The sequence below is a fragment of the Paracoccus sp. NSM genome (assembly GCF_052379855.1).
In the GTDB taxonomy this organism is placed as follows: domain Bacteria; phylum Pseudomonadota; class Alphaproteobacteria; order Rhodobacterales; family Rhodobacteraceae; genus Paracoccus.
This window is the reverse complement of the sequence record NZ_JBQTCG010000004.1, coordinates 115,344-171,421: the sequence shown is the minus strand read 5'-3', so window position 1 is coordinate 171,421 and position 56,078 is coordinate 115,344. Positions and strand designations below refer to the sequence as shown.

54 protein-coding genes and 2 pseudogenes (2 of these 56 cut by a window edge) are annotated in these 56,078 nt (G+C 66.7%); 36 read left to right on the top strand and 20 right to left on the bottom strand.

The features are described 5' to 3' along the window. Positions 1-1,028: the 3' portion of a ParB/RepB/Spo0J family partition protein gene (locus ACTZWU_RS09030; RefSeq protein WP_444737021.1), read on the top strand. 82 nt of this gene lie to the left of the window's left edge; the window shows 1,028 of its 1,110 coding nt (coding positions 83-1,110); the start codon falls outside the window, past its left edge; it ends in the stop codon at positions 1,026-1,028. Positions 1,029-1,197: 169 nt separating this feature from the next. Here ACTZWU_RS09030 and ACTZWU_RS09025 read toward each other — a convergent pair whose 3' ends face one another. The 9 genes from ACTZWU_RS09025 to hpbA form a co-directional block, all read right to left on the bottom strand. Continuing rightward, positions 1,198-1,809 (bottom strand): LysE/ArgO family amino acid transporter, encoded by a 612-nt coding sequence (locus tag ACTZWU_RS09025; protein ID WP_444737020.1) that lies wholly within the window; start codon positions 1,807-1,809, stop codon positions 1,198-1,200. A 338-nt stretch (positions 1,810-2,147) separates the two neighbouring features. After that, entirely contained in the window at positions 2,148-2,411 is a 264-nt protein-coding gene (locus tag ACTZWU_RS09020; protein WP_444737019.1) for a hypothetical protein, read from the bottom strand. A gap of 463 nt (positions 2,412-2,874) precedes the next feature. Further along, positions 2,875-4,119, bottom strand: a complete 1,245-nt coding sequence (gene uxuA, locus ACTZWU_RS09015) for a mannonate dehydratase (RefSeq protein WP_444737018.1) — start codon at positions 4,117-4,119, stop codon at positions 2,875-2,877. Continuing rightward, the gene (locus tag ACTZWU_RS09010) at positions 4,116-5,216 is read right to left on the bottom strand and encodes an L-idonate 5-dehydrogenase (protein WP_444737017.1); all 1,101 of its coding nucleotides are present in this window, start codon (positions 5,214-5,216) and stop codon (positions 4,116-4,118) included. The genes uxuA and ACTZWU_RS09010 overlap by 4 nt, the downstream gene beginning before the upstream one ends. Positions 5,217-5,223: 7 nt before the next feature. Next, on the bottom strand, positions 5,224-6,501 hold the full coding sequence (locus ACTZWU_RS09005; RefSeq protein ID WP_444737016.1) for a TRAP transporter large permease: 1,278 nt from the start codon (positions 6,499-6,501) through the stop codon (positions 5,224-5,226). Then, positions 6,501-7,001 (bottom strand): TRAP transporter small permease, encoded by a 501-nt coding sequence (locus ACTZWU_RS09000; RefSeq protein WP_444737015.1) that lies wholly within the window; start codon positions 6,999-7,001, stop codon positions 6,501-6,503. The genes ACTZWU_RS09005 and ACTZWU_RS09000 overlap by 1 nt, the downstream gene beginning before the upstream one ends. A 48-nt stretch (positions 7,002-7,049) precedes the next feature. Beyond that, positions 7,050-8,015, bottom strand: coding sequence for a TRAP transporter substrate-binding protein (locus ACTZWU_RS08995; protein ID WP_444737014.1), 966 nt, complete (start codon positions 8,013-8,015; stop codon positions 7,050-7,052). Positions 8,016-8,059: 44 nt separating this feature from the next. Beyond that, on the bottom strand, positions 8,060-8,740 hold the full coding sequence (locus ACTZWU_RS08990) for a GntR family transcriptional regulator (RefSeq protein WP_444737013.1): 681 nt from the start codon (positions 8,738-8,740) through the stop codon (positions 8,060-8,062). Positions 8,741-8,962: 222 nt separating this feature from the next. After that, on the bottom strand, positions 8,963-10,999 hold the full coding sequence (hpbA, locus tag ACTZWU_RS08985) for an N-methyl-L-proline N-demethylase HpbA (RefSeq protein WP_444737012.1): 2,037 nt from the start codon (positions 10,997-10,999) through the stop codon (positions 8,963-8,965). A 144-nt stretch (positions 11,000-11,143) separates the two neighbouring features. On the opposite strand from hpbA, the gene ACTZWU_RS08980 reads away from it, so the two are divergent. The 11 genes from ACTZWU_RS08980 to ACTZWU_RS08930 all read left to right on the top strand — a co-directional run bounded on the left by ACTZWU_RS08980 (position 11,144) and on the right by ACTZWU_RS08930 (position 21,404). After that, positions 11,144-11,797 (top strand): TetR/AcrR family transcriptional regulator, encoded by a 654-nt coding sequence (locus tag ACTZWU_RS08980; protein WP_444737011.1) that lies wholly within the window; start codon positions 11,144-11,146, stop codon positions 11,795-11,797. A 171-nt stretch (positions 11,798-11,968) separates the two neighbouring features. Continuing rightward, positions 11,969-12,811: a PaaX family transcriptional regulator C-terminal domain-containing protein gene (locus ACTZWU_RS08975; RefSeq protein WP_444737010.1), complete on the top strand. Its 843-nt coding sequence runs from the start codon at positions 11,969-11,971 to the stop codon at positions 12,809-12,811. Between the two features lie 146 nt (positions 12,812-12,957). Continuing rightward, positions 12,958-14,163 carry a 3-oxoadipyl-CoA thiolase gene (gene pcaF, locus ACTZWU_RS08970; RefSeq protein WP_444737009.1) on the top strand — a complete coding sequence of 402 codons (1,206 nt, stop codon included), beginning with the start codon at positions 12,958-12,960 and terminating at the stop codon, positions 14,161-14,163. Positions 14,164-14,177: 14 nt separating this feature from the next. After that, positions 14,178-15,164, top strand: a complete 987-nt coding sequence (gene paaA / locus ACTZWU_RS08965) for a 1,2-phenylacetyl-CoA epoxidase subunit PaaA (protein ID WP_444737008.1) — start codon at positions 14,178-14,180, stop codon at positions 15,162-15,164. A gap of 50 nt (positions 15,165-15,214) precedes the next feature. After that, positions 15,215-15,499, top strand: coding sequence for a 1,2-phenylacetyl-CoA epoxidase subunit PaaB (paaB, locus tag ACTZWU_RS08960; RefSeq protein WP_304617216.1), 285 nt, complete (start codon positions 15,215-15,217; stop codon positions 15,497-15,499). Then, complete coding sequence (gene paaC, locus ACTZWU_RS08955) at positions 15,499-16,356, top strand: 1,2-phenylacetyl-CoA epoxidase subunit PaaC (protein WP_444737007.1); 858 nt, start codon at positions 15,499-15,501, stop codon at positions 16,354-16,356. Before paaB ends, paaC begins: the two co-directional genes overlap by 1 nt. Before the next feature lie 4 nt (positions 16,357-16,360). Further along, on the top strand, positions 16,361-16,879 hold the full coding sequence (paaD, locus tag ACTZWU_RS08950; protein ID WP_444737006.1) for a 1,2-phenylacetyl-CoA epoxidase subunit PaaD: 519 nt from the start codon (positions 16,361-16,363) through the stop codon (positions 16,877-16,879). Positions 16,880-16,891: 12 nt separating this feature from the next. Then, positions 16,892-17,968 (top strand): 1,2-phenylacetyl-CoA epoxidase subunit PaaE, encoded by a 1,077-nt coding sequence (paaE, locus tag ACTZWU_RS08945; RefSeq protein WP_444737005.1) that lies wholly within the window; start codon positions 16,892-16,894, stop codon positions 17,966-17,968. Further along, positions 17,958-18,707, top strand: coding sequence for a Phenylacetic acid catabolic protein (locus ACTZWU_RS08940; protein ID WP_444737004.1), 750 nt, complete (start codon positions 17,958-17,960; stop codon positions 18,705-18,707). Before paaE ends, ACTZWU_RS08940 begins: the two co-directional genes overlap by 11 nt. A gap of 31 nt (positions 18,708-18,738) precedes the next feature. Further along, positions 18,739-20,793, top strand: a complete 2,055-nt coding sequence (gene paaZ, locus ACTZWU_RS08935; protein WP_444737166.1) for a phenylacetic acid degradation bifunctional protein PaaZ — start codon at positions 18,739-18,741, stop codon at positions 20,791-20,793. Then, positions 20,790-21,404, top strand: a complete 615-nt coding sequence (locus tag ACTZWU_RS08930; protein ID WP_444737003.1) for an acyltransferase — start codon at positions 20,790-20,792, stop codon at positions 21,402-21,404. The genes paaZ and ACTZWU_RS08930 overlap by 4 nt, the downstream gene beginning before the upstream one ends. Here the strand turns inward: ACTZWU_RS08930 and ACTZWU_RS08925 are convergent. The 4 genes from ACTZWU_RS08925 to paaG form a co-directional block, all read right to left on the bottom strand. Further along, complete coding sequence (locus tag ACTZWU_RS08925; RefSeq protein ID WP_444737002.1) at positions 21,388-21,987, bottom strand: TetR/AcrR family transcriptional regulator; 600 nt, start codon at positions 21,985-21,987, stop codon at positions 21,388-21,390. The genes ACTZWU_RS08930 and ACTZWU_RS08925 overlap by 17 nt on opposite strands. A gap of 109 nt (positions 21,988-22,096) precedes the next feature. After that, complete coding sequence (paaK, locus tag ACTZWU_RS08920) at positions 22,097-23,407, bottom strand: phenylacetate--CoA ligase PaaK (RefSeq protein ID WP_444737001.1); 1,311 nt, start codon at positions 23,405-23,407, stop codon at positions 22,097-22,099. Positions 23,408-23,440: 33 nt separating this feature from the next. Then, positions 23,441-23,866 carry a hydroxyphenylacetyl-CoA thioesterase PaaI gene (gene paaI / locus ACTZWU_RS08915; RefSeq protein WP_444737000.1) on the bottom strand — a complete coding sequence of 142 codons (426 nt, stop codon included), beginning with the start codon at positions 23,864-23,866 and terminating at the stop codon, positions 23,441-23,443. Position 23,867: 1 nt separating this feature from the next. Continuing rightward, positions 23,868-24,656, bottom strand: a complete 789-nt coding sequence (paaG, locus tag ACTZWU_RS08910; protein WP_444736999.1) for a 2-(1,2-epoxy-1,2-dihydrophenyl)acetyl-CoA isomerase PaaG — start codon at positions 24,654-24,656, stop codon at positions 23,868-23,870. Positions 24,657-24,805: 149 nt separating this feature from the next. Here paaG and paaN point away from each other — a divergent pair, with 149 nt between their 5' ends. Genes paaN through ACTZWU_RS08875 form a run of 7 tightly spaced genes read left to right on the top strand, consistent with a single transcriptional unit; the run spans position 24,806 to position 32,878 of the window. Next, positions 24,806-26,419 carry a phenylacetic acid degradation protein PaaN gene (gene paaN, locus ACTZWU_RS08905; protein WP_444736998.1) on the top strand — a complete coding sequence of 538 codons (1,614 nt, stop codon included), beginning with the start codon at positions 24,806-24,808 and terminating at the stop codon, positions 26,417-26,419. Positions 26,420-26,445: 26 nt separating this feature from the next. Continuing rightward, positions 26,446-27,582 (top strand): ABC transporter substrate-binding protein, encoded by a 1,137-nt coding sequence (locus tag ACTZWU_RS08900; protein ID WP_444736997.1) that lies wholly within the window; start codon positions 26,446-26,448, stop codon positions 27,580-27,582. A gap of 52 nt (positions 27,583-27,634) precedes the next feature. Then, positions 27,635-28,507 (top strand): branched-chain amino acid ABC transporter permease, encoded by an 873-nt coding sequence (locus ACTZWU_RS08895; protein WP_444736996.1) that lies wholly within the window; start codon positions 27,635-27,637, stop codon positions 28,505-28,507. 2 nt (positions 28,508-28,509) lie between these two features. After that, a complete protein-coding gene (locus ACTZWU_RS08890) occupies positions 28,510-29,466 on the top strand; it encodes a branched-chain amino acid ABC transporter permease (RefSeq protein WP_444736995.1) in 957 nt (318 codons plus the stop codon). Further along, a complete protein-coding gene (locus tag ACTZWU_RS08885) occupies positions 29,463-30,245 on the top strand; it encodes an ABC transporter ATP-binding protein (RefSeq protein WP_444736994.1) in 783 nt (260 codons plus the stop codon). Before ACTZWU_RS08890 ends, ACTZWU_RS08885 begins: the two co-directional genes overlap by 4 nt. Next, positions 30,232-30,933, top strand: coding sequence for an ABC transporter ATP-binding protein (locus tag ACTZWU_RS08880; RefSeq protein ID WP_444736993.1), 702 nt, complete (start codon positions 30,232-30,234; stop codon positions 30,931-30,933). Before ACTZWU_RS08885 ends, ACTZWU_RS08880 begins: the two co-directional genes overlap by 14 nt. A gap of 1 nt (position 30,934) precedes the next feature. Next, positions 30,935-32,878, top strand: a complete 1,944-nt coding sequence (locus ACTZWU_RS08875) for a 3-hydroxyacyl-CoA dehydrogenase NAD-binding domain-containing protein (RefSeq protein WP_444736992.1) — start codon at positions 30,935-30,937, stop codon at positions 32,876-32,878. Here ACTZWU_RS08875 and ACTZWU_RS08870 read toward each other — a convergent pair. Further along, the gene (locus ACTZWU_RS08870; protein ID WP_444736991.1) at positions 32,868-33,305 is read right to left on the bottom strand and encodes an Lrp/AsnC family transcriptional regulator; all 438 of its coding nucleotides are present in this window, start codon (positions 33,303-33,305) and stop codon (positions 32,868-32,870) included. The two genes, ACTZWU_RS08875 and ACTZWU_RS08870, sit on opposite strands and share 11 nt — an antisense overlap. 124 nt (positions 33,306-33,429) lie before the next feature. On the opposite strand from ACTZWU_RS08870, the gene ACTZWU_RS08865 reads away from it, so the two are divergent. From ACTZWU_RS08865 to ACTZWU_RS08855, 3 genes are all read left to right on the top strand, one after another. Further along, complete coding sequence (locus ACTZWU_RS08865) at positions 33,430-36,849, top strand: indolepyruvate ferredoxin oxidoreductase family protein (protein WP_444736990.1); 3,420 nt, start codon at positions 33,430-33,432, stop codon at positions 36,847-36,849. A 282-nt stretch (positions 36,850-37,131) separates the two neighbouring features. After that, entirely contained in the window at positions 37,132-38,046 is a 915-nt protein-coding gene (locus ACTZWU_RS08860; protein WP_444736989.1) for a calcium/sodium antiporter, read from the top strand. A 140-nt stretch (positions 38,047-38,186) separates the two neighbouring features. Further along, entirely contained in the window at positions 38,187-38,789 is a 603-nt protein-coding gene (locus ACTZWU_RS08855; RefSeq protein ID WP_444736988.1) for a TetR family transcriptional regulator, read from the top strand. Positions 38,790-38,818: 29 nt separating this feature from the next. On the opposite strand, the gene ACTZWU_RS08850 is transcribed toward ACTZWU_RS08855, so the two are convergent. After that, the gene (locus tag ACTZWU_RS08850) at positions 38,819-39,805 is read right to left on the bottom strand and encodes a GntR family transcriptional regulator (protein WP_444736987.1); all 987 of its coding nucleotides are present in this window, start codon (positions 39,803-39,805) and stop codon (positions 38,819-38,821) included. Positions 39,806-39,895: 90 nt separating this feature from the next. Between ACTZWU_RS08850 and ACTZWU_RS08845 the strand changes: the two genes are divergently transcribed. Beyond that, positions 39,896-41,443, top strand: coding sequence for a UxaA family hydrolase (locus ACTZWU_RS08845; protein ID WP_444736986.1), 1,548 nt, complete (start codon positions 39,896-39,898; stop codon positions 41,441-41,443). A gap of 21 nt (positions 41,444-41,464) precedes the next feature. Here ACTZWU_RS08845 and ACTZWU_RS08840 read toward each other — a convergent pair whose 3' ends face one another. Next, positions 41,465-42,160, bottom strand: a complete 696-nt coding sequence (locus ACTZWU_RS08840) for a GntR family transcriptional regulator (RefSeq protein WP_444736985.1) — start codon at positions 42,158-42,160, stop codon at positions 41,465-41,467. Between the two features lie 83 nt (positions 42,161-42,243). Here ACTZWU_RS08840 and uxaC point away from each other — a divergent pair, with 83 nt between their 5' ends. The 11 genes from uxaC (at position 42,244) to ACTZWU_RS08785 (ending at position 50,084) form a co-directional block, all read left to right on the top strand. Further along, positions 42,244-43,650 (top strand): glucuronate isomerase, encoded by a 1,407-nt coding sequence (gene uxaC / locus ACTZWU_RS08835; protein ID WP_444736984.1) that lies wholly within the window; start codon positions 42,244-42,246, stop codon positions 43,648-43,650. Positions 43,651-43,671: 21 nt separating this feature from the next. Next, a complete protein-coding gene (locus tag ACTZWU_RS08830) occupies positions 43,672-44,643 on the top strand; it encodes a TRAP transporter substrate-binding protein (RefSeq protein WP_444736983.1) in 972 nt (323 codons plus the stop codon). Positions 44,644-44,693: 50 nt separating this feature from the next. Then, on the top strand, positions 44,694-45,278 hold the full coding sequence (locus tag ACTZWU_RS08825) for a TRAP transporter small permease (protein ID WP_444736982.1): 585 nt from the start codon (positions 44,694-44,696) through the stop codon (positions 45,276-45,278). Between the two features lie 4 nt (positions 45,279-45,282). Further along, positions 45,283-46,563, top strand: coding sequence for a TRAP transporter large permease (locus ACTZWU_RS08820; protein ID WP_444736981.1), 1,281 nt, complete (start codon positions 45,283-45,285; stop codon positions 46,561-46,563). Continuing rightward, positions 46,560-46,841, top strand: a complete 282-nt coding sequence (locus tag ACTZWU_RS08815) for a cupin domain-containing protein (protein WP_444736980.1) — start codon at positions 46,560-46,562, stop codon at positions 46,839-46,841. The genes ACTZWU_RS08820 and ACTZWU_RS08815 overlap by 4 nt, the downstream gene beginning before the upstream one ends. Positions 46,842-46,854: 13 nt before the next feature. Further along, positions 46,855-47,679: a 5-dehydro-4-deoxy-D-glucuronate isomerase gene (gene kduI / locus ACTZWU_RS08810; protein ID WP_444736933.1), complete on the top strand. Its 825-nt coding sequence runs from the start codon at positions 46,855-46,857 to the stop codon at positions 47,677-47,679. Then, the gene (kduD, locus tag ACTZWU_RS08805) at positions 47,676-48,401 is read left to right on the top strand and encodes a 2-dehydro-3-deoxy-D-gluconate 5-dehydrogenase KduD (RefSeq protein WP_444736932.1); all 726 of its coding nucleotides are present in this window, start codon (positions 47,676-47,678) and stop codon (positions 48,399-48,401) included. The genes kduI and kduD overlap by 4 nt, the downstream gene beginning before the upstream one ends. 139 nt (positions 48,402-48,540) lie before the next feature. Continuing rightward, positions 48,541-48,705 (top strand): hypothetical protein, encoded by a 165-nt coding sequence (locus ACTZWU_RS08800; RefSeq protein ID WP_444736979.1) that lies wholly within the window; start codon positions 48,541-48,543, stop codon positions 48,703-48,705. 1 nt (position 48,706) lies between these two features. After that, positions 48,707-49,063 carry a hypothetical protein gene (locus tag ACTZWU_RS08795; protein WP_444736978.1) on the top strand — a complete coding sequence of 119 codons (357 nt, stop codon included), beginning with the start codon at positions 48,707-48,709 and terminating at the stop codon, positions 49,061-49,063. Continuing rightward, positions 49,018-49,164, top strand: coding sequence for a hypothetical protein (locus tag ACTZWU_RS08790; protein ID WP_444736977.1), 147 nt, complete (start codon positions 49,018-49,020; stop codon positions 49,162-49,164). The genes ACTZWU_RS08795 and ACTZWU_RS08790 overlap by 46 nt, the downstream gene beginning before the upstream one ends. Before the next feature lie 605 nt (positions 49,165-49,769). After that, positions 49,770-50,084, top strand: a complete 315-nt coding sequence (locus tag ACTZWU_RS08785; protein ID WP_444737165.1) for a hypothetical protein — start codon at positions 49,770-49,772, stop codon at positions 50,082-50,084. Positions 50,085-50,404: 320 nt separating this feature from the next. Here ACTZWU_RS08785 and ACTZWU_RS08780 read toward each other — a convergent pair. Next, a pseudogene (locus ACTZWU_RS08780) lies at positions 50,405-50,662 on the bottom strand (transposase); the annotation flags it as partial. A 94-nt stretch (positions 50,663-50,756) separates the two neighbouring features. Here ACTZWU_RS08780 and ACTZWU_RS08775 point away from each other — a divergent pair. After that, positions 50,757-50,858: pseudogene (locus ACTZWU_RS08775) on the top strand (IS5/IS1182 family transposase); the annotation flags it as partial. A gap of 107 nt (positions 50,859-50,965) precedes the next feature. Here ACTZWU_RS08775 and ACTZWU_RS08770 read toward each other — a convergent pair. From ACTZWU_RS08770 to ACTZWU_RS08760, 3 genes are all read right to left on the bottom strand, one after another. Further along, positions 50,966-53,158 (bottom strand): TRAP transporter permease, encoded by a 2,193-nt coding sequence (locus tag ACTZWU_RS08770; protein WP_444736976.1) that lies wholly within the window; start codon positions 53,156-53,158, stop codon positions 50,966-50,968. Positions 53,159-53,188: 30 nt separating this feature from the next. Next, positions 53,189-54,163, bottom strand: coding sequence for a TAXI family TRAP transporter solute-binding subunit (locus tag ACTZWU_RS08765; RefSeq protein ID WP_444736975.1), 975 nt, complete (start codon positions 54,161-54,163; stop codon positions 53,189-53,191). 121 nt (positions 54,164-54,284) lie between these two features. Then, positions 54,285-55,199 carry a LysR family transcriptional regulator gene (locus ACTZWU_RS08760; protein ID WP_444736974.1) on the bottom strand — a complete coding sequence of 305 codons (915 nt, stop codon included), beginning with the start codon at positions 55,197-55,199 and terminating at the stop codon, positions 54,285-54,287. A gap of 130 nt (positions 55,200-55,329) precedes the next feature. Between ACTZWU_RS08760 and ACTZWU_RS08755 the strand changes: the two genes are divergently transcribed. Then, positions 55,330-56,078, top strand: partial view of a tartrate dehydrogenase gene (locus ACTZWU_RS08755; RefSeq protein ID WP_444736973.1) — the 5' portion only. 325 nt of this gene lie beyond the right edge of the window; the window shows 749 of its 1,074 coding nt (coding positions 1-749); the start codon lies at positions 55,330-55,332; the stop codon falls past the right edge of the window.

The window sequence follows — 56,078 nt, the reverse complement described above, 5'->3', positions numbered from 1 at the left end:
CCCCGCGAGCGGAGCAGCGTCGAGGTCCGATGGCTGCGGCCATCTCGGAAACGGTGGAATCCGCGCGTGACCGGGCCGAGATCGAGGCCAGGATTCGCGCCGAAAACGACGCGCTTGCGCAAGAACATGTCCGTTTGAAGCGTGCAGGCCTGATTACCGACATGATCCCACTGGATGCCATCGATACGCAGAAACTGATCCGCGACCGGCGCCCCATTGCGGATTTCGAACTGGCAGAGCTTGTGGCTTCGATCCGCGAGATCGGCCTGTCGAATCCGATCCGGGTCGAGCCGACCGAAGATGGCCGCTACGAGCTGATCCAGGGCTGGCGCCGCTTGTCGGCCTATCGACAGCTTCTGGACGAAACCGGCGATGCCGAGACCTGGGGCCGGATTCCGGCGGGGATTGCCGCGCGGGGGGATGCGCTGGAAAGCCTCTATCGCCGGATGGTGGACGAGAACATGGTCCGCAAGGACATCTCGTTCGCCGAAATGGCGCAATTGGCCTTGCACTACGCCATGGACCCCCTGACGTCTGAGAGCGACCCCGAAAAGGCGGTGGCGATCCTGTTCAAGTCGGCCGGCTATCAGAAGCGAAGCTATATCCGGAACTTCATCCCGCTGGTCGAGAGGCTCGGCGAGACCCTGATGTATCCGCAGGAAATCCCGCGCGCGCTTGGGCTGGCTTTGGCGCAACGTCTGTCCGACGTGCCGGGCATCGTTGCGGCGATCAAGTCGGAACTGCGTGACTGGGATACGCGGTCGATTACTGACGAGTTGGCCGTGCTGCGCCGCTATGCGGGGCAGGGGGGTGAGATGCCCGAACGCGTAACCGTGCCCAAAACCGGTCCCGAACCGCGCGAGGCGGTCAAAGCAAAGACCAGCTTTCAGCTGCAACGGGCGCAAGGAACGGCCAAGTGCATCGCTGCAGACGGACGCCTCGAGATCCGTCTGGCCCGCGACTTCTCGACCATCGACCGCCGCAAACTGGAAGCGGCGGTCGCGGCTATGCTCGATCAGATAGAGTGACCCTTCCCCGCGGGGAAGCTCCGGCGGCCTTGCCGCCGGAGCTTCGTATCGATGACTCCCAAGTAATCATCATAAACTATGGTTAGTGATGATATGACTTGCAAGTTTGAAGCAATCAAAGCTGCGTCTTGGCTGGGTATTCGCGCCGCTACGGCCGCCTGACAACATGTCAGGCCCCGAGCAAAAGGCCTGCTGCGATCCCCCACATCACCAGCGCGATCACGAATTCCAGCGCCCGCCAGGACGAGGGCCGCGCGAAGACCGGACGCACAAGCGCCGCGCCATAGCCCAGAGCGAAGAAGAACAGGAACGACCCCGACACGGCGCCCGCAGCAAAGGCGAAACGGGCGTCGTCGAACCGGGTCGAGATTGCGCCCAACAGCACGACCGTATCCAGCCAGACATGGGGATTCAGCCAGGTAATCGCCAGGCAGGCGAGGATTGTCCGCCCCGGACCGTCGCTGCTGCGTCGCGCTTCGACGACAAGGGCCGCGTCAGAGGACAGGGCCGAACGCAGGCTGCGTGCGCCATACCAGATCAGGAAGGCCGCACCCGCATAGCGCATCACCTCGGCCAGCCAGGGCAGAAGCGCGGTGATCCGTCCGAATCCTGTCACCCCCAGCACGATCAGGATTGCGTCGGATAGCGCGCAGGTAAGGCAAACCGCCAGAACGTGCTCGCCGCGCAGCCCGTGGCGCAACACGAAAGCGTTCTGCGCGCCGATGGCGATGATCAGGCTGAGCCCAGTCATCAGGCCGACAAGGTAGGGCGAAAGGGTCATGCGGGCTTCCTTATGGCTTCGGCTTTGCCTAGCGCGGCGGCGCGGATTAGACAAACTCAACGGCCTGTCTTTCGCCCACTCATGAGCCGTCAACCAGCACCGTCTCCGCACGGCGTAAGCGCACTCGACGCGGGCACGTGCGTGCTTATCGGGGTTGCGCCCTGACCTCATCCTTCTGCGGATGCGGACCCCGTGATCCAGTTTCGCCCGGACGGCGCGAAACTGGATCACGCTTGTCAGCGTCGGGTCGGCGCGGATCAGGCCGCCCGTGGCGCCGCACGGCGAATGGCTGTCATGCCTGTGAGCCTCGCGGAACCTGGCATCAGAAGGTCGGCCTTTCAATCGAGGCTGATGCCCAGGGGCCGTGCTGTCGAGAAGTCCGAACTGTTCCAGTCACTGTGATCGCGTAGGTTTCGTTCGAGATCAGCGACCTCTCCAACCGCCTGCTTATCGAGGCGTCGGACGACCTCTGCGCCGAACGTCTCGCCGCAATCTCTCTGGGCGAATTGCTTGCTTACCCAATAGAGGCTGTAAATCAGCGCCGCCAAACCCGCGGCCGTCAAACCCAATGAAAGCGGAACAAGTAATGTGACTGCGCACATGGTCATTCCTCCTATCGAACATCCATCCGCCGGATCCGGATGCATGGCGTGTCTAATCGCGTGACTATCAAATCGTAAGGAAAGAATACCAAATAAATACCAATGGTAAAATGGAGCCTATACTTACGATAATAGTGAGCAAAATCAGGGCTATGAGCCGTATCAATGGTATCTTAATGGTATTGTTAGCGCAAGCTGGCGTTTCCAGGGTGCTGGGGATCATCATCAGACCAAGGGTCGAACACCGAGGGCTGCCACGGCAGGGCAGGCGCGATTCTGTCGCCTTGTCGCCCTGGGCAGGCTTCAGAGGAGAACCTTCAGGGCGCCAAAGCGCTGTTCAGAACGGTGGTCGTGGACGATAGCGTCTGTTTGCCGAGCCGAGATCGCCATCCATTTTCAGCGCGGGATGATTCGGCACATGCTCTGGCAGGCGGGGCAGGGGGCCACCGCCTTGCCGCCGCGATCAGAGGGTCTCATCCTTTCTCTGCGCTTGCAGATAACCGGCGGACAGCGGATGGCTGAGCGCGGTCATGATGCCGCGCAGTTCGGCCAGTCCCTTGAGCCGCCCGATGGCCGGATAGCCCGGCTGCGCGCGGTGGTTCAGGTCGTCCAGGATATCCTGCCCGTGATCCGGCCGCATCGGGATCTGCCAGTCGGGACGGCCAGCCTCGCGGCGCCTTTGCTCTTCGGTCAGCACGGCGGCGATGACCGCGACCATGTCGGTATTGCCTTCAAGATGCGCCGCCTCGTGGAACGAGCCGCCCAGCCGCCGCTCTTCCAGCGCGACGTTGCGCAAGTGCAGGAAATGCACCCGGTCGCCCAGCCGCTGCATCATTCCCGGCAGATCATTGTCCGCCCGCGCCCCAAGCGAGCCGGTGCAGAGCGTGATGCCGTTCGCTGGCAGATCCACCGCATCCATCACCGCCTTGTAATCGGCCTCGGTGGACATGATGCGGGGCAGGCCCAGCAGGGGAAAGGGCGGATCGTCGGGGTGGCAGCAGAGGCGCATCCCCAGTTCCTGTGCCAGGGGCGTAACCTCGGCCAGGAAATCGACCAGATGGCCGCGCAGCCGGTCGGCCGGGATGCTGTGATAGCGGGCCAGATGGGTCCTGACGTCCTCCATCGACATGCGCTCGGCCGCGCCGGGCAGGCCAAAGACGACGTTGCCGGCCAGTTCTGCCTTGCGGGCCTCGGACATGTCGGCAAAACGGGCGCGGGCGGCCTCGGTCACTTCGGGGGTGTAGTCATCGGGCGCGCCGTCCCGCTGCAGCAGGAACAGGTCGAACGCGGCAAAGTCGATGGCGTCGAAACGCATGCAGGTCGCGCCGTTCGGCAGGCGCCAGGCCAGGTCGGTGCGCGTCCAGTCCAGGATCGGCATGAAGTTGTAGCAGATCACCTCCAGCCCCGCCTCGCGCAGGTGGCGCATCGAGGTCTTCCAGTTCTCGATGTGGCGCTTCCAGTCGCCGCTCTGGCGCTTGATGTCCTCGGAGACCGGCAGGCTCTCGACCACTTCCCAGGCCAGCCCCGAGGGGGCACCGTCCTTCATCACGGCAAGCTCGGCCTGCCGCTGCGCGATCTCGTCCGGGGTCCAGACCTCGCCCGTGGGGACGTGGTGGAGGGCCGAGACGACCCCCTCGACCCCGGCCTGCATCATGTCGTCGATGGATACGAGGTCCTTGGGTCCGAACCAGCGCCAGGTCTGTCTCATGCGGTCATCTCACTGTCGTCAGGGCCGCTCGCGGCGGCGAATTCAATCTGCACCTTGACCGAGCGGGCGCGGTCGCGGGCCGCGTCGAAGGCCGCCTGCGCCTGCTCGAGGGGATAGGTGCCGGTGATCATCGGGCGCGGATCGATGGCGCCCGACCCGATCAGCTGGACGGCCTCGGCGAATTCGACGTCGAAACGCTGCGAGCCGACGAACAGGATCTCTTTGCCGACCATCACGTTCAGGGGCAGGGCGGTCGGGCCGGCGACGCCGACCTGCACCAGCGTGCCCAAGGGGCGCAGGCAGGACACCGCGTCGGCGATGGCAGGCGCGGCGGCCGAGCATTCGAAGACCAGATCGACCTGGCCCTTGCCTTTGCGCCAGGGGGCCAGCCCTTCGGGATCGGTGCGGGTGTTGATCGCATGGTCGGCGCCCATCCGGCGGGCAACGGCAAGCGTGGCGTCCTGAATGTCGGTGACGAGGATAGTGGCGGCCCCGCGCTGGCGTGCCACCGCGATGCAGAGCGCGCCGATCGGCCCCGCACCCGTGACCAGCACCGTCTTGCCGGTCAGCGGCCCCGACACGTCCTCGGCCCGGCGGGCGGCGTGCAGGCAGACCGCCAGAGGCTCGGCGCAGGCGGCGGCGCCCGGCGCGATTCCGGCAGGCAGCGGGTGGCACTGGCCGGCGCCGATCACCATGCGGTCGCGGAACATGCCCTGCTGGTGGGGCAGATACATGGCCGAGCCCTTGAACTTCATCGCGGTGCAGTGCCGTTCCAGTCCCTGCTGGCAGAATTCGCAGGCTCCGCAGGGATGCGAGGGGTTCATCGCCACAAGCTGGCCCACCGAAAGCCCGGCGACGCCCGCGCCCAGTGCCGCGATCCGCCCCGCGGCCTCGTGCCCCAGGATGATCGGTTCACGCACCCGGATCGTGCCGATCCCGCCCTCCAGCCAGTAATGCAGGTCCGAGCCGCAGATGCCGCCAGCCATGACGGCGACAAGCACCTCTCCGGGGCCGGGGGTTTCGGCGGTTCGGGTTTCGAGCCTCAGGTCGTCCTGCGCGTGCAGGCAGACGACGCGGTTGGTGTGGGTCACGGTCATGTGGGCCTCAGGGCATCAGCGTGTTGGGCAGCCAGGTCGACAGGGCGGGGATGTAGCTGACCAGCAGAAGGACGATGATATTGGTGATGATATAGGGCGTGATCGCGCGGATCACCGGCGACAGGGGCAGCCGCGCGATGTTCGACGCGACGAACAGACACACGCCCACCGGTGGTGTCGTCAGTCCGATCATCAGGTTCAGGACCGCAAAGACCGCGAAATGCAGCGGGTCGATCCCGACGGCGGCTGCCAGTGCCTGCAAGGGCACGAACAGGATTATCAGCGCGGCGATCGTCTCCATGAACATGCCGACGAACAGCAGCAGCAGGTTGATCAGCAGGATCACGATGATCTTGTTCTGGGTGACGGACAGGACGCCGTCGGCCAGCATCTGGGGGATACGTTCGGCCACCAGGATCCAGCCGAAGACGTTCGCGGTGCCCACCAGCACCAGGATCCCGGCCGAGCTGATGGCACTGTTGACGATGATGCCGGGGATGCGCCGCAAAGGCAATTCGCGATAGACGAACAGCCCGACGATCGCGGCATAGAGGCTGGCCACGACGGCGGTTTCGGTGGGGGTGGTGATGCCGATCAGCAGCCCGCCCACGATCATCACCGTCATCGCGATCGCCCAGACCGCGCCGGTGAACGAGGACAGCAGCTCGCGCACGCCCTGCCACGGCTCGCGCGGAAAGTTGCGGCGGCGGGCGATGAAGTATGTGGCGATCATCATCATGCCGCCCAGCATCAGGCCCGGCACCGCGCCCGCCAGGAACAGCTTGCCGACCGACAGGCCGGACAGAGAGCCGACGATGATCATCGGCACGCTTGGCGGGATCATCGGCCCGACGGTCGAGGACGCCGCCGTCACCGCCGCCGCGAAGGGCGCGGGATAGCCGACCTTCTTCATGCCGGGGATCATCATCCCGCCGACCGAGGCGACGTCGGCCACCGCCGTGCCCGAGACGCCGCCGAACAGCATCGAGGCGGCGATATTGGCCTGCGCCAGCCCGCCGCGCATCCAGCCGACAAGGGCGTTGGCAAAGCGCACGATCCGCTCGGTGATGCCGCCCGCGTTCATCAGGTTGCCCGCCAGGATGAAGCCCGGGATGCACAGCAGCACGAAGCTGTCCATCCCTGCATACATCTTCTGCGGAATCACGACCAGCGGGATGTCGGCAAACAGCAGGTAAGCCATCGAGGACAGGCCAAGCGTGACGGCCACCGGCAGCCCGATGACAAGGCCCAGCACGAACGTGCCCAGAAGCAGCGCAAGGCCCATCAATGGTCCTCCGAGGTGGGGATCGGGCGGCCGTCATGCCGGCTGGTCAGCATCTCCAGCACGCGCAGCAGCGCCCAGAGTGCGAGGGTGACGAAAAGCACGATGACCGAGGCGTGGATGAAATCCATCCGCCAGCCAAGCGACGGCGCGGTCTGGCGCGCCCCGATCGCGGTATAGGCCCAGGCCGCCGGCAGCAGCGCAAGCGCGAAGCCCGCCGTGATCACGGCCGAGACCAGACGCAGCACGAAGGGTCCCCGGCCCGGCAGGCTCTCGCAGATGAGATCGACGTTGACCATGTCGCCGCTGCGCAAGGCCAGCCCCGCCCCGAGCGCCGCGATGAAGATCAGGCAGAAGCGTGTCAGCTCTTCGGTCCAGACGGGCGCGGTGCTGAGAAAGGTGCGCGAGAACACCTGAAGCAGGACCGAACCCATCAGGATCATGAAAGCCGCAAAGATCAGCAGCCGGCAGAAGCCTTCCAGCCGCTTGAACGCCTTGGTCATCATCCCCTCCCACGAAAGAGGCCCCGCCGCGGGGCGGGGCCCGGTTGATCAGCGGTTGAAGATCTCTTCCGCGACGGGGCGGATCTCGGCCGCGACGGCGCCGAGCACGGCATCACGTGCGGCTTCGGCAAAGGCGGCCTGATCGACATCGTGGAAGGTCACGCCACGGCCTTCCAGATCGGCGACCAGCGCTTCTTCGTCCGCCAGGAACAGCTCGCGCTCGTAGGTCTGGGTGCGGGCGGCGGCCTCCATCAGCGCGGCCTGGTCATCCTCGGACAGGCGGTCCCAGCTGCGTTCCGAGATGGCCAGGTAGATCCAGGACCGGACATGCTCGGTCCGGTTCACGACGCGCTGGACCTCGTAGAAGCCGCCTGACTTGAACAGGGCCAGCGGGTTTTCCTGCCCCTCGATGGTGCCGTTCTGCAGCGAGGTGAACACCTCGGAGAAGGCCATCGGCGTCGGGTTCGCGCCAAGCGCCTGCCAGGCGGCCACGAACAGCGGCACGTTCGGCACCCGCAGCTTGAAGCCGTTCAGGTCGGCGGGGGTGGTGATCTCGCGGTTGGCCGACAGGTTGCGCGGGCCGCGGGCGAAATAGGTCAGCGGGCGGATGTCGGCCTTCTCGATGATCTCGGCTTCGATCCGGTCGCCGATCTCGCCCGAGGCGACCTCGTCCATGTGCTCAAGCGACTGGTAGGCGTAGGGCAGGGCCAGCAGCGCGGCCGTGGGCGCCCAGTTCTGCAGGCTTTCCCCGGTGATGGTCATGTCGGCGGTGCCAAGCTGCATGCCGTTGATCAGGTCGATCTCCTTGCCGAGCGATTCGTTGGGGTAGATCTCGACCGCGACGCGGCCTTCGGTCAGGGTGTCCACCTCTTCGGCGAACTTCACGACGGCCTTGTGCCAGATGTTGTCCTCATTTGCGAGGTGGCCGAGCTTCAGCGTCACCTCCTGCGCCATCGCGGCGCCGCCCAGAACGGTCAGCGCGCAGGACGCCAGAAATCCGGTGATCGTGTTCATCGTCATTATCCTCCTCCAAGGATCAAGGCGCCGGTGGTCCGGCATCAAAGAAAGTATTCGGGACGTTCCTGCTTGATCACGGGCAGGTCCCGCAGGATGCCCTGCAGATGCAGGCGCAGCTGCTGCTCTGCCGTTGCGCCGTCTCCGGCCGCGATGGCATCAACAATCGCCTGATGCTGCGCAACCAGCCTGTCGACCGGGAAATGCATGCTGGACAGGACGCGCACCCGGTCCATCTGAGCCTTCATCTCGACCACGACCTGCCAGGCGCGCTCTTTGCCGGCGCCCTCGGCCAGAGTCCGGTGAAAGGTTTCGTCGGCCTCGATGAAGTCGCGCGCCGAGCCGCCGACCAGCTGCTGCTGAGCCACAAGCTGGCGTCGGAGATCTGCGATCATCGCCGGGTCGGGCGCTGCGACCAGCAGCTTGACGATGTCGGCCTCGACCGCCTCGCGCACGAAGCGCGCGTCCATCACATGCGGCAGCGAGATCTTGGCGACGAAGGTGCCGCGCTGCGGGCGGATATCCAGAAGGCTCTCGTTCGCCAGCTTGATGAAGGCTTCGCGGACCGGTTGGCGGCTGACCCCGTAGGTCAGCGCAACCTCGGCCTCGGACATCCGCGTGCCGGGGGTGAGGATGTTGTTGATGATCGCGACGCGCAACCGTTCGACCAGCTGATCCACGACGCTCACGAACTTTGGCTGGATCGCTTCACCCGGTTCCAACATCTTCTCCTGCTCTCCATGCTACCATACTACCATCCCCACTGCCGTGTCACGCAGTATTTTCGGCTGCCGCTCTGGCGCAGCACGATCAGGATCTGACTGGCGCGATTGCTGCAGAACGCTGGCCGAACCGGCCAGCGAAAAGGGCCCGCTCTCGACGGACTGCACATGCCGCCCCGTTGCCGTCGCATCATGCGACGGCAACGGGGGTTCTTCCGCTGACGGTCAGAGATCCTTTGTCAGCCGCAACGCGTCGTAAATGGCTGCATGAGTGTTGCGCGCGGCCACCGCGTCACCGATCCGCCAGAGGCGGAAGCCGGACCCGGGCTGCCCTGCCTCGGGTTGGGTCCTGCCTGCCACCAGCGCCTCGTAATCGACCTCGCCGAGGTTGCGGGACAGCGGCTTGAGGTCGAAATACAACTCATCCAGCGGCCGGGTGCCGTGATTCACCACGACCTGATCGACCAGCCGTTGCCGTGTCATGTCGCCATAGTCGCTGCCAAGCGTGGCCCGCAGCTGATTGCCCTCGCGCGAAACCGAGATCAGCCGCCAGGTTACCGTGAAGGTGACGTCCCGCCGCTGGAGGCTGCGCATGTAAGGCACGAGGTTCATCGCCATGACCTCGGGCGCGAAGCTGCGGTCCGGGGTCACGATCTCGACCGCCGCCCCCGTCGCGGCAATGACATCGGCGGCCTGCAGCGCTGCGTGATCGCCGGCGTCGTCAAAGATCAGGACATTCGCGCCGGGCTTCACATCACCCGACAGGATGTCCCAGGCCGAGCAGGTCAGCTCGTTTCCCGTCGCCAGCACCTCGGTATGCGGCAGCCCGCCGGTGGCGATGATGACCTCATCCGGATCTGTGGCCAGAACGGCATCGGCATCGGCGAGGGTGTTGAAGTTGAAGGTGACGCCGTGCTTCTGGCACATCGCCATCCGCCAGGAGATGATCGAGATCATCTCGCGCCGCCGCTCTTGCCGGGCGGTCAGGCGGACCTGTCCGCCGGGTTGGTCGGCGGCCTCGAAGACGGTGACCTTGTGTCCGCGCGCGGCGGCGACGCGGGCGGCCTCCAGCCCTGCCGGTCCGGCCCCGACGATGGTGACGCGGCGCGGCGCCGGTGCGGGCGGGATGTCGTGCGGCATCGTCTCTTCGCGGCCGGTCGCCGCGTTGTGCAGGCAGAAGGCCATGCCGCCCTGATAGATGCGGTCGAGGCAGTAATTCGCGCCGACACAGGGCCGGATATCGTCCTCGCGCCCCTCGATCACCTTTCTGACCAGATGTGGGTCGGCCATATGCGCCCGAGTCATTCCCACCATGTCCAGAAGGCCTGAGGCGATGGCATGGCGCGCCGTCGCCACGTCCGGGATCTTGGCGGCGTGGAAGGTCGGAAAGCCGGTCGCGCGCCGGATCTGGCCGGCAAAGTCCAGATGCGGCGCGTTTCGCATCCCCTGCACGGGAATGAGGTCGGTCAAGCCCGCATCCGTGTCGATATGGCCGCGCACCACGTTCAGGAAATCAACCAGCCCGCTGTCCCTGAGCAATTGCGACACGCGCAGGCCCTCGGCCTCGGTCATCCCGCCGGGCAGGACCTGATCGCCCGTGTAGCGCAGCCCGATGATGAAGTCCGGGCCGCAGCGCTCTCGGATCGCACCCAGCACCTCGGTCGTAAAGCGCAGCCGGTTCTCGAGGCTGCCGCCGTAAGGCGCCTCAAGATCGTTCGTCAGGGGCGACCAGAACTGTTCGAGCAGGTGGCCATAGGCTTCCAGCTCGATCCCATCGACGCACGCCGCCTTCATGCGCTCGGCGGCATCGGCGAAATCGGTTTTGATGCGGGCGAGGTCCCAGTCCTCCAGCCGCTTGGGAAAGGCCCGGTGCGCGGCCTCGCGCTCGTCGCTGGGGGCCAGCACGGGCAGCCAGTCGCCCTTGTCCCATCGCGTGCGCCGGCCCAGATGGGTCAGCTGGATCATCACCGCCGCGCCGTGGTCGTGGCACTCGTCCACCAACTGCTTCATCCAGCCGACGACCTCGTCCTTCCAGGCGAGAATGTTGTTGAAGACCGGCGGGCTGTCGCGCGAGACCGCCGCCGAACCGGCCGTCATGGTCAGCGCGACCCCGGCCTTGGCCCGCTCGGCATGATAGGCCCGGTAGCGCCCCTTGGGCATCCCGTCCTCGGGATAGGCAGGCTCGTGGCTGGTGATCATGATCCGGTTGCGAAGGGTGAGATGCTTCAGCTGGAAGGGCTGCAAAAGGGGATCTTGCGCCATAAGGAACTGCCTTTTCTGTGAAACCGGGACCAGAAGAATGGAAATGTTCACAGGCGTCAAGAAAGAGATACGGAGGTGTCTGGTTGCTGATCTGGCACGCACATTTCCTTTGCAGCCGTCGGCGGTGCCGAATATGGTTTCGACATGACCGAACATTCCCAACCCGCAAGCGGATGGCGGGGCTCGCGAGACGGCTGGCTGGAGGCGGGTTACAAGGCCCTGATCGAGAACGGCGTCGATGCCGTGAAGATCATGCCGTTGGCCAGGCAGCTGGGCTTGTCGCGGACCAGCTTCTACTGGTTCTTCGAGGATCGCGAGGCGCTGCTGGCCGCGCTGCTGGACGGATGGGCCGCCCGCACGACCGAGCCCCTGGTCGCGGCGACGCGGCAATATGCCGAGACGCAGGCCGAGGCGATGCTGAACGTGATCGGCTGCTTCGTGTCACCGGACACCTTCGATTCCCGGCTTGAATTTGCGATCCGCAGCTGGGCGCTGCAGGATCAGGACGTCATGCGCCGGGTCGAGGCTGCCGATACAGCGCGCCTTGCGGCTCTGACGGCCATGGTGCGGCGATGGGGGCACAAGCCCGATGTGGCCGATGTCCGCGCCCGCGCCATCTACCTTGTTCAGATCGGCTATATCTCGATGCAGGCAGAGGAGGATCTTCAGACGCGTCTCGCGCGCATCCCGACCTATGTCGAGATCTACACCGGCACTGCGCCAGAGCCTCGGGAAATGGCGCGGTTCATTGCGCAGCTTCGGGGCGTCGAGGGAATTTCAGAAAAAAGTTCGGGATAGCAGCGTGCGGACCTGCGCGTTACGGACATCTGTCCGATGGTCTTGCGGGCTTTGCGCGGGCTCGCGTGATCGTCTTGTGTCCCAAAGGCGCTGGAGTTGCTGAGCCTTGCGGTTGTCCCGCCCCTCGCGATAGGCCAGAAGCAGCCCGGACCAGCTGACGGAGACATGCCGATGGACATGCCGGAGCGCTTTTGCGGCGCCGCCCTTGCGCAGGCACTGGATGTCGCCGCGCCCGGCTTCATCGTGACCGTCTATGGCGATGTCGTCGTTCCGCGCGGCGAGGTTCTGTGGATGGGCAGCCTGATCGAGACCTGCGCCCGGCTTGGCATCAGCGAGAACCTTGTCCGCACGGCGGTCTCTCGTCTGGTCGCCTCGGGGCGGTTGCAGGGCGAACGGCAGGGTCGGCGCAGTTTCTACCGGCTGGCCCCTGCGGCGCGGGCGGAATTCGCGGCCGCGACGCGGCGGCTTTACGACCGGGCGGCACGGCCTCGGGGGTGGATGCTGCTGGCGGTCGATGATGTGCCCGATCTGATCCGGCGGCGGTTTCACATGGCCGCGGCGGGGGGCTCGTGCTGGCTGGCGCCGGATTGGGGCGCGATGCCGCCCGGTGCTCGGCTGATCCTGCGCGTGGCCGATGATGACCCCGAGGCTATGCCGGGCCTGGCCGGGTTCTGGGATCTGGCCGGATTGGCCGCGCGCTATGACGCGTTCCTGGCGCAATTCGCGCGGGTGGCGGACGGGCTGGCGGGGGGCGATGTCGCTGCGGCCGATGCGCTGACGCTGCGGCTGCTGCTGGTTCATGCCTATCGGGGCGCGGTCCTGCGCGATCCCTTCCTGCCCGAGGCGCTGTTGCCTGCAGACTGGTCGGGCAGCGCGGCGCGGGTCCTGTTCCGCGATCTCTATCTGCGGTTGACGCCCATGGCCGCGCCCGCCATCGCCGCGCTAGAGGACATGGCGGGCCATCTTGCCGCAGAGACCGAGGAAAGTCGCAGCAGGATCAGTATGTTGCGCTGATCCGTGCGCCGTTCCGACGCGCGCTGCGTCTTGAAACATTACGGATCAGCGTCAAAATTGCTTTGACGTGTAATGTTTCTGGTGTATCACTGACCGAGCGGTCGATGAATAATCGCTGCCGGGGGACGAATCGGAGGAATTCTGGAATGCAAGACGCCTTCATCTGCGACGCCGTGCGCACGCCCATCGGGCGCTATGGCGGGGCCCTGGCCTCGGTCCGGGCGGACGATCTGGCCGCGCTGCCGCTTCGCGCGCTGATGGAGCGCAATCCGGGCGTCGACTGGTCGGCCGTCGATGACCTGATCTATGGCTGCGCCAATCAGGCGGGCGAGGATAACCGCAATGTGGGTCGCATGGCCGTGCTGCTGGCAGGGATGCCGGTCGGCGTGCCGGGGACTACGGTGAACCGTCTTTGCGGGTCGGGGATGGATGCGGTCGGTATGGCCGCGCGCGCCATCAAGGCGGGCGATTGCGATTTCGTCATCGCGGGCGGGGTCGAAAGCATGACCCGCGCGCCCTTCGTGATGCCCAAGGCCGAAAGCGCGTTTTCCCGCGCCAATGCGGTTTACGACACGACGATCGGCTGGCGCTTTCCGAACCCGGCGCTGAAGAAGATCTACGGCACCCATTCGATGCCGGAAACCGCCGACAACGTGGCCGAGGATTACGGCATCAGCCGCGCCGATCAGGACGCCTTTGCCGCCCGCAGCCAGGCGCGTTGGGCCGCAGCCCAACAGGCCGGGATCTTCGCGACGGAAATCGTGCCGGTCCATGTGCCGCAGAAAAAGGGCGACCCGGTCGTCTTTGATACCGACGAACATCCGCGCCCCGGCACCTCGGTCGAACAACTGGCGCGCCTGAAAGGCGTGAACGGCCCCGACCTGACGGTGACGGCCGGGAATGCCTCGGGGGTGAATGACGGCGCGGCGGCGCTGGCGATCCTGTCCGAACAGGCCGCGCGCGCGCAAGGGCTGACGCCCAAGGCCCGCATCGTCGCCATGGCCGCCGCGGGCGTCGAGCCGCGCGTGATGGGCTTTGGCCCCGCTCCGGCGGTCCGCAAGGTTCTCGCCCGCGCCGGTCTTACGCTGGACCAGATGGATGTGGTAGAATTGAACGAGGCCTTTGCCGCGCAGGCGCTGGCTGTTCTGCGCGATCTGGGCCTGCCTGATGATGCGCCGCATGTGAACCCTCATGGCGGCGCCATCGCTCTGGGTCATCCTCTTGGCATGTCGGGCGCCCGGCTTGTCACCACCGCCATGTATCACCTGCACCGCACCGGCGGACGCTATGCGCTTTGCACCATGTGCATCGGCGTCGGTCAGGGCATCGCCATCATCATCGAACGGGTCTGAAGGGAACGCACGCCATGTATGCACAGCTTGTCAAATCCGAAGGCGCCAAATCGCGCGAAGAGATGTCGCCCGAAGAGATCGCCTTTCAGGAGCGGATCGACCGGAACGAAAAGATCGAGCCGAAGGAATGGATGCCCGAGGGCTATCGCAAGACGCTGATCCGCCAGATCGGCCAGCACGCGCACAGCGAAATCGTGGGCCAGCTGCCCGAGGGCAACTGGATCACCCGCGCCCCCACGCTGGAGCGCAAGGCGATCCTGCTGGCCAAGGTCCAGGACGAGGCGGGGCATGGCCTCTATCTCTATTCCGCAGCCGAGACGCTTGGCGTCAGCCGCGACGAGCTGCTGGAGAAGCTGCATTCCGGCAACATGAAATATTCGTCGATCTTCAACTATCCGACCCTGACCTGGGCCGATATGGGCGCGGTGGGCTGGCTGGTCGACGGCGCAGCCATCATGAACCAGGTGCCGTTGCAGCGCACCAGTTACGGCCCCTACAGCCGCGCCATGATCCGCATCTGCAAGGAGGAATCCTTCCACCAGCGGCAGGGCTACGACATCATGATGAAGATGTGCGCGGGCACGCCGGAACAGAAGGCGATGGCGCAGGATGCGCTGAACCGGTTCTGGTATCCCTCGCTGATGATGTTCGGCCCGTCCGACAAGGATTCGGTCCATTCCGCGCAATCGATGGCGTGGAAGATCAAGATGAACACCAATGACGAGCTGCGTCAGAAATTCGTCGATCAGACCGTGCCGCAGGCCGAGTATCTGGGCCTGACCATCCCCGACGAGAACCTGAAATGGAACGAGGAGAAGGGCGGCTATGATTTCAGCGAGCCCGACTGGTCCGAGTTCTTCGCCGTCATCGCCGGCAACGGCCCCTGCAATGCCGAACGGCTTGGCGCCCGCGTCAAGGCCTGGGAGGACGGGGCATGGTTCCGTGACGGGCTGATGGCGCATGCCGAAAAGGCGCGCAGCCAGCGCATCGCCGCCGAATAGACACGGGGGCGCGCGCCGCCCCCTTTTTGCCAGATCATCGGGAGGAACCCATGTCCAGCGAATGGCCCCTTTGGGAAGTTTTCATCCGCGGCCAGCACGGCCTGAACCATCGCCATGTCGGCAGCCTGCACGCGCCTGACGCCGAAATCGCGATCCGCCACGCCCGCGACGTCTATACGCGCCGCAACGAGGGCGTCTCGATCTGGGTCGTGCCGTCGAACGCGATCACGGCCTCCAGCCCGTCGGAAAAGGGGCCGCTGTTCGAGCCGTCGAACGCCAAGGTCTATCGGCACCCGACCTTTTTCGACATTCCCGAAGAAGTGGGGCATATGTGATGCCCTCGCTGCCTGACGTGATGACCCCCGAGGTCGAGAAACTCGCCGCCGCGCAGGCGGGGCAGGGGGCGCCCGCCCCGCAGGACCAGACGCGCGATGCGTTGTTCGAATGGCTGCTGCGGACGGGCGACAATGCCCTGATCCTGGGCCATCGCGTGTCGGAATGGTGCGGCCATGCCCCCGCGCTGGAGGAAGACATCGCGCTGGCCAACCAGGCGCTGGACCTGATCGGGCAATGCCAGCTGTGGCTGGGCCTTGCCGGAGAGGTCGAGGGCAAGGGGCGAACCGCCGACAACATTGCCTATCTGCGCGACGCGGGCGCCTTCCGCAACCTGCTGCTGGTGGAACGGCCGAACGGTGATTTCGGCCACACGCTGATGCGGCAGTTCCTGTTCGACGCGTTCCATATCGAATTGCTGGATGCCGCCGCCGCCTCTCCCGATGCCCGCATCGCCGAGATCGCGGCCAAGGCCAGAAAAGAGGTCGCCTATCATCTGGAACGCTCGGCCGATCTGGTGATCCGGCTTGGCGACGGCACCGCTGAAAGCCATGACCGGATGCAAAAGGCGCTGGACGCGCTCTGGTCCTATACGGGCGAGATGTTCCACGACGACGCCGATGACCGGGCGCTGGCCGAGGCGGGCGTGATCGCAGCCCCCTCTTCCCTGCGCGCGGGCTGGGACCGGAATGTGGGACAGGTCATGGCCGAGGCGACGTTGCGCCTGCCCGGCGATGTCTGGCAGCACGGCCTGACCGGCGCGGGCGGCGGCAAGCGCGGCGTTCACAGCGAGCATCTGGGCTATATCCTGGCCGAGATGCAGTTCCTCCAGCGCGCCTATCCGGGCGCGACCTGGTAACGCCATGCAGGTCGCGCCCGATACCGCACAGGTCTGGGACTGGCTGGCCCAGGTGCCGGACCCCGAAATACCGGTCATCTCGCTGACCGATCTGGGCATCATCCGTGACGTGGCCTGGCAGGGCGACACGCTGGTCGTCACGGTCACGCCCACCTATTCGGGCTGCCCCGCGACCGGCATCATCAACCTGGACATCGAGACCGCCCTGCGCGCCCATGGCATCGAAAAGCTGGAGCTGAAGCGTCAGCTGTCGCCGCCCTGGACGACCGACTGGATCACGCAGGAAGGCCGCGAGAAGCTGCGCGCCTATGGCATCGCGCCGCCCATCGACGGGACGGCGGCGGATGGGCGGCTGGCGGGGCGCATCTCGCGTCTGGCGGGCACGTCCAATCTGGTGATCGCCTGCCCGCGCTGCGGATCGAACGCGACGGAAAAGGTCAGCCAGTTCGGCTCGACCCCGTGCAAGGCCAGCTATCGCTGCACCGACTGCCTGGAACCCTTCGACTATTTCAAATGCATCTGAGGAACGCACCCAATGGCACGCTTCCATCCCCTGACAGTGACCGAGGTGCGGCGCGAGACGCGTGACGCGGTGGTCGTGACGCTGGCGCCCCGCCCCGAGGACCGCGCGCTGTTCGATTTCACCCAAGGCCAGTATCTGACCTTTCGCCGCGATTTCGACGGCGAGGAATTGCGCCGCAGCTATTCGATCTGCGCGGGCCTCGACGAGGGCTGTCTGCGCGTCGGCATCAAGCGCGTCGATGGCGGCGCGTTTTCGACCTGGGCCAACGAGAACCTCGCGCCCGGCGACCTGATCGAGGCGATGCCGCCGATGGGCCGGTTCTTCACGGCGCTGGATGCCGAGACCGCGCGGCATTATCTGGGCTTTGCCGGCGGGTCGGGCATCACGCCGCTTCTGTCGATCATCAAGACGGTCCTGGCGCGCGAGCCTGCATCGCGGTTCACGCTGGTCTATGCCAACCGCCAGATCAGCACGATCATGTTCCGAGAGGAGCTTGAGGATCTGAAGAACCTCTATCTGGGCCGCCTTTCGGTGATCCATGTGCTGGAACAGGAGGGGCAGGAGATCGACCTCTTCACCGGCCGCATCGACGCCGAGAAGATGGCGCATCTGTTCAGCGCCTGGATCGATCCGAAATCGGTGGACACGGCCTTCATCTGCGGCCCCGAGCCGATGATGCTGGCCATCGCTGCCAGCTTGCGCGACCACGGCCTGTCCGACGATCGCATCAAGTTCGAGCTGTTCGCCAGCAGCCAGCCGGGCCGCGCCAAGGCCCGCGCCGTGTCCGCCAGCGCCATCCCCGAAGGCGAGGGCGTTTCCGCCACCGTCACGCTGGACGGCACGACCCGCGCCCTGACCCTGCCGCGTTCGGGGCAGTCGATCCTGGACGCGGCCTTGGCCGCCGACATGGACGCGCCCTATTCCTGCAAGGCGGGCGTCTGTTCCACCTGCCGCTGCAAGGTGCTGGAGGGCGAGGTCGAGATGGCCGTGAACCACGCGCTTGAGGATTACGAGGTCCGGGCGGGCTATGTCCTGTCCTGCCAGGCCTTCCCCGTCAGCCAGAAGGTGGTGGTCAGCTATGACGAATGACGTGATGCAGGTCGAGGAATACCTGGCCCAAGGGGGCGTGCTGACCGCGCCGGGCAATGTGCCCGCGCGCTATCGCGGCGAATTGCTGCGCCTGATGGGGTCCTTCGTGGACAGCCAGCTTGCGGCCTCGGCCGGGTTCGCGGGCGCGATCAACTGGGCGCCCGGCATCAAGGAACGCATCGCCGCCAGCCGGATCACGCTGGAAAAGGCCGATCACGCGGAACGCGTGCTGGCCGTGATGGGCGATTTCGGCACCGACACGGCGCGCTATCAGCGCCAGCATGACTGGGCCGCCCGCGTGGCCCGCGACGCCGATCTGGGGCCTGCGCGCCAATCGGGCGACATGCGGCTGTCGGTCTTTCACTATCCGCTGTCCGGCTGGACCGATGCGGTGGTGATGAACGTCCTGCAAGGTCTGGCGACGGGCGTGCAGATGACGGAACTGACCCGCATCTCTTACGCTCCGCTGGCCGAGGTCTTCCGCGAGATCGCCCCGCGCGAGGCGCGTCATGCCGCGCTTGGCCTTGAAGGTCTGGCGCGTCTGGCCGCCACCGACGAACAGGGCGCCCGCGCCAGCATCGCCTATTGGACACCGCGCGTGGCGGCTGGCTTCGGCCTGTCGGGCTCGGCGCGCTTCGCGACCCTGGCGCAGATGGGCCTGCGGCGGCGTGACAATGACGCGCTGCGCGCGGAATGGCAGGCGCTGCTGGCCGCGAAACTGGCCGAATGCGGCCTGTAAGACGATACAGAAAAAGGACAAGACCATGAGCATGACAGCCCCCCGCCGCCTGGAAAGCCTGATCGGCGGCCGCTGGATCCGGGGCGACCGCGAGGGTCAGCCCCTTCTGGACGCGGCGACCGGCGAATTGGTCGCCCATATCGACGCGACCGGACTGGATATGGCGCATGCGCTGGACTGGGGCCGCCGCACCGGCGGGCCTGCCCTGCGGGCGATGTCGTTTCACGACCGCGCGGCGATGCTCAAGGCGCTTGGCCTCGCGCTGATGGCCCGCAAGGAGGAGTTCTACACCGAAAGCTATCGCACGGGCGCGACCCGTGCCGATGGCTGGGTGGATATCGAAGGGGGCATCGGCACGATGCTGACCTTCGCCTCGAAGGGGCGGCGCGAATTGCCCAATACGCGCGTGCTGACCGATGGCGATGTCGAACCTCTGTCCAGGGATCACAGCTTTTCCGCCCAGCACATTCTGACGCCGTTGCAGGGCGTCGCGGTGCATATCAACGCCTACAACTTCCCGGTCTGGGGGATGCTGGAAAAGGTCGCGCCCGCGCTGCTGGCGGGGATGCCCTGCATCGTCAAACCCGCGTCCCAGACCGCCTATCTGACCGAGACGGTCGTGCGCGCGATCCACGCGACCGGCATCCTGCCCGAAGGCGCGCTGCAACTGATCTGCGGCTCGGTGGGTGATCTGCTGGATCACGTCACCGGCCAGGATGTCGTGACCTTCACGGGTTCGGCCTGGACGGGTCGCAAGCTGCGCGCGCACAAGGCGATCGTCGAGAACTCGACCCGCTTCACGATGGAGGCCGACAGTTTGAACGCCTCGATCCTGGGGCCGGATGCGGGGCCGGGGACGCCGGAGTTCGACCTGTTCGTGCGCGAGGTCGCGCGCGAGATGACCACGAAGGCGGGGCAGAAATGCACCGCGATCCGCCGCGTGATGGTGCCCGCCGCCCATATCGACGCCCTGCAGGACGCGCTGGCCGCGCGTCTGGCCAGCGCGACGCTTGGCCTGCCCGATGCCGAGGGCACGCGGATGGGGCCGCTGGCCAGCCGCGATCAGCGCGACGAGGTCCGCGCCCGCATCCGCGAATTGCAGGCCGTGGCGCGCATCGTGGCGGGCGACCCGGACGCCGTGCCCGAGGGGCTGGAGGAAGGGGCCTATCTGGCGCCCGTGCTGCTGCGCGCCGACGATCCGTCGAACGCGCAAGCGGTCCATGATTGCGAGGCTTTCGGCCCCGTCGCCACGCTGCTGCCCTATGAGGGCACCGAACAGGCGGTCGCGCTGGCGGCGATGGGCAAGGGCTCGCTGGTGTCGTCGCTGTTCACCAATGATCCGGGGTTGGCCGAGGAGGTCGTGCTGGGTCTTGCGCCCTATCATGGCCGGGTGCTGATCGGGAACCGCGCCTCGGCCAAATCCTCGACCGGGCATGGCTCGCCGCTGGCGGCTCTGGTCCATGGCGGTCCGGGCCGTGCAGGCGGCGGCGAGGAGCTGGGCGGCATGCGCGCGGTCAGGCACTACATGCAGCGCACCGCCGTTCAGGGCGCACCGACGCTGCTGTCGGCCGTGACCGGGCGCTGGTCCGAAGGGGCCGAGGCGCGGTCGGGCATCCATCCCTTCCGCAAGTCGCTGGCCGAACTGCGTATCGGGGATCAGCTTGTCACCGCCGCCCGCGAGGTCACGCAAGAGGATGTCGAACATTTCGCGCACTTCACCGGCGACACGTTCTACGCGCATATGGACAGCGATGCCGCCCGCGCCAACCCGTTCTTTGACGACCGCGTGGCGCATGGCTATCTGATCGCCAGTTTCGCGGCGGGGCTGTTCGTCGATCCGGCCCCCGGCCCGGTTCTGGCCAATTACGGCGTGGACCACATGCGCTTCCTCGCGCCCGTCTATTTCGGCGACACGCTGCAGGTCCGCCTGACCTGCAAGGAGATCAACCCCCGCGCCAATGCCGAACATGGCGAGGTGCGGTGGGATTGCCAGGTTACGAAACAGGACGGGACGGTGGCCGCGCAGTATGACGTGCTGACCATGGTTGCCAAGACCTGGGGCAGCCAGGCGCAGGCGGCGGAATGAGCCTCTGGTCCTGGGACGGTATCCGGCCCGCGATCGATCCTGCGGCCTTCGTGCATCCCGATGCGACGGTGATCGGCGACGTGATCGTGGGGGCAGGGGTCTATGTCGGCCCCGGCGCCGTCCTGCGTGGCGATTTCGGGCGGATCGTGCTCGAGACGGGCTGCAACGTGCAGGAGACCTGCGTGGTCCATTCCTTCCCCGGCAAGGATGTCGTGGTCGAGGCGGGCGGCCATGTCGGTCATGGTGCGGTCCTGCATGGCTGCCGGGTGGAGCGCAACGCGATGATCGGCATGAATGCCGTGGTGATGGACGAGGCCGAGATCGGCGCCAATGCCATCGTCGCCGCCATGGCCTTCGTCAAGGCGGGGGCGCAGATCCCGGCAGGGGCGCTGGCGGTCGGATCGCCTGCCAAGGTCGTGCGGATGCTGACCGAGGCCGAGATCGACTGGAAGACCCGCGGCACCGCGATCTATCAGCGCCTCGCGCTGGAGGCGCGCGACCGTATGGCGCCCACTACCGCGCTGGACGCGCCAGAGCCCGACCGCCGCCGCGCCGAGGCGCCGGAATACGACCCGCTGCTGATCGAGCGGCGGCTTAGCGCACCGACTTGATGCCTTCGAGGATCAGGGTCGTGGCCACGTCGGCGTAATCCTCGCGCGAGATGCGGCCGCCATCCTTGAACCACATATAGACCCAGTTCATCATGCCGAAGAGCGACATGGTGACGGGCATCAGCAGGGGCCTTTCACGGTCGTTCAGGCCGGGATTGATCTGGTCCAGCACCAGCGAGAAACGCCGCACGATGGCGCGTTCCAGCGCGGTGACCTGCGCCTTCTGGTCATCCGACAGGGCGGCCGTGGCGTTCAGCTGGACCTTGTGCTGGTTGTCCGCGCCCCGGTAATTCTCCAGCACCGCGCCGACGAGGCGGCGCAACCTCTGATCGGGGGGCAGGGCAGGGTCGTCGGCTTCCTCGATCGAGGCGTCGAGTTCCTCCAGATGGGTGGTGATGATCGCGAAGATCAGCGCGTCCTTGCTGGGGTAGTAGTGATAAAGCAGCGCCTTTGACACCTGCGCGCGGGCCGCGACCTGCGCCATGGACGCCTTTTCCATGCCCTGTTCGGCAAAGACCTCGGCGGCGGTGTCAAGGATGACGCGTTGTTTCTCTTCGAAATCCTGTGCGCGGGTTCGGGCCATGGTGGTGTGCGTCCTCAAGGATCGTCGCAGAAGAAAGGGGGCGGTTCGGCCCCCTTTTCGGATTTAGCCTGTGGTCGGGGCGGTGTCATCCACCCCGCAGGTCGTGGGCTCAGGCCTTGGGGCGGTTGTCCAGAACGCGCTTGGCCTTGCCTTCGGAACGGGCAATCGCGTTCGGGTCGCGAATCTCGATCCGGGTCGAGACGCCGACCACCGACTTGATGTGATGGGCCAGTTCCTTGGCGGATTTCGCGCGCGCGTCCTCGGTTGCCATCTCGGGGGTGCATTCGACATGGACAATCATGTTGTCCATGCGGCCCGCGCGGTTCAGCTCGATCTGGAAATGAGGGGCAAGCCCTTGGCATTTCAGGATCTGTTCCTCGATCTGGGTCGGGAAGACGTTGACGCCGCGCAGGATGATCATGTCGTCGCTGCGCCCGGTGATCTTTTCGATCCGCCGCATCGACCGCGCCGTGCCGGGCAGAAGCCGCGTCAGGTCGCGGGTGCGGTAGCGCACCATCGGCAGACCTTCCTTGGTCAGCGTGGTAAAGACCAGCTCGCCCATCTGGCCGTCGGGCAGCACCTCGCCCGTCACCGGGTCGATGATCTCGGGGTAGAAGTGGTCTTCCCAGATATGCAGCCCGTCCTTGGTTTCCACGCATTCCTGCGCGACGCCGGGTCCCATCACCTCGGACAGGCCGTAGATGTCCACGGCCTGCATGTTGAACGCCTGCTCGATTTCCTCGCGCATGGCGTTGGTCCAGGGTTCGGCGCCGAAGATGCCTACCTCGAGGCTGCTTTCGCGCGGGTCGAGGCCCTGGCGGCGGAACTCGTCCAGGATCGACAGCATGTAGCTGGGCGTGACCATGATGATGCGCGGCTTGAAATCGTCGATCAGCGTCACCTGGCGTTCGGTCATCCCGCCCGAGATCGGCACGACCGTGCAGCCAAGCCGTTCGGCGCCGTAATGCGCGCCAAGCCCGCCGGTGAACAGGCCATAGCCATAGGCGTTGTGCAGGATGTCGCCCGGACGCCCGCCCGCCGCCCGGATGGACCGCGCGATCAGGTTCGCCCAATTGTCGATGTCGCTGGCGGTATAGCCCACCACGGTCGGCTTGCCGGTCGTGCCGGACGAGCCGTGGATGCGGACCAGCTTCTCGCGCGGGACGGCGAACATGCCGAAGGGATAGGTGTCGCGCAGGTCCTGTTTCACCGTAAAGGGAAACTTGGCGATGTCGGCCAGCGTCTTCAGATCCTCGGGGTGGACGCCATGCGCGTCAAAGCGCGCGCGGTAGAAATCCGAGTTCTCATAGCAATGCTTCAGCGACCGCTTCATGCGGTGGAATTGCAGCGCCTCGATTTCGTCGCGCGAGGCGATCTCGATCGGGTCCAGGCTGTCCTTCGGCGGGGTCAGGTGTTCCAAGATGTCCTCCCTCGGAATATGGCGGTGGGGCCTTCAGTCGCCCAGAAGGCGGCCCTTGACGGTGCGGGAATGTCCGCGGAATTCGGCGATATGGGTGCCGTCCTGATTGGTGACGGTCACGTCATACAGCCCGCTGCGGGTCTGGCGGGCGCGTTCGGTCGCGGTGGCGGTCAGCCGGTCGCCCGCGAAGGCCGGGGCCAGATAGGTGATCGAGGCCTGCTGGCCCACCGTGCGCTGGTCATACGTGTTGCAGGCGAATGCAAAGGCGCTGTCGGCCAGCGCGAAGATATAGCCGCCATGCGCGGTGCCGTGGCCGTTCACCATCGCGGGCGTGATCTCCATGCTGAGGACCGCCGCGCCGGGGGCGACGCTTTCCAGCACCATGCCAAGGCGCTGCGAGGCCAGATCCTCGGCCCACATGGCATCAGCGCAGGCCTGCGCCATCGCTTGATCGCTCATCTCATTCCCCCCGGAATTGGGCAGGGCGCTTTTCCAGGAACGCAGTCACGCCCTCGGCGTAATCGCAGCTGCGGCCTGCCTCGCGCTGGCAATCGCGCTCCATGTCGAGCTGTTCGTCAAGGCTGTTCGTGGCCGCCGCCTGGATCAGGCGTTTGGTCAGGCCAAGGCCGCGCGTGGGGCCTGCGGCGAGCGACAGGGCCAGCGCGCGGGCCTGATCCATCAGCGCGTCATCGGCGACGGCCTGCCAGATCATGCCCCAATCGGCGGCCTGTTGGGCGCTGACGGGCTGGGCGGTCAGCGCCAGCGCCTTGGCACGCGGTTCCCCCAGGATGCGGGTCAGGGACCAGCTGCCGCCCGCATCGGGAACCAGCCCGATCTTGGCGAAGGCCTGGATGAAGCGCGCCGATTGCGCCGCCAGCACGATGTCGCAGGCCAGCGCGATATTCGCGCCCGCGCCCGCCGCGACCCCGTTCACCGCGCAGATCACCGGCTTTTCCAGGCTGCGAATCAGCCGCAGCGTGGGGTTGTAGAACGTGTCGAGCGTGGCGCCCAGATCGGGGGCCGGGCCGCCCTTGCGCGGGTCGCGGTCGCCCAGATCCTGGCCCGCCGAGAAGCCGCGCCCCGCGCCGGTCAGCAGGACCGCGCGCACATCCGCGTCGTCATGCGCGCGCTGAAACCCTGCGCGCAGGGCCAGATGCATGTCCTCGTTGAACGAGTTCAGCTTGTCGGGCCGGTTCAAGGTCAGCGTCAGCACGCCATCGGCCAGATCGACCAGAACGGTCTCGGTCATGTGATTCCCCCCTTTGACCGGGGTTTCGGCGCAATATCCGAAAAGGTTCCCGGCTGTCTGAAAAAACTTGTTGCATAGACCGACCGGTCGGTCAATGATAATTGCTATGTCGAGAGGACGGCCATCACCGGCCGCGACAGGAGGGGATGATGACCGGGTTCTTCGATCGCCACGAGGCGCTTCTGACCGATGCACAGGCGGCCTTGGCCGCGCGCGACTATTGGGCTCCGTTTCAGGAAATCCCCAGTGAAAAGCATTATGGCGAGGGCTCGCGCGCAGCCGGAGAGGCCGCGTTCGAGGCGCTGAAGGGCCGGCCCTTCGACCTGCCGGGCCACCCCGAATCACACCGCGTGGGGGCCGAGGAATCGCCCTTTGGCGGCGCTCTTGGCGTGACCTATCCGGCGGCCGACCCCGCCGCGCTGATCGCCGCGTCGCGGGCCGCGGCCCCGACGCTGGCCACCGCCAGCCCCAAGGCCCGCGTGGGCGCGCTGATCGAGGCGCTGGTGCGGCTGAACGCGCAATCCTTCCTGATCGCGCATGCGACCCAGCACACCACGGGGCAGGCCTTTGCGATGGCCTTTCAGGCGGGCGGCCCCCATGCGCAGGACCGCGCGTTGGAGGCCGTGGCCCTTGCCTGGCAGGAGATGACCCGCTTTCCCGACCACGCCATCTGGGAAAAACCACAGGGCAAGGCCGCGCCTCTGCGGCTGGAAAAGCAATGGACGCTGGTGCCTCTGGGCGTGGCGCTGACCATCGGCTGCAACACTTTCCCGACCTGGAACGGCTATCCGGGCATCTTCGCCAGCCTCGCCACCGGAAACCCGGTGATCGTCAAGCCGCATCCGCGCGCGATCCTGCCGCTGGCGATCTCGGTCCGTATCCTGCGCGAGGCCTTTGCCGAGGCCAGTCTGCCCGCCGATGCGATCCTGCTGGCCGCCGATGCGCCGGACGCACAGATCACGCAGGCGTTGGCCACCGATCCGGCAGTGCGGATCATCGACTATACCGGCGGGCAGGCATTCGGCGGCTGGCTGCGCGAGAATGCCCGTCAGGCGCGGCTGTTCACCGAGGAAGCGGGCGTGAACACCGTCACCATTCTGGGCGCGCCCGATTTCGCGGGGATGTGCGACAACCTTGCCTTCTCTCTGGCGCTCTATTCGGGGCAGATGTGCACCGCGCCGCAGACGATCCTGATCCCCGAGGGCGGGATCAACACCGATCAGGGCGCCATGATGCCCGATCAGGTCGCGCAGGGCATCGCGGACGCGCTGGACCGGCTCTTGGCCGATCCGGCCCGCGCGGGCGGCGTGCTGGGTGCCATCGCCAACCCCGCCACCCGCGCCCGGCTGGAGGATGCCCGCGCCAAGGGCCGCGCGATCCGCGACGGCCTGCCGCTTCTGCTGGCGGATGCGGGCGCGCTGGCTGACACCGAATGTTTCGGACCGGTCAGCTTTGTCGTTCGCACCAAAGACGCAGATGCCGCCATCGCGCAGGCGACCCGGCTGGCGCGCGACAAAGGCGCGATCACCGCCGCCCTTTACGATACCGACGAGGACCGCATCGCGCGGGCCATTCCGGCCTATGCGGCGGCGGGCGTGAACCTGTCGATCAACCTGACGGGCAACATCTTCGTCAACCAATCCGCCGCCTTCAGTGATTTCCACGTCACCGGCGCGAACCCCGCGGGCAATGCCTGCCTGACCGACCCTGCCTTTGTCGCACCGCGCTTCACCCGCGCGATGTGGCGCCGCCAGATCACCTGACACATCGTCTTTGGGAGGAGACCCAGATGAAGACCACCACCGCCCTGGCCACGCTGATGGCGCTTGGCCTGACCACCCCCGCTTTGGCCGAAATCCGCATCGGCGCCAGCATTTCCGCGACCGGCCCGGCCGCCTTTCTGGGCGATCCGCAGGTCAAGACGCTAGAGATGCTGGTCGAAGAGCTGAACGCCAATGGCGGCATCAACGGCGAGGAAGTCACCCTGATCCATTACGATGACGGCGGCGATCCGAACAAGGCGCGCACCTTCGCCACCCGCCTGATCGAGGATGACGAGGTCGTGGCGATCATCGGCGGCACCACCACGGGCGCGACCATGTCGATCCTGTCGGTCGCCGAGGATGCCGAGATTCCCTTCATCTCGTTGGCGGGCGCCATCGAGATCATCGACCCGGTGCGTCCCTTCACCTTCAAGACGCCCCATACCGACCGCATGGCATGCCAGAAGATCTTCGAGGATATCCAGGCGCGCGGTTTCACCAATGTCGCTATGATCTCGGGGACGGACGGGTTCGGTGCCTCGATGCAGGCGCAGTGCAAGCAGGTGATCGGCGATTACGGCCTGACGCTGGTGGCCGATGAAAGCTACAACCCGACCGATGCGGACATGACCGCGCAGCTGACCAAGATCCGCAACACCGACGGGGTCGAGGCGCTGGTGAACCCCGGCTTCGGTCAGGGCCCGTCCATCGTGACGCGCAACTACGCCCAGCTTGGCCTGGATATCCCGTTCTACCAGTCGCATGGCGTGGCCTCGAACGGGTTCATCGACCTGGCGGGCGCGGATGCGGCCGAGGGCGTGCGCCTGCCCGGCACGGCGCTGCTGGTGGCCGACATCCTGCCCGATGACGACGCGCAGAAAGAGATCGCGCTGGCCTACAAGACCGCGTTCGAGGACAAGACCGGCACCCCGGTCAGCACCTTCGGCGGCTATGCCCATGACGCCTTCCTGATCCTGACCGACGCCATCGCGCGCGCGGGCTCCCCCGAGCCGCAGGCGATCCGCGACGCGATCGAGGCGACCGAGGGTCTGGTTGGCACGACCGGCACCTACACCTTCAGCCCCGAGGATCACCTTGGCCTCGATCTGTCGGCGTTCCGGATGCTGGAAATCCAGAACGGCGCCTGGACGCTGGTCGAGTGATCCAAAGGCCTCGGCCACGTGCCGGGGCCGCCCCTCAAGCCCCGAGGTTCACATGTCGGAACTGCTGCAATTCCTGTTTTCAGGGGTGACGGTCGGCGCGGTCTATGCGCTGGTCGCCCTTGGCTTCACCATCATCTACAACGCCTCTGACGTCGTGAACTTCGCTCAGGGCGAATTCGTCATGCTGGGCGGCATGATCACCTTTGCCGCCCATGCCGCGGGCCTGCCGCTGCCGCTGGCCGCCATCTCGGCCATCGTGCTGACCGCGGCGCTTGGCGTCGGCATGAACAAGCTGGCGATCGAGCCCGCCCGCGGCGCGCCGGTCGTGTCGCTTATCATCATCACCATCGGGGCGTCGATCTTTATCCAGGGCGCGGCGCAGATCATCTTCGGCAAGCAGATCCATTCCTACCCGGCCTTTTCCGGCGACACGCCGATCCGGGTCGCGGGCGCCACGATCCTGCCCCAAAGCCTGTGGGTCATCGGCGGCGCGGTCGCGGTGTTCATCGCGCTGTGGCTGTTCTTCACGCGCACGCTGCTGGGGCGCGCGGTGCTGGCCACGTCGAACAACCGGCTGGCAGCGCAATTGGTGGGGATCAACACCAATTTCGTGATGACGCTGTCCTTTGCCCTGTCGGCGGGGATCGGGGCGCTGGCGGGGGTGCTGGCGACGCCGATCACGCTGACGGCCTATAATGTCGGCATCGCCTTCGCGCTGAAGGGCTTTGCGGGCGCGATGCTGGGCGGCATGGGCAACCCCAAGGGCGCGCTGGTCGGCGGGTTCTCGATCGGCCTGATCGAGGCGCTGACGGCGGGCTACCTGTCATCCACCTACAAGGACGCGGCGGCCTTCGTCGTGATCCTGGCGGTCCTGTTCTTCATGCCGCAGGGCCTTTTCGGCCGCAAATCCACGGATCGGGTGTGACCATGAGGCTATCCGCTAAATCCGCGACGCTGATCGTGCTGCTGGTGCTGGTCGCGCTGTCGCCGCTGCTGTTTCCGTCGAACTTCTACTATCGCATCGGGGCGCTGATCTTCGTCAACGCCATCGCGGTCACGGGCATCGTGATCCTGACGGGCTATGCCGGTCAGGTCAGCCTGGGCCATGCGGGCTTTGCCGGGATCGGCGCCTATGCCTGCGCGCTGGCGCCGGTGCATTGGGGCATCCATCCCGGTCTGGCGCTGTTTCTGGGCGCGGGCATCTCGGGTGGGCTGGCCTATCTGGTGGGCCGCCCGATCCTGCGGCTGCACGGCTATTATCTGGGCGTCGCCACGCTTGGCTTCGGCATCCTGGTGGCGATGATCCTGACGAACGAACGCGCGCTGACGCGCGGTCCGGACGGGATCGACGTGCCCGATCTGGGCCTGCGCGCCCTTCTGGGCGATCTGGGCCTGTCGCTGTCGAACGGCCAGTTCTGGTACTTCTTCACCGGGCTTTGCATGATCCTTGGCGCCTGGATCGCGCTGAACCTGCATGACAGCCCGACGGGCCGGGCGCTGCGTGCGCTGCACGGGTCCGAGGTCGCGGCGCGGACCGTGGGCATCGACGTGGCGCAGCTGAAGCTGCGGGCCTTCGTCATCTCGGCGGTCTATGCCTCGGTCTCGGGGTCGTTGCTCGCGCTGCAGAACCGGTTCGTGACGCCCGATGTAGCAGGCTTCATGCACTCGATCGAGATGGTGACGATGGCGGTTCTGGGCGGCGTCGGCTCGGTCCTCGGCGCGATCTTCGGGGCGGCGATCCTGACGCTCTTGCCGCAGGTGCTGACGGTCTTTGCCGAATACGAACACATGGTCCTGGGTCTGGTGATGATCCTGGTGATGATCTTCCTGCGCGAGGGTCTTCTGCCCTCGATCCTCAAGAAACTGCGGGGCAAGGACGAATGAGCGCGCTTCTTTCCATCGAGGGTCTGGGCATCGGCTTCGGCGGCATCCGCGCCGTCAACGATGTCAGCTTTTCGGTCCGCCCGGGCGAGATCCTGTCGGTGATCGGACCCAACGGCGCGGGCAAGACCACGCTGTTCAACATGATCTCGGGCGTCTACCGGCCGGATGCGGGCCGGGTCGTGCTGGACGGCGAGGACGTGACCGCGATCGAGCCGCACCTGCTGGCCCGTCGCGGCCTGTCGCGCACCTTCCAGAACCTGCAAATCTTCCAGTCGATGACGGTGCTGGAAAACGCGGTCGCGGGCTATCACCTGCGCGAAAGCGGTTCGGTCTTGGCGGATCTGTTCTCGCTGCCTGCCTCGCGGCGCCGTGCGCGCGAGGCGCGCGAGGGTGCGCGGGCGCTGCTGGCGCGCGTCGGTCTGGAACGCGCCGCTGAGCGCGAGGCCGGCAACCTGTCCTATGGCGCGTTGAAGCGGCTGGAAATCGCGCGCGCCCTGGCGCTGAACCCCAAGGTGCTGCTGCTGGACGAACCCGCCGCGGGCTGCAACGCCGTCGAGACCGAGGAAATCGACCACCTGATCGCCGAGGTCGCCAAATCGGGCGTTGCGATCCTGCTGGTCGAGCATGACATGAAGATGGTCATGCGGATCTCGAACCACATCGTCGTGCTGGATCATGGCGAAAAGATCGCCGAGGGCGATCCCGCCACGGTCAGCCGCAACCCGGCGGTGATCGCCGCCTATCTGGGGACCGAGGAGGCTGCCCATGCTGACGGTTGAAGGGCTGCGGTCGCGCTATGGCCGTATCGAGGTGCTGCACGGCATCGACCTGCAGGTGAACAGCGGCGAGATCGTCACCGTGGTCGGCGCGAATGGCGCGGGCAAGACGACGCTTCTGCGCTGCCTGTCGGGGGTCCAGCCGGTCTCGGGCGGGACGGTCACGTTCCGGGGCGACCAGATCACCACGCTGGCGGCCTGGAAACGCCCCGCGCGGGGCCTGACCCAATCGCCCGAGGGACGGCAGATCTTCACCAACCTGACGGTCGAGGAGAACCTGCGCCTTGGCGCCTACGGCTTCGCCGATGACCGCGTGGACCGGGACATGGAGGACGCGTTCCAGATGTTCCCGATCCTGCGCGAGAAACGGAACCTGTCGGCGGGCGGGCTGTCCGGCGGCCAGCAGCAGATGCTGGCCATGGCGCGCGCGTTGATGGGGCGGCCCTCGTGCCTGCTTCTGGACGAGCCGTCGATGGGTCTGGCGCCGATCATCGTCTCGCAGATATTCGACACGGTGCGCGGGTTGAAGGATTTGGGCGTCACGGTCCTGCTGGTCGAACAGAACGCCTTTGGCGCGCTGAAGATCGCCGACCGGGGCTATGTGATGGAAACCGGGCGCATCATCATGGAGGGCGCGGCCGAGACGCTGATCGCCGATCCGCGCATCCGCGAAGCCTATCTGGGGATCTGACATGGCACTGACCCGCATCGACCGCGACGGCGAGATCGCCGTCATCACCATCGACAACCCGCCCGTGAACGCCCTGTCTCAGGCGCTGCGGCAGGACCTGTGGGACGCGGTCGCCGCGCTGGACGCCGATCCTTCGGTGGCCGCCGTGGTGCTGACCTGCGCGGGCCGCACCTTCATCGCGGGCGCGGATGTGACCGAATTCGGCAAGCCGCCTCAGCCGCCGCATCTGCCCGATCTGGTGGACCGGATCGAGGGCGCGGCCAAGCCCTGGATCGCCGCGATCCACGGCAGCGCGCTTGGCGGCGGGTTCGAGGTGGCGATGGGCTGCCGGTTCCGGGTGGCGGCGCGCGGGGCCTCGGTCGGGCTGCCCGAGGTGACGCTTGGCATCGTGCCGGGCGCGTCGGGCACGGTGCGGACACCGCGTCTGGCCGGGGTGCAGGCGGCGGTGACGCTGGTGACGACCGGCAAGCCGGTGCGCGCGCCCGCCGCCCTGTCGATGGGGCTGGTCGATGCGCTGGCCGATGATCTGGTCCCCGAGGCCGTGGCCTTCGCCCGCGACGCGCTGACCCGGCCCTTGCCCGCGCCCGTCTCGGCCCGCGCCATCGCGCCGGTCGATGACGCCTTCTGGACCGAGGCCGAGGCCGCGACCCGCAAGGCCGCGAAGGGCGCCGAGGCCCCCTTGCGTGCCCTGGCCTGCCTGCGCCGCGCCTCCGAGGTCGCGTTCCCCGAAGCGACGGCCTTTGAACGCCAGACCTTCATGGACCTGCGCGGCTCGGAACAGGCGGCGGCGCTGCGGCATGTGTTCTTCGCCGAACGCGCCGCCCCCCGGCCCGCGCGGTTGCGCGACGTGGCCCCGCGCAAGCTGGCCCATGTCGGCGTGATCGGCGGCGGCACGATGGGGGCGGGGATCATCGCCGCCTGTCAGGATGCGGGTCTTGCCGTCACCCTGATCGAACGCGACGACGAGGCGCTGGCCCGCGGCGTGGCCAATCTGCGCGCGATTCATGACGGCGCGGTCTCGCGTGGACGGCTGACCGCCGACGCTGCGGCTGCACGGCTGGACACGCTGACCGCCAGCACCGATTACGCCGCCATCGGCGCCTGCGATCTGGTGATCGAGGCTGTGTTCGAGCAGATCGACGTCAAGCGCGCGGTCTTTGACGCGCTTGGCCGCCACGCCCGCGCGGATGCGGTCTTGGCGACCAACACCTCCTATCTGGACCCCCGCGACATCGCGCAGGGGCTGCCGCATCCGGAGCGCTTTATCGGGCTGCATTTCTTCAGCCCGGCCAACGTGATGCGCCTGCTGGAGATCGTGCCTGTTCGTAACACGGCGCCCGATGTGCTGGCGACGGGCTTCGATCTGGCGCGTCGTCTGGGCAAGATCCCGGTCCAGTCGGGCATCTGCGACGGCTTCATCGGCAACCGCATCCTGAAACGCACCCGCGCCGAGGCGGAAGCTCTGCTGCGCGAGGGGGTGCCGATCGCCGCCGTCGATGCGGCGATGCGCGCGCATGGCATGGCAATGGGACCGTTCGAGGCGCAGGACCTGGGCGGCCTGGACATCGCCTTCCTGCAACGCGAGGGCGCGCGGGCGGCCGGGCAGGACATCCCCGAGACGCTTGGCGACATCCTCGTGCGCGCGGGCCGCAAGGGGCAGAAGACCGGCGGCGGCTGGTATGACTACGCCCCCGGCCAGCGCAAGCCCATGCCCTCGGCGGCGGTGGCGGCGTTGCTGTCGCCGCATCTGGCGCCCGATCCCGGCATGGCGCCCGAGGCCATTGCCCGGCGCATCATCGGCGCCATGGCCGCAGAGGGTCAGGCGATCCTTGACGAAGGCATCGCCGCCAGCGCCGCCGATATCGACCTGGTGAAGATCCACGGCTACGGCTATCCGCGCTGGCGCGGCGGGCCGATGTTCCAGCAGTCGCGCGTCAATCCTTGATCGTCTTGAGGATCAGATAGGTCTGCGCGCCCTTCACCGCCGGAAGCGACAGCAGATGGTCGTCCAGAAAGCGGTTATAGGCGTGCAGGTCGCGGCATGTCACATGCAGGTGGTAATCGGCATTGCCGGTCGTCGCATAGCAGGCGCGCACCGCGGGGGTGGTGCGCGTCATGCGGATGAAGTCGCTGACCAGATCCTGATCATGGCGCACAAGGTTCACATGAACGATGGCCCTGAAGCTGTCGCCCAGCACCTCGTCATCCAGATCGACGGTATAGCGGCGGATCGCGCCCGATTCCTCCAGCGCGCGGACGCGGCGCCAGCAGCTTGACGGCGACAGGCCCAGCTTTTCGGCCAGCGCCGCGTTCGGAATGCGGCTGTCGCGGCGCAGTTCGGTCAGGATTCGGGCGGTGATCTCGTCTGACATGGCGTTCCGGTTGCTTGGCTCAAGGTGACAAGATTATTCGCTTTGATGCCTCCATGCCAGAAGGATGGTCAGAATATCCGCAGATTTCGGGCTAGACTCTGCCGCAGGCAGGGGAGGCCACGACATGACGCAGCATCAATCCCGTTTCGACAGCTACAGGCTGGAGGACCGCTATGACCGCCAGACCGGGCGGGTCTTTCTGACCGGCACGCAGGCGCTGGTGCGGATCATGCTGGATCAGGCGCGGCGCGACCGGGCGCGGGGCTGGAACACGGCGGGGCTTGTCTCGGGCTATCGCGGATCGCCGCTTGGCGGGCTGGATCTTGAGATCTGGCGCCAGAAGGCCCGCATGGCCGAGGCCGCGATCGAATTCCTGCCCGCCGTCAACGAGGATCTGGGCGCGACCGCGATCCTTGGCGCGCAGCAGGCGGTGCTGGACCCCGCCTGCCAGGTCGAGGGCGTCTTCTCGATGTGGTATGGCAAGGGTCCGGGGGTGGACCGCTCGGGCGATGCGCTGAAGCACGGCAACGCCTATGGCAGTTCGCCCAAGGGCGGCGTGCTGGTCGTGGCGGGGGACGATCATGGCTGCGTGTCGTCGTCCATGCCGCATCAGTCGGACGTGGCCTTCATGTCCTGGTTCATGCCGGTCCTGAACCCGGCCTCGGTCGGTGAATACCTTGCCTTTGGCGAATACGGCATCGCGCTGTCGCGGTTCTCGGGCACCTGGGTCGGGTTCAAGGCGATCTCGGAAACCGTGGAATCCGGGCAATCGGTGGACCTGCCCGAAGATCGCGTCTTTGCCCAGCCCGATTTCATCGGACCGCCGGGCGGCATCCACGTGCGTCTCTCGGACCTGCCCAGCCCCGAGATCGAGACGCGCATCACCCACAAGCTGCGCGCCGTCGAGGCCTTTGTCGAGGCGAACCCCATCGACCGCCGCATCTATGACATCGCGGATGCGCGCTTCGGCATCGTGACCACCGGCAAGGGCCATCTGGACACGATGGAGGCGCTGCGCCTTCTGGGTCTGGACGAGGGGGCCTGCCGCCGTCTTGGCATCGACATCTACAAGGTCGGGATGGTCTGGCCCCTGGCGCGCCGCGACGCGCTGGCCTTTGTCACCGGCAAGGACGAGGTGCTGGTGATCGAGGAAAAGCGCGGCATCATCGAAAGCCAGTTCAAGGAATATTTCTACGACTGGCCCGGCGCCAAGCCCCGCAAGATGGTGGGCAAGCATCGCGCGGCGGGCGACCCGCTGCTGCCTTGGACCGGGGAACTCAGCCCGCTGATGCTGGTCCCGGTCCTGGCCGAACGCCTGACGCGGTTCTTTCCCGACGAGGGACTTGAGGACCGCGCCCGCGCCCTGACCGAAACCCCGGCGCCGGTCCTGGCGGTGCCGGGCGCGACCCGCACGCCCTATTTCTGCTCGGGCTGCCCGCATAACACCTCGACCAGGCTGCCCGAGGGCAGTCAGGCGGCCAGCGGCATCGGCTGTCATGTCATGGCGGGCTGGATGGACCGCCAGACCCTGGGCTATGCGCAGATGGGCGGTGAGGGGGTGCCGATCGCGGTTGCCCAACGCTGGAACGGCGGGCGGCACATGTTCCAGAACCTGGGCGAGGGTACGTGGTATCACTCGGGCTCTCTGGCGATCCGGCAGGCCATCGCGGCGGGCGCGAACATCACCTACAAGATCCTCTATAATGACGCGGTGGCGATGACCGGTGGCCAGCCGGTGGACGGCCCCGTCAGCGTGCAGGCCATCGCCCAGAGCTGCCGCGCCGAAGGGGTGACACGCATCGCGCTGGTCAGCGACAATCCACAGGCCTTCGATCTGCGCGACTTTCCGGCGGGGACCACGCTGGACCATCGCGACCGGCTGGACGCGATCCAGCGCGAATTGCGCGAAATCCGGGGCGTGACGGTGCTGATCTATGAACAGACCTGCGCGACCGAGAAGCGCCGCCGCCGCAAGCGCGGCAAGAGCCCGGACCCCGCGCGCTTCGCCTTCATCAACGAGGCCGTCTGCGAGGGTTGCGGAGACTGTTCCATCGCCTCGAATTGCCTGTCGGTCGAGCCGGTCGAGACGCCCCTTGGCCGCAAGCGGCGCATCAACCTGTCATCCTGCAACAAGGATTTCAGCTGTCTGGACGGCTTCTGCCCCAGCTTCATCACCATCGAGGGCGGGCGGCGCCGCAAGCCCGCCCCCGCCGCGCTGGACATGGGCGCGTTGCGCGCAGGCCTGCCGCAGCCCGTGATCCCGCCGCTGGACCGGCCCTTCGATCTGCTGGTGGCGGGCGTGGGCGGCACCGGCGTCGTGACCGTGGGCGCGCTGATCACCATGGCCGCGCATCTTGAGGGGCGGGGCGCCAGCGTGCTGGACTTTACCGGCTTCGCGCAGAAATTCGGCACGGTGCTGGGCTATGTCCGCGTGGCCCCGCGCCCGGACGACATCCATCAGGTGCGGATCGAACGCGGCCATGCCGATGCGGTGATCGGCTGCGACGCGGTCGTCTGTTCCTCGCCCAAGGCCAGCGCGCATTACCGGGCGGGCACGCGGGTCGTGCTGAACCGCGCGCCCATGCCGACGGGCGATCTGGTCCTGAACCGCGACGCCGACCTGCGTATTCCCGACCGCGAGGATCTGATCGCCCGCACCGTCGGGGCCGAGAACGTCACCGCCCAGGATTTCAACGCGGCCTCGGAACGGCTGATGGGGGATGCGGTCTTTGCCAATATCATGGCGCTTGGCGCGGCCTGGCAGCTGGGGCTGGTCCCGGTCAGCGAGGTCGCGCTGAAACAGGCGATCCTGCTGAACGGCGTCGCCGTCGAACGGAACGCCACGGCCTTTGATCTGGGACGCGTTCTGGCCGCCACGCCCTCTGCGCTGGACGACATGCTTGCCGATCAGACGCCGCCCGCCCCCCAGGGCACGGATGAGATCATCGCCCACCGGGTCGCGCTGTTGACCGATTATCAGGACGAGGCCTATGCGCGCCGCTATGCCGAGCGTCTTGCCGCCTTGCGCGCCGCCCTGCCGCCGGACAGCGATGCGCTGATGCGCGCCGCCGCGATCCAGCTTTACCGCCTGATGGCCTGGAAGGACGAATACGAGGTCGCGCGGCTTCATTCCGACCCCGCCTTTGCCGCCCGCATCGCCGCCGCGTTCGAGGGCGATTACAGGATCCACCACCACCTTGCGCCGCCTCTGCTGCCCTCGGGGCGCGACGGGCGGGGCCGCAAGCGCAAGACCGCGTTTGGCCCTTGGCTGCGTCCGGTCCTGCGGGCGCTTGCGCGGATGAAGGGCCTGCGCGGCACGATGCTGGACCCCTTCGCGCATTCAGGGGACCGCAAGCTGGACCGCGATCTGTTGGCCTGGTTCGAAGGCCTGATGGACCGGATCGCCCGCGATCACGCCCGGATCGGCGCTGACAAGGCGCTGGCCATCCTGTCCGCGCCCGGCAAAATTCGCGGCTACGGGCCGGTGCGCCACGACGCTGCCCAACGCGTCATGGCAGAGGTCCGGACGATGCTGGCCGGGTGATGCGCCCGGCGCGGCCATGCGCGAACCGGGGCGGCCCCTTGCACAATCACCGCGGCCGCGCCATCTTCTGCGTCAGCGGACCGGGCCCCTCTGGCAACATGTCGTTGCGATGTCGGACCGCATCGAGCGTGCTCGGTGCCGGTCGTCTTTTCGGGCCGGGCGGGGCGCTCGTCCGAACCGGACATTCATCATGAGACTGACGAAACGATGCATCCCCATGGCGCACGGTCGCGCCCCATCAGGCCCGCCTGACGCGAACCCCGATTGCCGGGGGGATGCGTGATGGAGTGGGTGCTTCTTCTGGCGGGCCTCGTGGCCCTGTTCATCGGCGGCGAGGCGCTGGTGCGCGGCGCGGTCGGCATTGCCCGCAAGCTGGCCATCCCGCCGCTGCTGATCGGGCTGACCGTAGTCGGCTTCGGCACCTCGACGCCGGAACTGCTGGTCTCGGTCGATGCGGCGCTGCGGGGTGTGCCCGACATCGCCATCGGCAACATCATCGGCTCGAATATCGGGAACATCCTGCTGATCCTGGGGCTTGCCGCGCTGGTCTGGCCGATCCGCGTCATGGGCGACACGCTGCGCCGCGACACGGCGGTGATGATGGGGGCGGCGCTTGTGCTGCTGCCCGCCTTCTGGCCGGGAGAGCTGGGCCGACTGACCGGCCTGGCGCTGGTCGCGGGGCTGGCGGGCTTTCTGCTGATCTCGTTCCTGCGGCCCGGCAACGACGAGCCCGCAGCCGATGACGCGCCGATCCCGCGGCTGTGGCTGTCGCTGATCTGGGTCGCGGCGGGGCTGGCCGCGCTGATGCTGGGCGCGCGCTGGCTGGTCGATGGCGCCACCACCATTGCCCGCGATCTGGGCCTGTCCGAGGCGTTCATCGGCCTTAGCATCGTGGCTATCGGCACCTCGCTGCCGGAACTGGCGACCTCGCTGGTCGCGGCGCTGCGGCGGCAGTCGGAAATCGCCATCGGCAATATCGTCGGCTCGAACATCTTCAACGTGCTGGGGATTCTGGGCATCACGGCGATGATCCAGCCGATCCCGGTGGCCGACCGCTTTCTGGCGCTGGACCTGCCGGTGATGATCGCGGTGTCGGTGCTGTTGACGGTGCTGCTGACGCGGCCCCGGATCGGGCGCCTGACCGGGCTTGGTCTGCTGGCGGGCTATGCCGCCTATGTCTGGGTGGCGATGGCCTGACCCTGTTTCCCGGGCGGCGTAACCACACCGCCCGGGAAAACCGCCCTTTTCCCCTTGCCGCAGGTCGCCTCGCACGGCACGGTGCGGCCGTATTTTCGCGCGTCGCTTGCGCCGGGTTCCGTTTTGAGGGGGGAAAGACCATGACCAGCCTGCGAGAGAGGCGACGCCGACAGACTGCGTGCGATATCCAGCGCGCGGCCCTGCGGCTGTGCCTTGCCCATGGCTCGGCCGCCGTGACCGCCGAGGCGATTGCCGCCGAGGCCGGGATCAGCACCCGCACTTTCTTCAACTATTACCTGAACAAGCAGGCCGCGATCCTTGGCCCGCAGATCCGGCTTGATGCCGATGCCGCCGCTTGGTTCGTCACGTCGCGCGCGCCGCTTCTGGATGATGTCGTCACGCTGATGGCGGGCATGATCGACGAGGCCGAGGTGCAGCGCGACCTGCTCTGCCAGGTCAAGCGCCTCATCGAGGTCGAGCCGGCCCTGCAGCCGCTGTTCAAGGCCTCGCTGGATGCGGCGACGCAGACGCTGCTCATGCTGCTGGTGCGGCGGCTGGGCACGGAACATCAGCCGCAGGCCGAATTGATCGCCGCGCTTGCCGCGCAGGCGCTGTCGCTTGCCGTGCGGGTCTGGGCCGCGAACGAGACGATGGGCCGACCCTGCATCAGCGCCATGATGCGCTCGCAGATCGAACAGACCTGTGCGCGCCTGACGCCGCAAAACTGCGCTGCCGAGGTTTGACCCTAACGGATTGATCCGGATGGAATAAATCAGCTTTCCCGGGTTTCATCCCCGAAACCGTCCACGGAAAATGTGGATAAGTCGCCCGGCCCGTCATCGTCGGAACGGTGATCCGCCCGCCCCTGATCCTCGGGCCACGGCACCAGGGCCAGCAGGGTGCGATGCGCGGTCGCCAGATGCCTTTGCAGCGCGGTGCGGGCGGTTTTGGCGCATCCGGCCTCGATCGCGTCCAGGATCGCCAGATGCTCGTCGGCGGCGTTGCGGTTGCGCCCGGCCTCGCCCTTGCGGTTCCACAGGTAATGGTAATGCACGATGATCGAGGTCGTGCGGCTGAAATCAAAGATGAAGCGGTTCCGCGCCCCCTCGCAGAGCAGCGCGTGAAAGCGGGCGTCGAGGGCGGGAAAGCCCATCGCTTCGGCCTCGGTGCCATCGCGGACGCGCAGGTGATCGGCCCGCAGGCCCGACAGGCGCGCGATCAGTGCCGGGTCGGGCCGGGCGATCAGCCGCGCCAGCGCGCGCTGTTCCAGAAGAACGCGCACCTCGAACATCTCGTCGGCGAAGGCGCGGGTGAAGCCCTTCATGACCCAGTGCCGGTTCGGTTGCTTTTCGATCAGGCCGAAGGGCTGGAAGCGGATCAGGTATTCGCGCAGACCTGCCAGCGGCAGGTCCAGTTCCCGCGCCAGCCGCGCCTCGTTCAGGATCGTGCCGGGCGCCAGATCGGCGGTCAGCACCCAGCCGAGGAAACGCTGCTCGACCGTCTCGGCGGTGGTGCGGGCCTCGGCGGGGGCAAAGTAGTCCTGCGGGCGCGGCGCGCGCAGAAGCCGCTTGTCGCGCCCGTCCCATGACAGGATGCCCAGATCGCGCAGATGGGTCAGGGCCGCGCGGATGGTGGTGCGGCTGGCTTGCAGGCGGTGCGCCAGCTCCGCCTCCGAGCCGAGGGCGGTCTGACCCTGCGCGGCCAGAAGGTCCAGCACCCGGTTCACCTGCGTCTTGAACAGCCGGTTGTCGCGCGGCATCCGCCCCCCTTGATCCGCGCAAGGCGATTGACCCATTCGGTCCTTATTCTATAAAGAACCGAATCCCACCAGGCAACAGGCAGAGACGCGATGACCCGACCCGGCGCCCCGATCCTGAACGTGCGGCCAGCAGGCGCGGGCCCCGAAGCGCCCGCCGCCATGCGCCTGTCGGCCCAGGACAATGTCGCGGTCGCCCTGCGCGCGCTGGCGGCGGGCGAGACGGTGCTGGGCGTTTCTCTGGTCGAGGATGTTCCACGCGGCCACAAGTTCGCGCTGTCCGCGCTGAAGGCCGGGCAGGCGGTGGTCAAATACGGCCAGATCATGGCCGAGGCGCTGCATCCGATTGCGCCGGGGCAGCATGTCCATGTCCAGAATGCCGGGATGGCGGCCCATGACCCGCAGCGCGTGGGATCGCGCGCCGCCCTGCCGCCACCGCCGGCGCGGGTGTATTTCGACGGCTTCGCCCGGCCCGACGGGCGGGTCGGCACGCGGAACTTCATCGGCGTCATCGCCTCGGTCAACTGCTCGTCGACAGTGTGCCACGCGATCGCGGATGCGGCGAACCGCCAGCTTCTGCCGCGGTTCCCGCAACTGGACGGCTTCGTTCCGATCGTCCACGACCAAGGCTGCGGAATGACCGCGCAGGGCGAGGGGTTCGACACGCTGGTCCGCACGCTGAAGGGCTATCGTGATCACCCGAATTTCGGCGGCGTCCTGATCGTCGGGCTGGGATGCGAGGTGAACCAACTGACGCTTTATCAGCCGACCGACTGGACGCGCCAGCGCTTCCACAGCTTCAACATCCAGGAGGTCGGCGGCTCGGCCTCGGCGGTGCGGCGGGCGCTGGAATTGCTGGAACCCATCGCGATGAAAGCCGACCGCGACCGGCGCAGCAGGCAGCCGGTCTCGGGGCTGGTTCTGGGGATGCAATGCGGCGGGTCGGATGCATTTTCGGGGATCACGGCGAACCCTGCGCTTGGCGTGGCCTCGGATCTGCTGGTCGCGGCGGGGGGGACCTCGATCCTGTCCGAGACGCCCGAGATCTTTGGCGCCGAGCATCTGCTGATCGCGCGCGCCGATCCCGAGACGGGCGCGCGCATTCGGGCGATGATCGAGTGGTGGCGCGATTACGCCGAACGCAACGGCGCCTCGCTGGACAACAACCCCTCGCCGGGGAACAAGAAGGGCGGGCTGACCACGATCCTGGAAAAGTCGCTTGGGGCGGTCGCCAAGGCGGGGCTTGCGCCGCTGTCGGGGGCCTGTGCCTATGCGCAGCCGATCACGGCGCGCGGTCTGGTCTATATGGACAGCCCCGGCTACGACCCGGTTGCGGCAACGGGGCAGGTCGCGTCGGGGGCTAACCTGATCGCCTTCACCACCGGGCGGGGGTCGTGTTTCGGCGCAAGGCCCGCGCCGTCGATCAAGCTGGCCTCGAATTCCGCACTGTTCCGCCAGATGCCCGAGGATATGGACATCGATTGCGGCCCGGTCGTCGATCAGGGCGTGCCACTGGCCCGCATGGGCGCTGCCATCTACGACGCGCTTCTTGACACGGCCTCGGGCCGGCGCACCCGGTCCGAGGAATTCGGTTATGGCGACCATGAATTCGTGCCGTGGAAGATCGGCGCGGTTCTCTAGCCTCGTCCGCCGGGCTGGCGTTCAGTCGAAGATCGCGGGCTGTTCGCTGCGCAGCCGGTCGAGGATCTGTTCGATCCGGCTGAGGTGGTGACGCACGGCCAGCGCGGCGGCCTCGCCGTCGCGGGCACGCAGGGCCTGCAGGATGTCGCGATGTTCGGTGCTGGCCGTGGTCGCGCCATAGGACAGCGACAAAAAGCGCGCGCGGTCCATGTGGCCTTTGTTGTCGCGCACCAGCGTCCAGACGAAATCCTTGCCCGCCGCCTGACAGATGTCGTGGTGGAACTGGTCATCCAGCGCATGGAACAGCGCGCGATCATCGGCGCGGCTGGCGGCCTCCTGCCGGTCGATCAGCGCGTCCAGATGATCCCAGTCCGCCGGTCCAAGCGCGTGGGCCGCGACGCGCATCGTCGCCTCTTCCAGGGCGCTGCGGATGAAGTAGGCGCGCATCACGGCATCGGGCGAGATGGGCGTCACGATCGTGGCACGCTGCGGGCGGATCTGGATGAAGCCCAGTTGCGACAGCCGGTAGAAGGCGTCGCGCACCGGCTGGCGCGAGACGCCGAACTGCGCCGCGACCTCGGCCTCGGACAGTTTGGCGCCGGGGGGCAGCGCCAGATTCACCACCCGCGCGTAAAGCAGGTCGAAGATCTGATCGGTGACGCTGCGCGGGCGCACGTCATCCATCGGCGGCAGGCTGTCCATTTCCGGCAGGGGCATGGTGGCGTCTCGTGGTTGACCGGTCCTGTAAACTAGCATATTAGACGACTAGGAGATTGGCAAGCGAGTCGGGAGGGGATCGCATGGGCCTGCTGGACGAGGATCGCCTGTTCCCCATCGAGGGGCGCGCCCGCGATCTGGCGCGCGCCCTTTACGGCACGGTGCGCGACCTGCCGATCCTGTCGCCGCACGGACATACCGATCCGCGCTGGTTCGCCGAGGATCAGCCCTTTCCCGATCCGGCGCGGCTGTTCGTGACGCCTGACCATTACGTCTTTCGGATGCTCTGCTCGCAGGGCGTGGCGCTGACCGATCTGGGCGTGCCGCGCGTCGATGGCGGCCCGACCGAGGCGGACGGGCGCACGATCTGGCGGCTCTTTGCCCGGCATTACCACCTGTTCCGGGGCACGCCCTCGCGGCTGTGGCTGGATCATGCGTTCCAGAATGTCTTTGGCATCGACCGCCACCTGTCGGCCGAGACGGCGGACTGGTATTACGACCACATCTCCGATTGCCTGATGCGCCCCGAATTCCGCCCCCGCGCGCTGTTCGACCGCTTCAACATCGAGGTGATCGCCACGACCGAGGCCGCCACCGACGATCTGCGCTGGCACCGGATGATCCGCGACAGTGGCTGGCAGGGCCGGGTGATCACCGCCTATCGCCCCGACGGCGTGGTCGATCCCGAAATGGCGGGCTTTGCGGATAATGTCGCGCTGATGGGGCAGCAGACGGGCTGCGACACGACCCAATGGTCGGGCTATCTGGAGGCCCACCGCGTGCGGCGTGCCTTCTTCATCGCGCATGGCGCGACCTCCAGCGATCATGGCCACGCCACGGCCCGGACCGAGGATCTGCCGCAGGCCGATGCGGCGGCGCTGTTCCAGAAAGCCCTGCGCGGCGCCTGCACCGCCGACGAGGCCGACGCCTTCCGCGGCCAGATGCTGACCGAGATGGCCCGGATGAGCCTTGATGACGGGTTGGTGATGCAGATCCATCCCGGCGCGCGCAGGGACCATTCCGATACCGTGCTGGCGACCTTCGGTCGGGACAAGGGCTTCGACATCCCAGGCCGCACGGATTACGTCGCGGCCCTGCGCCCGCTGCTGAACGCGGTGGGCATGGACCCGCGCCTGACCGTGATCCTGTTCACCCTGGACGAGACGTCCTATGCCCGCGAACTGGCGCCACTGGCCGGGGTCTGGCCCTGCCTGCGGCTCGGGCCGCCCTGGTGGTTCCATGACAGCCCCGAGGGGATGCGCCGCTTCCGCGAGATGACGACCGAGACGGCGGGCTTCTACAACACCGTGGGGTTCAACGACGACACCCGCGCCTTCTGCTCGATCCCGGCACGGCACGACGTCGCCCGGCGGGTCGATTGCAGCTATCTGGCGACGCTTGTCGCCACGGGACGCCTTGCGGAGAACGAGGCGCCCGAGGTCGCGCGCGACCTGACCTATGGCCTGGCAAAACGGGCCTACAAGCTCTGAACTTCACATTGGGAGGATAAGATGAAGTTCCTGACGACAACCCTTGCCGCTCTGCTGGCCTCGGCCAGTTTCGCAGCCGCCTGCGAGATCACCCTGCGTTCGTCCGACACCCATCCCGACGGCTATCCGACCGTCGAGGGCGTAAAGGCCATGGCCGAGGAGGTCCGCGAACGGACCGAGGGTCGCGTCTGCATCGAGGTCTTCCCCTCGGCCCAGCTTGGCCAGGAACGCGACACGATCGAACAGACGCAGTTCGGCGTGATCGACATGGTCCGCGCCAGCTTCGGCACGTTCAACGACATCGTGCCGGTGACGCAGACCTTCTCTTTGCCGTTCCTGTTCCGTGACGTGCCGCATATGCACGCCGTCATGGACGGCCCGATCGGAGACGAGATCGCCGCCGCCTTCGAGGAACGCGATCTGATCGTGCTGGGCTATTACGACGGCGGGGCGCGCAGCTTCTACAATTCGCAAAAGCCCATCACCTCGATCGAGGATCTGGCGGGCATGAAGATCCGCGTCATCCAGAACGACGTCTTCGTGGACATGATGACCGCGCTTGGCGCCACCGCCACGCCCATGCCCTATGGCGAGGTCTATTCCGCGATCCAGACCGGCGTGATCGACGGGGCCGAGAACAACTTTCCCAGCTATGACAGTTCCGGCCATTTCGAGGTCGCGCCTCATTACACGATCAACCAGCACCTGATGGTGCCGGAACTGGTGGCGATGTCGAAATCCACCTGGGACCGGATGTCCGCCGAGGATCAGGCGATCCTGCGCGAGGCCGCGCGCAATTCCATGACGACGCAGCGCCGTCTGTGGTCCGAGGCCGAGACCGCATCCGAGGAACGCGTGATCGCGGCGGGCGCCCAGATCGTGCGCGACATCGACAAGCAGCCCTTCATGGATGCGATGGCCCCGGTCTATGAGAAATACGCCAGCTCGCCCGAGGCGCAGGACCTGGTTGCCCGGATCCGCGCGACCGAATGACAAGCCGGGCCGCCCCCCGGCGGGGCGGCCCCATCGCGAAAGGGGATGCGATGCGCGAGGCCTTGATCGGATTGGCCCGCGTCACCGGCGCGGTGGCGCAACTGGGGCTGTGGCTGGCGGGGATCGGGCTGGTCCTGATGACCGCCTTCGTCTTTGCGCAGGTGGTCTCGCGCTACCTGCTGGGCTTCAGCCTGTTCTGGGCCGAGCCAGCCGCAGTGATGCTGATGGGCTGGTTCATCTTTCTGGGCGCGGCGGTCGGCGTGAAGGAGGGCTATCACCTGTCCTTCGATGTCGGGCTGATGGTCGTGCCGGCAAGCTGGCGCCCGTGGTTCCACACGCTGTCCGATCTGGTCGTGACGGGCTTCGGCCTGGGGATGGTCTGGTTCGGGTGGCAGCTTGCGGAACGCGCGGCCTCGGGTCTGGTGCCGGGCCTCGGCATCTCGCGGCTGTGGGATTTCGCGCCGGTGATCGGGGGCGGGGCGCTGCTGATCCTCTTCTCGGTCGAGCGCATCCTGCGCCGCGCGGCGGGCCTGCGCACGCTGCGTTTCGGCGATTTCGACGAGGCCGGGGACCCGGCCCCGACGCAGCACCGGCAATCGGCGCGCCCGGCGGCGCCCGGCGACAGAAAGGGCTGAGGCCGTGGAATACTGGATCCTCTTCGGCAGCTTCGCCGCACTTCTGCTGATCGGCACGCCGGTCGCCTTCTGTCTGGGGGCGTCCAGCTTTCTGACGGTGCTTTATCTGGGCCTGCCGCCGGTCGTGGTGTTTCAGCGGCTGAACAGCGGCATCTCGGTCTTTGCGCTGATGGCCATTCCGTTCTTCATCTATGCGGGCGACCTGATGGTGCGCGGCGACATCGCCCGCAGGCTGGTCGCCCTGGCGGGCGCGATGGTCGGGCATCTGCGCGGCGGGCTGGGGCAGGTGAACATCACCGCCAGCCTGATGTTCGGCGGCGTCTCGGGCTCGGCGGCGGCTGATGCCAGCGCGGTGGGCGGGCTGATGGTGCCGCAGATGAAGGAACGCGGCTATGACGTCGATTACGCGGTCAACATCACGGTGGTCAGTTCGATCATCGCGCTGATGATCCCGCCCAGCCACAACATGATCATCTACTCCATCGCCGCCGGTGGCCGCCTGTCCATCGCGGACCTGTTCACCGCCGGGATCATTCCGGGCCTTCTGCTGGCCTTCATGCTGATGGCGACGGCGTGGTGGGTCGCCCGCAAGAAGGGCTATCCGACCGAGCCGTTCCCCGGGCTGCGGATGCTGGGCGTGCTGTTCGTCTCGGCGCTGCCGGGCCTGATCCTGATCGCGATCATCTTCGGCGGCGTGCGTTCCGGCATCTTCACCGCATCCGAAAGCAGCAACATCGCTGTCGTCTACGCGCTGGCCATCACCGCCCTCGTTTATCGCAGCCTGCCCTGGAGCGAATTCGTCGAGGCGACCAAGGGCGCCGTCCGCACCACCGCGATGGTGCTTCTGGTGATCGGTTGCGCGGCCTGTTTCGGCTGGCTGCTGGCCTATCTGCGCGTGCCGACGCAGCTGGTGGAGGTGTTGCAGAACGTCTCGTCGAACCCGCTGGTGATCCTGTTGCTGATGAACGTGATGCTGCTGATCCTCGGCACGTTCATGGACATGTCGCCGCTGATCGTCATCACCACGCCGATCTTCCTGCCCGTGGCGATGGCCTTCGGGGTGGACCCGGTGCATTTCGGGGTGATCCTGATCCTCAATCTGGGGATCGGCCTCTGCACGCCGCCGGTGGGGGCTGTGCTGTTCGTGGGCTGCGCGGTCGGGCGCATCAGCATCTGGCAGGCGATGCGCACGATCTGGCCCTTCTACGGCGCCGCGCTGGCGACGCTGATGCTGGTCACCTACGTGCCCGCGCTGTCGCTCTGGCTGCCGTCGTTGTTCCGATGAGCGATCCATTGCGCATTGTCCTGGCCCATGCCCCCGAACTGATGGTCGTGGGCTTCACCTTTGCCAGAGGCGACCGCGGCCAGCCGCACAGCCACATGCATGTGCAATCGACCTATGTGGAATCCGGGCGCTTCCGGTTCCGCGTGAACGGGCGCGAATTCGAGGTCGGACCGGGGGATGCCTTCATCATCCCCTCGGGGGCCGAGCACGAATGCCTCTGCCTGGAAGGCGGGGTGCTGATCGACAGCTTCACCCCCCGCCGCGACGATTTTCTCTGAAAGGACCCTATCTATGACCCATGTCGAGACGCGCCACGCGATCCACCCGGACCACGCCAGGGGCATGGACACCGCCCAGCTGCGCCGGCATTTCCTGGTCGAGGGGCTGTTCGCGCCGGGCGAGATCCGCCTGACCTACACCCATTACGACCGTTTCGTCGTGGGCGGCGCGGTGCCGGGCGGCGCCAGCCTGACCCTGAACCAGATCGCCGAGACCAGGACGCCCAGCTTCCTCGACCGGCGCGAGATGGGGATCGTCAATATCGGCGGCCCCGGCCGGATCGAGGCCGCGGGCCAGGGCTGGGACCTGGCGACGGGCGATGTGCTGTATCTCGGCATGGGCGCGGGGCCGGTGACGTTTTCGGGGCAGGGGCGGTTCTACATCACCTCGGCCCCCGCGCACCGGGCGCTGCCGCACAGGCTGGTCACGGTGGCCGAGGCCAAGCATGTCCACATGGGCGCGGTGGAAACCTCGAACAAGCGCACGATCAAGCAGTTCATCCACCCGCTTGTGATGGAAAGCTGCCAGCTGGTCCTGGGCTATACCACGCTGGAAGACGGCTCGGTCTGGAACACCATCCCCAGCCACATCCACGACCGGCGGATGGAGGCCTATCTCTATCACGGCATGGACGAGGCCTCGCGCGTGCTGCACCTGATGGGCGAGCCGACCGAGACGCGCCACCTGTTCGTGGCCAATGAACAGGCGGTCCTGTCGCCGCCCTGGTCGATCCATTCGGGCGCGGGCATCGGCGGCTACACCTTCATCTGGGCGATGGCCGGCGACAATGTGGATTATACCGACATGGACTTTATCCAGCCGGGGGACCTGCGGTGAGCGCCTTTTCCCTGACGGGCCGGACCGCGCTGGTGACGGGCGCCAATACCGGCATCGGGCAGGCCATCGCGGTGGCCCTGGCGCAGGCAGGGGCCGAGGTGATCGCATCGGGTCGGCGCGACTGCGACGAGACGCTGGCGCTGATGGGGTCCGGGCGCGCGCTGCGGCTGGATTTCGCCGACCCGATGGCCGCGCAAGAGGTCTTTGCGGCCGAGCGGATCGACATTCTGGTGAACAATGCCGGCATCATCCGGCGCGACGACGCGGTGGATTTCTCGCAGGCCGATTGGGACGCGGTGATGGATGTGAACCTCAAGGCGCTGTTCTTCACCTGCCAGGCCTTCGCCCGCGCCGCTTTGCCGCGAGGCATGGGCAAGATCGTCAACATCGCCTCGCTTCTTTCGTTTCAGGGCGGCATCCGGGTGCCGTCCTACACGGCCTCGAAACATGGCGTGGCGGGGCTGACGAAGCTGATGGCGAATGAATGGGCGGGGCGGGGGCTGAACGTCAACGCCATCGCGCCGGGCTATATCGAGACCGCCAACACCGAGGCCCTGCGCGCCGATCCCGACCGGTCGCGCGCGATCCTCGACCGCATCCCCGCCGCCCGTTGGGGCCGCCCCGAGGACATCGCCCAAAGCGCCGTCTTCCTGGCCGCGCCCGCATCCGACTACATCAACGGCGCAATCCTCAACGTCGATGGAGGCTGGCTTGCCCGGTAGCAGGCCGGATGCAGATCCGGACCGCGCCGTCGCGCCAGCTGGTATGCGCGATCAACCCGGACCTTCGCGCAAGCGGATCGGGCAGGACATGCTCTTCAGCCTTCAGACGATGACGAACGTCTTCAGCGAGTTGTAGGACATGAGCCTGGTGAAAGAGGCCGGGCTGATCGATCTGCTGGTTGCAAGATCGCTGCCTTTGTCCAATTCGGTTGTCATGCGCGAGGGCGATCCGCGGCGCGTCATGCCGCGGATCTTCAGGGCCGTCGGCGGTTCGGATGCGATGAGGGCAAAAGGCCGTAAGTGACATGTCAGGAAAAGAGATGGGGATCGCCGGCATCGGGCGCCGTGCGATTCTTCTTGGTTGCGTGACGGTGCCTGGCGCTGCGCTGGCGACCGGCCCCTCGGTCGGGCAGGACGCGCCGCAGGTCGGCGGCACCCTGCGCATCGCGCAGACGGCGGACATCCAGCCCAACGCCATCCTTGCCGGTCGCGGCGGCAACAACGCGTTTCGCCGCAACGTCGTCGACTCGCTCACGGTGCTCGACGCGGAAACAGGGCAGCCGCGCGGCGTTCTGGCGACCGATTGTAAAGCGGCGATGACGGCCGGACCTTCACCGTGCGGATCCGCGACGATGTCGCCGTCCATTCGGGCCGTCCGCTGACGGCCGAGGACGTGGTGTCCACGCTGCAGCAGGTGGCCGATCCTGCGAACGCGTCGCAGATATCGCGCCGCGGGTCTTCGACGTCTTTCAGCGGGCTGTGATCGTGGGCCGTTGGTCCGGACCCTGGAACGGGTTTGCCACAAGGTCGGCCATCCCGGGACGATCCAGGTCGACAACGTCCTAGCTCGGGAACAAATCGCCGTTTAGGGCAGCAGATCACGGGGCATCCGAGCGACCGGATACCCGTTGAATAGTTGCCCAGGCGGGCTCCGCCGTCGAGAAGCGGTCTCTTCCATAGCAAATACAGGGTCGGTCTGGTTGCCGCCCTCACGGTCCTTAAGACGAGATCCTAATTCCCAAGCGGAAGGCCGCGCGATCATCACCCCCTGCGCCGCGCCCGCCTTCCGGGGAAAGGCTGGTCGATCCGGGACTGCCTGGGCGTCCCCTCCGGGCCGTGTGCTGGTCCGGCCTTCGGCCGGACGCGAGCCAATCAGGGCGCCCCCCGCGCGCCTCGTCCCTTTTGTCAACACGCCCTAATCGCAATGAGTCGGGTGGTGTGACGCGACGAAGGAACACGGCCCGACCAAGACCCTCCACGACCGCTGGAAGCGCTGGACCGATGGCGGTGCCTTCGCCCGGATCATGGTCGGACTGACCCCAAGGCGCGGGGTGCGAGTGGGGCTGGGACAAATTCCTCAAGGTCAGGATCGAGCCGTCCATCTTCCAGACCGACCTCGGCATCTTCGTGGCGCCGGCAAAGTGGGACGCGCTCAGCGACGAGGCCAAGACGATCCTGACCGAAACCGCCGTTGCCTTCGAAAAGACCTCGCGCGATGAATGGCTGGTCTACACCGACGAGGTGAACGCGAAGCTCGAGGCCGCCGGAATGGAAGTCATGGAGCTGGAGGGCGAGGCCCGCGATGCCTATGTAACCGCTGCACATGACTCGGTCTGGAATCGCCTGCAGGCGTCCGGCTCGCCTTATTACGAAGATCTGCGCCGTACGCATTTCTCGCGCTAGCCTGGCCCGTCTTGCGGCGCGGCCAAAATGGGCGCGCCGCAACCCTGCGACGCAAAATCTCAAGGTGAACACCATGTCGAGGCTATATGACCGCCTCATCCTCGGGCTGGCATGGGCCGCCGGGGTCTCGCTAGATCGACGCGCCGTAAACCCGTTCCGAAAGCGGGCTTCGTGCCCGAACAAGCTAATTGGGAACGGCGCGTGCGGATCTCATCATGGCCTGGCTGGAAAACCAGCCCACTCGCGAGAGGCCGGATACATTCATGCAATCCTGAACGTCATCAGGAAGGACCTTGCACAGGCGGGACGAACCATACATTTCGCCGGACAACGTCCTGCAACATCTCCCGGTCCAGCGTCAGGTCGGCCACGATCCGCTTCAGCCGCGCGTTCTCGTCCTCGAGTTGCTTCAGCCGCCGCATCTCGTCAGGCAACAGGCCACCATACTTCTTCTTCCAGGCAAAGTAGGTCGACTGCCCGATACCGGCCTTGCGGCAGATCTCAGCGACTGGCGTGCCTTCCTCGCCCTGCTTAAGAATGAACGCCTTCTGCGCTTCGGTGAATTTCGATGCCTTCATCGTTCTCAGCTCCTTTCCCAGCCAGGAAAGTTTAGCCGAAAACTCCCGCTTCAAACGGTCCAGTTCTCAGGGGGCAGAGCAGTCGCATCGCGATCTGTTCGGCAGGCCCAAGGATTGGAGGCGCCTGGCAACGAGATATAACAGATGTCCGAAGATCTTCCTCTCGGCAGTCGCCCGCGCAGCAACAGTCATTTAATTGCCATGAATCCCGACAATAGGCGTCAAGGCCCCGATACGTCCGCGATGCCATCAGGCATGTGTTGACCAGGCATACCCGCTATTCATTGTCCGGTGTCCCTGACCTCATTTGGCAAACTTCCGATTTCGTTGCCACAGATACAGCGCAGTCAGGATAAGCAACCCCGTCAGGTCAGAGACCAGGCCAGCCTTCAGCATCGACAGCGCACCGCCGACCAGCAGCACGCGGGCCGGCCATCCAAGCGCCCCGGCGAACCAGCCGATCACCCCGCAAGACAGCATGTAGATGCCCAGCAGCGCCGATGCGACGACATGCAGCGTCTCGATCCAGCCCGCCTGAAAGAGCAGCGCGTCCGAGAAGAAGAACATGTAAGGCACCACAAAGGCCGCGAGGCCGATGCGGAAGGCCTCGAAACTTGTCTTCATCGGATCGGAACCGGCCAAGGCCGCCCCCGCATAGGCCGCCAGCGCCACCGGCGGGGTGATCGCGGACATGACCGCAAAGTAGAAGATGAAGAAGTGAGCCGTCAGAGGCGGTATCCCCAAATTGATCAGGCCCGGCGCGATCACGCTGGCCGCGACCGCATAGGCGGCTGTCGTGGGCATCCCCATGCCCAGCACGACCGCCACCAACATCGAGAAGGCCAGCGCGAGGAATTGCGACTGGTCCGCAATGCCCAGCAGCAGCGACGAGAACCGGGTCCCGATGCCTGTCAGCGCAATCACGCCCACGATGATTCCCGCCGCCGCGCAGACCGCGACCAACTGAAAGGTCATTCGCGCGCCCGTATCCAGCGCCTGGAACAGCTGGCGCGGCCCCATCGGATGCGGCGTGAGCCACGACACCACCGCCGCCGTCATCATCGCCAGCGTGCCGCAGCGGATCACCGAATAGCCAAGATACAGCGCCACTACCAGCACCACGATCGGCGACAGCAGATAGATCTGGCGCAGCAGCTCCGCGAGGCGCGGCAGCGCCGATCGCGGCAGGCCGACCATCGCGAATTTCTGCGCCATCAGGTCCACCATGAAATAGACCGAGGCGAAATACAGGATCGCGGGGATCAGGGCGGCCCAGACGATCTCGGTATAGGGTATGCCGGTGATCTCGGCCATGATGAAGGCACCTGCACCCATGATCGGCGGCATGATCTGTCCGCCCGACGATGCCGCGGCCTCGACCGAGGCGGCAGTCTGCCCGCGATAGCCGACCTTCTTCATCAGCGGGATGGTCAGGCTGCCCGTGGCCACGACATTGCCCGCAGAGGTGCCGTTGATCATGCCCATCAGCCCCGATCCGAAGATCGCCACCTTGGCCGGGCCGCCGCGCTTGTCGCCCGCCGCCGCAAAGGCCAGGTTCACGAAATAGGCGCCGACGCGGGTAGTCTGCAGGAAGGCTGCGAAGACGACGAACAGGATGATGTAGGTCGAGGAAATCGCGATGGGTGCGCTGAGAATGCCGTTATCGGTCAGGATGTAGGAAAAGAACCGCTTTGGCGAGTAGCCCGAATGCGCAAGGATGCCCGGCAGCCAGGGTCCCGCGAGGGCATAGGCCACAAAGATCCCTGCGATCACGACCAGCGCCAACCCTGCCATCCGGCGCACCGCCTCCAGGATCAGGATGACGATGGCGACCGCCGCCCACATGTCCGCAGGCAGGGCCATCGGCATGCCCGCACGCATCTGCAGGGCACGCACGAAAAAGATGACATAGGCGACAGCCGCCAGCGTTGCCAGCGCCAGCAGCATGTCGGCGGGCGCGGCCCGGTCGCCCCGGCGCGCAGGGTGCAGCCAGCCTTGCAGCACGGCCAGCGCAGTCCCCGCCGCCAGCGGCAGGCCGAGGCTGCTCATCGCCCAAACGGGGGGCCGGGCGGCGCCAAAGGCCCACCAATTGACCCAGATCGCCCCGACCGCCGCCAGCCCCCAGCCGATGCAGCACGCCGCCAGAACCAGTAGCAGCCCGCCTCCGCGCCGCGCACGCTGCCTGGCATCGCCGACCGGATGGGCCGCGAAGAGCAGAAAGCCCAAGGCCAGTCCGCCGCCCAGATGCACCAAGCGATAGGTCCAGCTTTCCATGGGAAAGAGGTTCATTACCAGCAGATGGAACAGCGTATAAGCTGCGCAGGCTGCTGCAAAACCGTGCTGGCGCAGACCTGCGAACACGCGCTGGTTTCCGGCCGGCACCTCCTCGTCGATGGCGTCGATGGCGTCGATGGCGGCCAGCGGCGCGTCGGGGCGGATCGATGCGTCGTCCTGTTGCGCGGATGGCGGCCGCGGGGCGGGCGGGGTCGGGTTCATGGGATCACCGGGTTGCTGAGGCCGCGTGGATCAGCGCAGCGCGTCGGGAATGGTGATGCCGATTTCCTCGTAATAGCGGACTGCACCGGGATGGAAGGGCATGAAGTTGTTCTTGTCCCAATGCTCAGCCAGGGTCTCGACCGCCGAGGCGTGGATCTGGACCAGCCGGGCATTGTCCTCAAGCGCGAGCTTGGTGATCTCGTAGGCCAGGCTGTCGGGAACCGACGCATGCGCGATGGCGAAGTTCCACATCGACACGGTCCTGATCTCGTCGTCCTGTCCGTTATACGTGCCGGCGGGAATGGTGAATTCCTGCATCGACGGGACCGCATTCAGGAAGGCCGTGACATTGTCGTCGTTCATCGACAGAAAGGTGATGTCCTGCTCGATGGCCAGCTGGCTGAAGGCTCCGGTCGGCAGGCCCGCAGCAAACACGAAGGCGTCGATCAGCCCGTCCGCCATCTGGCCCGCCGCGTCCGAAGCACCGGTAAAGCTGGCCCGCACATTCATGTCCATCGTGTCGAAATAGCGCTGCCAGTAGGTTGCCGAGGTACCCGAGGCCGGCCCCATGTTGACGCGCCGCCCCTCGAGATCCTCGAAACTCGCGATCCCGGATGAGGTCAGGACAGCGGCCTGAAGCGGCGTCTGATACATCGGGAAAAGCGCGCGCAGATTGGCGGCCTCCATGCCGGGCATCAATTCGCTTTCGCCCAGCATTGCTTCCTGGGCGGGGCCGGTGGTGACGAAGCCCAGCAGCGTCTCGGCAGTTTCGACCAAGGCCACGTTCTGGCCGGGACCGCCCGTGACCTCGACGCTTGCGGGCACGCCCAGCCTTTCGCCGATCAGCGAGGCAAGCCCCGATCCCCAGACGAAATAGGCCCCGCCCTGCGATCCGGTCGAGATGCTAAGGCTCGACGGCCAGCCCTCGCGGTCCTGGGCGGTGGCGGGTGCGGCCAGCATCGCGGCAAAGGTGACGGACACGGCGGTGGTGATGATGCGGTTCATTCTTCTCTTCCTCCCTCGGCTGTCCGGCCGGGCATTGCGGGCCGGGCCGTTGATCTGACGAGCATGGAAGGCAGGGCCGGGTCGCTCAATCCACCAGAAATTATATTCAGAACCGTTACAGTCAGGCGCTGGACTCGATTTCGGCCAGATGACGCTCCAGGATCGCCAGCAGCGCGTCGCGATGCGGATCGCGGGTGCCGCGTGTCCAGGCCGCTGCGAGGATAAGCCGCGACAGGCTATGGCCCGGCGCCATGGCCAGCGGCACGAAGCTGACGCCCGGTACCGACAGGCGCGCGGTCCAGCGGGGTACGATGGCCAGTCCGGTTCCCGTCGCCACCAGGTTGACGATCGTGTGCTTTTCCTCGGCCAGTTGCGCGATGCGCGCGGTCAGTCCGGCATCGACGAACAGCTTGATCGTCAGGTCGTGCGAATGTGGCCGCGACCGGCGGTCAGGCACGATCAAAGGCGCCTCGGCGAGATCGATGATGGCGATCTCGGGGCGGCTGGCCAGCGGGTGGTCCGAAGGAAGGGCGACGACGGCGGTCTCGAAGAACAGGGTGCGGAACTCGATCCGCGGATCGCGCTGGTCGGGCGGGCGGCAAAAGGCGATGTCCAGCGCCCCGCTCAGCAGCTTGGGCAGCAGGTGGATGGTTTTTTGTTCGATCAGCTGCACGTCGATCTGGGGGTGTTCGGCGCGCAGATGGCGCAGAAGCTGCGGCATCAGCCCCGCCGCCGCACTGTCGATGGCGCCCACTCTCAGAACAGGCGTGCCCTCGCGGCGCAGCCCGCGCAGCCGTGTCTCGAGCCGATCGGCCTGGGTGACCAGTGCGCGCACATCCTCGAGGATCGCGGTCCCCGCCTCGGTCAGGGTGACGCTGCGGGTGGTGCGCAGAAACAGGCGGCTGTCCAGACGCTCCTCCAGCAGGCGGATCTGCCGGCCAAGCGAGGCGGGCAGCATGTCCAGCGATTGTGCGGCACGCCCGAAATGCAGCGTCTCGGCCGCGGCCAGAAAGCAGCGCAATTGCTGGATGTCCATCGGATCGCCTCCGTTCGGGGATTATTGCTTTTGTGTATATAATCTTGCGAAAATTGAGCCGTCCAGCCTCGTGGCCCTAACCTGACCCGGAGCGCGCCCCGACCGGGGCCATGACCGACAGGAGCCCTGCATGAAACAATACCGGATCGCCGCCATTCCCGCCGACGGCATCGGCCCCGAGGTAATCGCGGCGGGCCTTCAGGCCCTTGAGGCACTGGAGCGCCGTGACGGCGGCTTCCGGCTGGATGTGACCCGCTTCGACTGGGGGTCCGAGCGCTATCGCCGCACCGGCGCGATGATGCCCGAGGACGGCACCGAACAGTTGCGCGCCTTCGACGCGATCTTCTTCGGCGCGGTGGGCGCGCCCGACGTCCCCGACCACATCACCCTGTGGGGCCTGCGCCTGCCGATCTGCCAGGGCTTCGACCAATATGCCAATGTCCGCCCGACGCGGATCCTGCCGGGCATCCGGTCCCCGCTCGAGGGGGTCGGGCCGGGCGATCTGGATTGGGTTATCGTGCGCGAGAACTCCGAGGGCGAGTATTCCGGCCATGGTGGCCGCGCCCATAAGGGCCTGCCCGAGGAGGTCGGAACCGAGGTCGCGATCTTCACGCGCGTCGGCGTCACCCGGATCATGCGCTACGCCTTTCGCCTGGCGCAGTCGCGCCCACGCAAATTCTTGACGGTCGTGACGAAATCCAACGCGCAGCGGCACGGCATGGTGATGTGGGACGAGATCGCGGCAGAGGTCTCGCGCGAGTTTCCAGACGTGACCTGGGACAAGATGCTGGTCGATGCGATGACGGTCCGGATGGTCAAGCAGCCGCGCAGCCTCGACACGATCGTGGCGACCAACCTGCATGCCGACATCCTGTCTGA

Coding starts and splice junctions, on each gene's coding strand:
- paaC (WP_444737007.1), top strand. CDS start 15,499: ATGCCCTCGCTGCCTGACGTGATGACCCCCGAGGTCGAGAAACTCGCC.
- pcaF (WP_444737009.1), top strand. CDS start 12,958: ATGCAAGACGCCTTCATCTGCGACGCCGTGCGCACGCCCATCGGGCGC.
- ACTZWU_RS09000 (WP_444737015.1), bottom strand. CDS start 7,001: ATGACCAAGGCGTTCAAGCGGCTGGAAGGCTTCTGCCGGCTGCTGATC.
- ACTZWU_RS08895 (WP_444736996.1), top strand. CDS start 27,635: ATGTCGGAACTGCTGCAATTCCTGTTTTCAGGGGTGACGGTCGGCGCG.
- ACTZWU_RS08765 (WP_444736975.1), bottom strand. CDS start 54,163: ATGAACCGCATCATCACCACCGCCGTGTCCGTCACCTTTGCCGCGATG.
- uxaC (WP_444736984.1), top strand. CDS start 42,244: ATGGGCCTGCTGGACGAGGATCGCCTGTTCCCCATCGAGGGGCGCGCC.
- ACTZWU_RS08795 (WP_444736978.1), top strand. CDS start 48,707: ATGTCAGGAAAAGAGATGGGGATCGCCGGCATCGGGCGCCGTGCGATT.
- ACTZWU_RS08850 (WP_444736987.1), bottom strand. CDS start 39,805: ATGCCGCGCGACAACCGGCTGTTCAAGACGCAGGTGAACCGGGTGCTG.
- paaG (WP_444736999.1), bottom strand. CDS start 24,656: ATGACCGAGACCGTTCTGGTCGATCTGGCCGATGGCGTGCTGACGCTG.
- ACTZWU_RS08815 (WP_444736980.1), top strand. CDS start 46,560: ATGAGCGATCCATTGCGCATTGTCCTGGCCCATGCCCCCGAACTGATG.
- ACTZWU_RS08760 (WP_444736974.1), bottom strand. CDS start 55,199: ATGGACATCCAGCAATTGCGCTGCTTTCTGGCCGCGGCCGAGACGCTG.
- ACTZWU_RS08840 (WP_444736985.1), bottom strand. CDS start 42,160: ATGCCCCTGCCGGAAATGGACAGCCTGCCGCCGATGGATGACGTGCGC.
- ACTZWU_RS08875 (WP_444736992.1), top strand. CDS start 30,935: ATGGCACTGACCCGCATCGACCGCGACGGCGAGATCGCCGTCATCACC.
- ACTZWU_RS08980 (WP_444737011.1), top strand. CDS start 11,144: ATGACCGAACATTCCCAACCCGCAAGCGGATGGCGGGGCTCGCGAGAC.
- paaB (WP_304617216.1), top strand. CDS start 15,215: ATGTCCAGCGAATGGCCCCTTTGGGAAGTTTTCATCCGCGGCCAGCAC.
- ACTZWU_RS08845 (WP_444736986.1), top strand. CDS start 39,896: ATGACCCGACCCGGCGCCCCGATCCTGAACGTGCGGCCAGCAGGCGCG.
- ACTZWU_RS08880 (WP_444736993.1), top strand. CDS start 30,232: ATGCTGACGGTTGAAGGGCTGCGGTCGCGCTATGGCCGTATCGAGGTG.
- ACTZWU_RS08770 (WP_444736976.1), bottom strand. CDS start 53,158: ATGAACCCGACCCCGCCCGCCCCGCGGCCGCCATCCGCGCAACAGGAC.
- ACTZWU_RS08800 (WP_444736979.1), top strand. CDS start 48,541: ATGAGCCTGGTGAAAGAGGCCGGGCTGATCGATCTGCTGGTTGCAAGA.
- ACTZWU_RS08925 (WP_444737002.1), bottom strand. CDS start 21,987: ATGGCCCGAACCCGCGCACAGGATTTCGAAGAGAAACAACGCGTCATC.
- ACTZWU_RS08930 (WP_444737003.1), top strand. CDS start 20,790: ATGAGCCTCTGGTCCTGGGACGGTATCCGGCCCGCGATCGATCCTGCG.
- ACTZWU_RS08825 (WP_444736982.1), top strand. CDS start 44,694: ATGCGCGAGGCCTTGATCGGATTGGCCCGCGTCACCGGCGCGGTGGCG.
- ACTZWU_RS09005 (WP_444737016.1), bottom strand. CDS start 6,501: ATGGGCCTTGCGCTGCTTCTGGGCACGTTCGTGCTGGGCCTTGTCATC.
- paaA (WP_444737008.1), top strand. CDS start 14,178: ATGTATGCACAGCTTGTCAAATCCGAAGGCGCCAAATCGCGCGAAGAG.
- paaN (WP_444736998.1), top strand. CDS start 24,806: ATGACCGGGTTCTTCGATCGCCACGAGGCGCTTCTGACCGATGCACAG.
- ACTZWU_RS08830 (WP_444736983.1), top strand. CDS start 43,672: ATGAAGTTCCTGACGACAACCCTTGCCGCTCTGCTGGCCTCGGCCAGT.
- ACTZWU_RS08885 (WP_444736994.1), top strand. CDS start 29,463: ATGAGCGCGCTTCTTTCCATCGAGGGTCTGGGCATCGGCTTCGGCGGC.
- ACTZWU_RS08975 (WP_444737010.1), top strand. CDS start 11,969: ATGGACATGCCGGAGCGCTTTTGCGGCGCCGCCCTTGCGCAGGCACTG.
- ACTZWU_RS08990 (WP_444737013.1), bottom strand. CDS start 8,740: ATGTTGGAACCGGGTGAAGCGATCCAGCCAAAGTTCGTGAGCGTCGTG.
- ACTZWU_RS08995 (WP_444737014.1), bottom strand. CDS start 8,015: ATGAACACGATCACCGGATTTCTGGCGTCCTGCGCGCTGACCGTTCTG.
- paaE (WP_444737005.1), top strand. CDS start 16,892: ATGGCACGCTTCCATCCCCTGACAGTGACCGAGGTGCGGCGCGAGACG.
- ACTZWU_RS08940 (WP_444737004.1), top strand. CDS start 17,958: ATGACGAATGACGTGATGCAGGTCGAGGAATACCTGGCCCAAGGGGGC.
- ACTZWU_RS09010 (WP_444737017.1), bottom strand. CDS start 5,216: ATGACCGTGACCCACACCAACCGCGTCGTCTGCCTGCACGCGCAGGAC.
- kduI (WP_444736933.1), top strand. CDS start 46,855: ATGACCCATGTCGAGACGCGCCACGCGATCCACCCGGACCACGCCAGG.
- uxuA (WP_444737018.1), bottom strand. CDS start 4,119: ATGAGACAGACCTGGCGCTGGTTCGGACCCAAGGACCTCGTATCCATC.
- ACTZWU_RS09025 (WP_444737020.1), bottom strand. CDS start 1,809: ATGACCCTTTCGCCCTACCTTGTCGGCCTGATGACTGGGCTCAGCCTG.
- ACTZWU_RS08900 (WP_444736997.1), top strand. CDS start 26,446: ATGAAGACCACCACCGCCCTGGCCACGCTGATGGCGCTTGGCCTGACC.
- ACTZWU_RS09020 (WP_444737019.1), bottom strand. CDS start 2,411: ATGTGCGCAGTCACATTACTTGTTCCGCTTTCATTGGGTTTGACGGCC.
- ACTZWU_RS08865 (WP_444736990.1), top strand. CDS start 33,430: ATGACGCAGCATCAATCCCGTTTCGACAGCTACAGGCTGGAGGACCGC.
- ACTZWU_RS08855 (WP_444736988.1), top strand. CDS start 38,187: ATGACCAGCCTGCGAGAGAGGCGACGCCGACAGACTGCGTGCGATATC.
- ACTZWU_RS08870 (WP_444736991.1), bottom strand. CDS start 33,305: ATGTCAGACGAGATCACCGCCCGAATCCTGACCGAACTGCGCCGCGAC.
- hpbA (WP_444737012.1), bottom strand. CDS start 10,999: ATGGCGCAAGATCCCCTTTTGCAGCCCTTCCAGCTGAAGCATCTCACC.
- ACTZWU_RS08890 (WP_444736995.1), top strand. CDS start 28,510: ATGAGGCTATCCGCTAAATCCGCGACGCTGATCGTGCTGCTGGTGCTG.
- paaD (WP_444737006.1), top strand. CDS start 16,361: ATGCAGGTCGCGCCCGATACCGCACAGGTCTGGGACTGGCTGGCCCAG.
- paaI (WP_444737000.1), bottom strand. CDS start 23,866: ATGAGCGATCAAGCGATGGCGCAGGCCTGCGCTGATGCCATGTGGGCC.
- ACTZWU_RS08860 (WP_444736989.1), top strand. CDS start 37,132: ATGGAGTGGGTGCTTCTTCTGGCGGGCCTCGTGGCCCTGTTCATCGGC.
- paaZ (WP_444737166.1), top strand. CDS start 18,739: ATGACAGCCCCCCGCCGCCTGGAAAGCCTGATCGGCGGCCGCTGGATC.